At 32.5% G+C, this 57,671-nt stretch carries 64 protein-coding genes (1 of these 64 running past the window's edge); 24 read left to right on the top strand and 40 right to left on the bottom strand.

Features of this window, described 5'->3' with window-relative positions; genetic code table 11:
* The 8 genes from OEW78_RS03265 to OEW78_RS03230 all read right to left on the bottom strand — a co-directional run.
* Nucleotides 1-184: the 5' end (the start) of a rhomboid family intramembrane serine protease gene (locus tag OEW78_RS03265; RefSeq protein WP_300323991.1), read on the bottom strand. The gene continues 575 nt to the left of window position 1, outside the view; the window shows 184 of its 759 coding nt (coding positions 1-184); the start codon lies at nt 182-184; its stop codon lies off the left edge, out of view.
* Nucleotides 185-430: 246 nt separating this feature from the next.
* Nucleotides 431-1,024 carry a CHRD domain-containing protein gene (locus OEW78_RS03260; RefSeq protein WP_300323988.1) on the bottom strand — a complete coding sequence of 198 codons (594 nt, stop codon included), beginning with the start codon at nt 1,022-1,024 and terminating at the stop codon, nt 431-433.
* 59 nt (nt 1,025-1,083) lie between these two features.
* The gene (locus OEW78_RS03255) at nt 1,084-2,358 is read right to left on the bottom strand and encodes a peptidase (RefSeq protein ID WP_300323985.1); all 1,275 of its coding nucleotides are present in this window, start codon (nt 2,356-2,358) and stop codon (nt 1,084-1,086) included.
* A complete protein-coding gene (locus OEW78_RS03250; RefSeq protein WP_300323982.1) occupies nt 2,312-2,812 on the bottom strand; it encodes a winged helix-turn-helix transcriptional regulator in 501 nt (166 codons plus the stop codon). The genes OEW78_RS03255 and OEW78_RS03250 overlap by 47 nt, the downstream gene beginning before the upstream one ends.
* Entirely contained in the window at nt 2,805-3,197 is a 393-nt protein-coding gene (locus OEW78_RS03245) for a hypothetical protein (RefSeq protein ID WP_300323980.1), read from the bottom strand. Before OEW78_RS03245 ends, OEW78_RS03250 begins: the two co-directional genes overlap by 8 nt.
* 63 nt (nt 3,198-3,260) lie before the next feature.
* Nucleotides 3,261-4,856, bottom strand: coding sequence for a peptidase (locus OEW78_RS03240; protein ID WP_300323977.1), 1,596 nt, complete (start codon nt 4,854-4,856; stop codon nt 3,261-3,263).
* Nucleotides 4,813-5,019, bottom strand: a complete 207-nt coding sequence (locus OEW78_RS03235) for a hypothetical protein (RefSeq protein WP_300323974.1) — start codon at nt 5,017-5,019, stop codon at nt 4,813-4,815. Before OEW78_RS03235 ends, OEW78_RS03240 begins: the two co-directional genes overlap by 44 nt.
* Before the next feature lie 33 nt (nt 5,020-5,052).
* The gene (locus OEW78_RS03230) at nt 5,053-6,759 is read right to left on the bottom strand and encodes a peptidase (RefSeq protein WP_366523025.1); all 1,707 of its coding nucleotides are present in this window, start codon (nt 6,757-6,759) and stop codon (nt 5,053-5,055) included.
* A 114-nt stretch (nt 6,760-6,873) separates the two neighbouring features.
* Here OEW78_RS03230 and OEW78_RS03225 point away from each other — a divergent pair, with 114 nt between their 5' ends.
* Both OEW78_RS03225 and OEW78_RS03220 read left to right on the top strand, forming a co-directional pair.
* Nucleotides 6,874-7,683, top strand: a complete 810-nt coding sequence (locus tag OEW78_RS03225) for a CFI-box-CTERM domain-containing protein (protein WP_300323968.1) — start codon at nt 6,874-6,876, stop codon at nt 7,681-7,683.
* A gap of 56 nt (nt 7,684-7,739) precedes the next feature.
* Nucleotides 7,740-8,618 carry a PEFG-CTERM sorting domain-containing protein gene (locus OEW78_RS03220; RefSeq protein ID WP_300323965.1) on the top strand — a complete coding sequence of 293 codons (879 nt, stop codon included), beginning with the start codon at nt 7,740-7,742 and terminating at the stop codon, nt 8,616-8,618.
* A 14-nt stretch (nt 8,619-8,632) separates the two neighbouring features.
* Here OEW78_RS03220 and OEW78_RS03215 read toward each other — a convergent pair whose 3' ends face one another.
* Nucleotides 8,633-9,262, bottom strand: coding sequence for a hypothetical protein (locus OEW78_RS03215; protein WP_300323963.1), 630 nt, complete (start codon nt 9,260-9,262; stop codon nt 8,633-8,635).
* Between the two features lie 103 nt (nt 9,263-9,365).
* On the opposite strand from OEW78_RS03215, the gene OEW78_RS03210 reads away from it, so the two are divergent.
* A complete protein-coding gene (locus tag OEW78_RS03210; RefSeq protein WP_300323960.1) occupies nt 9,366-12,149 on the top strand; it encodes a CopD family protein in 2,784 nt (927 codons plus the stop codon).
* Here the strand turns inward: OEW78_RS03210 and OEW78_RS03205 are convergent.
* From OEW78_RS03205 to OEW78_RS03195, 3 genes are read right to left on the bottom strand one after another with little or no spacing between them, the layout of a single operon-like run.
* Nucleotides 12,139-12,927, bottom strand: coding sequence for a metal ABC transporter permease (locus OEW78_RS03205; RefSeq protein WP_300324034.1), 789 nt, complete (start codon nt 12,925-12,927; stop codon nt 12,139-12,141). The two genes, OEW78_RS03210 and OEW78_RS03205, sit on opposite strands and share 11 nt — an antisense overlap.
* Before the next feature lie 32 nt (nt 12,928-12,959).
* Entirely contained in the window at nt 12,960-13,682 is a 723-nt protein-coding gene (locus tag OEW78_RS03200) for a metal ABC transporter ATP-binding protein (RefSeq protein ID WP_300323958.1), read from the bottom strand.
* On the bottom strand, nt 13,676-14,587 hold the full coding sequence (locus tag OEW78_RS03195) for a zinc ABC transporter substrate-binding protein (RefSeq protein ID WP_300323956.1): 912 nt from the start codon (nt 14,585-14,587) through the stop codon (nt 13,676-13,678). Before OEW78_RS03195 ends, OEW78_RS03200 begins: the two co-directional genes overlap by 7 nt.
* A gap of 90 nt (nt 14,588-14,677) precedes the next feature.
* On the opposite strand from OEW78_RS03195, the gene OEW78_RS03190 reads away from it, so the two are divergent.
* Nucleotides 14,678-15,061, top strand: a complete 384-nt coding sequence (locus tag OEW78_RS03190; protein ID WP_300323954.1) for a CopG family ribbon-helix-helix protein — start codon at nt 14,678-14,680, stop codon at nt 15,059-15,061.
* Here the strand turns inward: OEW78_RS03190 and OEW78_RS03185 are convergent.
* From OEW78_RS03185 to pyrB, 3 genes are read right to left on the bottom strand one after another with little or no spacing between them, the layout of a single operon-like run.
* Nucleotides 15,058-16,416, bottom strand: a complete 1,359-nt coding sequence (locus tag OEW78_RS03185) for a PEFG-CTERM sorting domain-containing protein (protein WP_300323951.1) — start codon at nt 16,414-16,416, stop codon at nt 15,058-15,060. The genes OEW78_RS03190 and OEW78_RS03185 overlap by 4 nt on opposite strands.
* On the bottom strand, nt 16,413-17,123 hold the full coding sequence (locus tag OEW78_RS03180; RefSeq protein ID WP_300323949.1) for an LON peptidase substrate-binding domain-containing protein: 711 nt from the start codon (nt 17,121-17,123) through the stop codon (nt 16,413-16,415). Before OEW78_RS03180 ends, OEW78_RS03185 begins: the two co-directional genes overlap by 4 nt.
* Nucleotides 17,124-17,176: 53 nt before the next feature.
* On the bottom strand, nt 17,177-18,106 hold the full coding sequence (pyrB, locus tag OEW78_RS03175) for an aspartate carbamoyltransferase (protein ID WP_300323947.1): 930 nt from the start codon (nt 18,104-18,106) through the stop codon (nt 17,177-17,179).
* A gap of 41 nt (nt 18,107-18,147) precedes the next feature.
* Here pyrB and pyrI point away from each other — a divergent pair, with 41 nt between their 5' ends.
* Complete coding sequence (gene pyrI / locus OEW78_RS03170) at nt 18,148-18,609, top strand: aspartate carbamoyltransferase regulatory subunit (protein WP_300323945.1); 462 nt, start codon at nt 18,148-18,150, stop codon at nt 18,607-18,609.
* A 37-nt stretch (nt 18,610-18,646) separates the two neighbouring features.
* On the opposite strand, the gene OEW78_RS03165 is transcribed toward pyrI, so the two are convergent.
* From OEW78_RS03165 to OEW78_RS03140, 6 genes are read right to left on the bottom strand one after another with little or no spacing between them, the layout of a single operon-like run.
* The gene (locus OEW78_RS03165) at nt 18,647-18,955 is read right to left on the bottom strand and encodes an ATP synthase subunit C (protein WP_300323943.1); all 309 of its coding nucleotides are present in this window, start codon (nt 18,953-18,955) and stop codon (nt 18,647-18,649) included.
* A 55-nt stretch (nt 18,956-19,010) separates the two neighbouring features.
* Nucleotides 19,011-19,136 carry a hypothetical protein gene (locus tag OEW78_RS03160; RefSeq protein ID WP_300323941.1) on the bottom strand — a complete coding sequence of 42 codons (126 nt, stop codon included), beginning with the start codon at nt 19,134-19,136 and terminating at the stop codon, nt 19,011-19,013.
* Nucleotides 19,136-19,768 carry a V-type ATP synthase subunit D gene (locus tag OEW78_RS03155; protein WP_300323939.1) on the bottom strand — a complete coding sequence of 211 codons (633 nt, stop codon included), beginning with the start codon at nt 19,766-19,768 and terminating at the stop codon, nt 19,136-19,138. The genes OEW78_RS03160 and OEW78_RS03155 overlap by 1 nt, the downstream gene beginning before the upstream one ends.
* A gap of 4 nt (nt 19,769-19,772) precedes the next feature.
* Nucleotides 19,773-21,158, bottom strand: coding sequence for a V-type ATP synthase subunit B (locus OEW78_RS03150; RefSeq protein WP_300323937.1), 1,386 nt, complete (start codon nt 21,156-21,158; stop codon nt 19,773-19,775).
* A complete protein-coding gene (locus tag OEW78_RS03145; protein ID WP_300323935.1) occupies nt 21,155-22,933 on the bottom strand; it encodes a V-type ATP synthase subunit A in 1,779 nt (592 codons plus the stop codon). Before OEW78_RS03145 ends, OEW78_RS03150 begins: the two co-directional genes overlap by 4 nt.
* Before the next feature lies 1 nt (nt 22,934).
* Nucleotides 22,935-23,549 (bottom strand): V-type ATP synthase subunit E, encoded by a 615-nt coding sequence (locus tag OEW78_RS03140; RefSeq protein ID WP_366523022.1) that lies wholly within the window; start codon nt 23,547-23,549, stop codon nt 22,935-22,937.
* Nucleotides 23,550-23,626: 77 nt separating this feature from the next.
* On the opposite strand from OEW78_RS03140, the gene OEW78_RS03135 reads away from it, so the two are divergent.
* Nucleotides 23,627-25,726 carry a V-type ATPase 116kDa subunit family protein gene (locus tag OEW78_RS03135; protein ID WP_300323931.1) on the top strand — a complete coding sequence of 700 codons (2,100 nt, stop codon included), beginning with the start codon at nt 23,627-23,629 and terminating at the stop codon, nt 25,724-25,726.
* A 156-nt stretch (nt 25,727-25,882) separates the two neighbouring features.
* Here the strand turns inward: OEW78_RS03135 and OEW78_RS03130 are convergent, their stop codons facing one another.
* The 4 genes from OEW78_RS03130 to OEW78_RS03115 form a co-directional block, all read right to left on the bottom strand.
* Nucleotides 25,883-26,674: a hypothetical protein gene (locus tag OEW78_RS03130; RefSeq protein WP_300323929.1), complete on the bottom strand. Its 792-nt coding sequence runs from the start codon at nt 26,672-26,674 to the stop codon at nt 25,883-25,885.
* A complete protein-coding gene (locus tag OEW78_RS03125; RefSeq protein ID WP_300323927.1) occupies nt 26,671-27,450 on the bottom strand; it encodes a sulfurtransferase in 780 nt (259 codons plus the stop codon). The genes OEW78_RS03130 and OEW78_RS03125 overlap by 4 nt, the downstream gene beginning before the upstream one ends.
* Before the next feature lie 175 nt (nt 27,451-27,625).
* Nucleotides 27,626-27,970, bottom strand: a complete 345-nt coding sequence (locus OEW78_RS03120) for a P-II family nitrogen regulator (protein ID WP_300323924.1) — start codon at nt 27,968-27,970, stop codon at nt 27,626-27,628.
* Nucleotides 27,971-28,197: 227 nt separating this feature from the next.
* A complete protein-coding gene (locus OEW78_RS03115; RefSeq protein ID WP_300323921.1) occupies nt 28,198-29,757 on the bottom strand; it encodes an ammonium transporter in 1,560 nt (519 codons plus the stop codon).
* A 124-nt stretch (nt 29,758-29,881) separates the two neighbouring features.
* Here OEW78_RS03115 and OEW78_RS03110 point away from each other — a divergent pair, with 124 nt between their 5' ends.
* From OEW78_RS03110 to OEW78_RS03095, 4 genes are read left to right on the top strand one after another with little or no spacing between them, the layout of a single operon-like run.
* The gene (locus OEW78_RS03110) at nt 29,882-30,517 is read left to right on the top strand and encodes a hypothetical protein (protein ID WP_300323918.1); all 636 of its coding nucleotides are present in this window, start codon (nt 29,882-29,884) and stop codon (nt 30,515-30,517) included.
* Between the two features lie 26 nt (nt 30,518-30,543).
* Nucleotides 30,544-31,593, top strand: coding sequence for a V-type ATPase subunit (locus OEW78_RS03105; RefSeq protein WP_300323915.1), 1,050 nt, complete (start codon nt 30,544-30,546; stop codon nt 31,591-31,593).
* Nucleotides 31,586-31,822 carry a hypothetical protein gene (locus tag OEW78_RS03100; protein ID WP_300323913.1) on the top strand — a complete coding sequence of 79 codons (237 nt, stop codon included), beginning with the start codon at nt 31,586-31,588 and terminating at the stop codon, nt 31,820-31,822. Before OEW78_RS03105 ends, OEW78_RS03100 begins: the two co-directional genes overlap by 8 nt.
* Before the next feature lie 34 nt (nt 31,823-31,856).
* The gene (locus OEW78_RS03095) at nt 31,857-32,504 is read left to right on the top strand and encodes a Dna2/Cas4 domain-containing protein (RefSeq protein ID WP_300323910.1); all 648 of its coding nucleotides are present in this window, start codon (nt 31,857-31,859) and stop codon (nt 32,502-32,504) included.
* Nucleotides 32,505-32,751: 247 nt separating this feature from the next.
* On the opposite strand, the gene OEW78_RS03090 is transcribed toward OEW78_RS03095, so the two are convergent.
* Nucleotides 32,752-33,306, bottom strand: a complete 555-nt coding sequence (locus OEW78_RS03090) for a hypothetical protein (protein ID WP_300323907.1) — start codon at nt 33,304-33,306, stop codon at nt 32,752-32,754.
* 70 nt (nt 33,307-33,376) lie between these two features.
* Between OEW78_RS03090 and OEW78_RS03085 the strand changes: the two genes are divergently transcribed.
* Complete coding sequence (locus OEW78_RS03085) at nt 33,377-33,730, top strand: hypothetical protein (protein WP_300323904.1); 354 nt, start codon at nt 33,377-33,379, stop codon at nt 33,728-33,730.
* On the opposite strand, the gene pyrH is transcribed toward OEW78_RS03085, so the two are convergent.
* From pyrH to tmk, 3 genes are read right to left on the bottom strand one after another with little or no spacing between them, the layout of a single operon-like run.
* The gene (pyrH, locus tag OEW78_RS03080; protein ID WP_366523024.1) at nt 33,731-34,414 is read right to left on the bottom strand and encodes a UMP kinase; all 684 of its coding nucleotides are present in this window, start codon (nt 34,412-34,414) and stop codon (nt 33,731-33,733) included. It abuts the gene before it with no gap.
* On the bottom strand, nt 34,411-35,646 hold the full coding sequence (locus OEW78_RS03075) for an HD domain-containing protein (RefSeq protein ID WP_300323901.1): 1,236 nt from the start codon (nt 35,644-35,646) through the stop codon (nt 34,411-34,413). Before OEW78_RS03075 ends, pyrH begins: the two co-directional genes overlap by 4 nt.
* The gene (tmk, locus tag OEW78_RS03070; RefSeq protein ID WP_300323898.1) at nt 35,643-36,245 is read right to left on the bottom strand and encodes a dTMP kinase; all 603 of its coding nucleotides are present in this window, start codon (nt 36,243-36,245) and stop codon (nt 35,643-35,645) included. The genes OEW78_RS03075 and tmk overlap by 4 nt, the downstream gene beginning before the upstream one ends.
* 77 nt (nt 36,246-36,322) lie before the next feature.
* Here tmk and hsp14 point away from each other — a divergent pair, with 77 nt between their 5' ends.
* Nucleotides 36,323-36,703 carry an archaeal heat shock protein Hsp14 gene (gene hsp14, locus OEW78_RS03065; RefSeq protein ID WP_300323895.1) on the top strand — a complete coding sequence of 127 codons (381 nt, stop codon included), beginning with the start codon at nt 36,323-36,325 and terminating at the stop codon, nt 36,701-36,703.
* 1 nt (nt 36,704) lies between these two features.
* Here the strand turns inward: hsp14 and OEW78_RS03060 are convergent, their stop codons facing one another.
* The 6 genes from OEW78_RS03060 to OEW78_RS03035 form a co-directional block, all read right to left on the bottom strand.
* Complete coding sequence (locus tag OEW78_RS03060) at nt 36,705-38,249, bottom strand: AarF/ABC1/UbiB kinase family protein (RefSeq protein WP_300323892.1); 1,545 nt, start codon at nt 38,247-38,249, stop codon at nt 36,705-36,707.
* Nucleotides 38,250-38,254: 5 nt separating this feature from the next.
* Nucleotides 38,255-38,638, bottom strand: coding sequence for a hypothetical protein (locus OEW78_RS03055; RefSeq protein ID WP_300323889.1), 384 nt, complete (start codon nt 38,636-38,638; stop codon nt 38,255-38,257).
* A 596-nt stretch (nt 38,639-39,234) separates the two neighbouring features.
* Nucleotides 39,235-39,567, bottom strand: coding sequence for a hypothetical protein (locus OEW78_RS03050; protein ID WP_300323886.1), 333 nt, complete (start codon nt 39,565-39,567; stop codon nt 39,235-39,237).
* 44 nt (nt 39,568-39,611) lie between these two features.
* Nucleotides 39,612-40,916: a hypothetical protein gene (locus tag OEW78_RS03045; RefSeq protein WP_300323883.1), complete on the bottom strand. Its 1,305-nt coding sequence runs from the start codon at nt 40,914-40,916 to the stop codon at nt 39,612-39,614.
* Nucleotides 40,913-41,584: an ABC transporter ATP-binding protein gene (locus OEW78_RS03040; RefSeq protein WP_300324028.1), complete on the bottom strand. Its 672-nt coding sequence runs from the start codon at nt 41,582-41,584 to the stop codon at nt 40,913-40,915. Before OEW78_RS03040 ends, OEW78_RS03045 begins: the two co-directional genes overlap by 4 nt.
* Nucleotides 41,585-41,612: 28 nt before the next feature.
* Complete coding sequence (locus OEW78_RS03035; RefSeq protein WP_300323881.1) at nt 41,613-42,800, bottom strand: FtsX-like permease family protein; 1,188 nt, start codon at nt 42,798-42,800, stop codon at nt 41,613-41,615.
* A gap of 116 nt (nt 42,801-42,916) precedes the next feature.
* On the opposite strand from OEW78_RS03035, the gene OEW78_RS03030 reads away from it, so the two are divergent.
* Nucleotides 42,917-43,819 carry an AsnC family transcriptional regulator gene (locus OEW78_RS03030; protein WP_300323877.1) on the top strand — a complete coding sequence of 301 codons (903 nt, stop codon included), beginning with the start codon at nt 42,917-42,919 and terminating at the stop codon, nt 43,817-43,819.
* Nucleotides 43,820-43,844: 25 nt separating this feature from the next.
* Nucleotides 43,845-44,360 (top strand): NUDIX hydrolase, encoded by a 516-nt coding sequence (locus OEW78_RS03025; protein WP_300323873.1) that lies wholly within the window; start codon nt 43,845-43,847, stop codon nt 44,358-44,360.
* Here the strand turns inward: OEW78_RS03025 and OEW78_RS03020 are convergent, their stop codons facing one another.
* The gene (locus OEW78_RS03020; protein ID WP_300323870.1) at nt 44,361-45,341 is read right to left on the bottom strand and encodes a phosphate uptake regulator PhoU; all 981 of its coding nucleotides are present in this window, start codon (nt 45,339-45,341) and stop codon (nt 44,361-44,363) included.
* Nucleotides 45,342-45,406: 65 nt separating this feature from the next.
* Here OEW78_RS03020 and OEW78_RS03015 point away from each other — a divergent pair, with 65 nt between their 5' ends.
* From OEW78_RS03015 to OEW78_RS02985, 7 genes are read left to right on the top strand one after another with little or no spacing between them, the layout of a single operon-like run.
* Nucleotides 45,407-46,318, top strand: coding sequence for a GHMP kinase (locus OEW78_RS03015; protein WP_300323867.1), 912 nt, complete (start codon nt 45,407-45,409; stop codon nt 46,316-46,318).
* Nucleotides 46,319-46,327: 9 nt separating this feature from the next.
* Nucleotides 46,328-47,092 (top strand): 4-phosphopantoate--beta-alanine ligase, encoded by a 765-nt coding sequence (locus OEW78_RS03010; protein WP_300323864.1) that lies wholly within the window; start codon nt 46,328-46,330, stop codon nt 47,090-47,092.
* Nucleotides 47,085-47,924, top strand: coding sequence for a 3-methyl-2-oxobutanoate hydroxymethyltransferase (gene panB, locus OEW78_RS03005; protein WP_300323861.1), 840 nt, complete (start codon nt 47,085-47,087; stop codon nt 47,922-47,924). The genes OEW78_RS03010 and panB overlap by 8 nt, the downstream gene beginning before the upstream one ends.
* Nucleotides 47,914-49,164 (top strand): bifunctional phosphopantothenoylcysteine decarboxylase/phosphopantothenate--cysteine ligase CoaBC, encoded by a 1,251-nt coding sequence (gene coaBC / locus OEW78_RS03000; protein WP_300323858.1) that lies wholly within the window; start codon nt 47,914-47,916, stop codon nt 49,162-49,164. Before panB ends, coaBC begins: the two co-directional genes overlap by 11 nt.
* Nucleotides 49,161-49,340 carry a hypothetical protein gene (locus OEW78_RS02995; RefSeq protein ID WP_300323855.1) on the top strand — a complete coding sequence of 60 codons (180 nt, stop codon included), beginning with the start codon at nt 49,161-49,163 and terminating at the stop codon, nt 49,338-49,340. Before coaBC ends, OEW78_RS02995 begins: the two co-directional genes overlap by 4 nt.
* Entirely contained in the window at nt 49,337-50,179 is an 843-nt protein-coding gene (locus OEW78_RS02990) for a methyltransferase domain-containing protein (RefSeq protein ID WP_300323852.1), read from the top strand. Before OEW78_RS02995 ends, OEW78_RS02990 begins: the two co-directional genes overlap by 4 nt.
* Nucleotides 50,180-50,191: 12 nt before the next feature.
* Nucleotides 50,192-50,677, top strand: a complete 486-nt coding sequence (locus tag OEW78_RS02985; RefSeq protein ID WP_300323849.1) for a hypothetical protein — start codon at nt 50,192-50,194, stop codon at nt 50,675-50,677.
* Between the two features lie 2 nt (nt 50,678-50,679).
* Here OEW78_RS02985 and OEW78_RS02980 read toward each other — a convergent pair whose 3' ends face one another.
* Nucleotides 50,680-51,744 carry an aminopeptidase P family protein gene (locus OEW78_RS02980; RefSeq protein ID WP_300323846.1) on the bottom strand — a complete coding sequence of 355 codons (1,065 nt, stop codon included), beginning with the start codon at nt 51,742-51,744 and terminating at the stop codon, nt 50,680-50,682.
* A gap of 71 nt (nt 51,745-51,815) precedes the next feature.
* On the opposite strand from OEW78_RS02980, the gene OEW78_RS02975 reads away from it, so the two are divergent.
* Together OEW78_RS02975 and sepF are read left to right on the top strand one after the other, a co-directional pair.
* A complete protein-coding gene (locus tag OEW78_RS02975) occupies nt 51,816-52,829 on the top strand; it encodes a tRNA (5-methylaminomethyl-2-thiouridylate)-methyltransferase (RefSeq protein WP_300323843.1) in 1,014 nt (337 codons plus the stop codon).
* Between the two features lie 73 nt (nt 52,830-52,902).
* Nucleotides 52,903-53,181: a cell division protein SepF gene (gene sepF, locus OEW78_RS02970; protein WP_300323840.1), complete on the top strand. Its 279-nt coding sequence runs from the start codon at nt 52,903-52,905 to the stop codon at nt 53,179-53,181.
* Here sepF and OEW78_RS02965 read toward each other — a convergent pair.
* Both OEW78_RS02965 and psmB read right to left on the bottom strand, forming a co-directional pair.
* Nucleotides 53,173-55,113: a beta-CASP ribonuclease aCPSF1 gene (locus OEW78_RS02965; RefSeq protein WP_300323837.1), complete on the bottom strand. Its 1,941-nt coding sequence runs from the start codon at nt 55,111-55,113 to the stop codon at nt 53,173-53,175. The genes sepF and OEW78_RS02965 overlap by 9 nt on opposite strands.
* 7 nt (nt 55,114-55,120) lie before the next feature.
* A complete protein-coding gene (psmB, locus tag OEW78_RS02960) occupies nt 55,121-55,753 on the bottom strand; it encodes an archaeal proteasome endopeptidase complex subunit beta (RefSeq protein WP_300323834.1) in 633 nt (210 codons plus the stop codon).
* Between the two features lie 75 nt (nt 55,754-55,828).
* On the opposite strand from psmB, the gene OEW78_RS02955 reads away from it, so the two are divergent.
* Nucleotides 55,829-56,893 (top strand): sn-glycerol-1-phosphate dehydrogenase, encoded by a 1,065-nt coding sequence (locus OEW78_RS02955; RefSeq protein ID WP_300323831.1) that lies wholly within the window; start codon nt 55,829-55,831, stop codon nt 56,891-56,893.
* On the opposite strand, the gene OEW78_RS02950 is transcribed toward OEW78_RS02955, so the two are convergent.
* Nucleotides 56,890-57,636 (bottom strand): FKBP-type peptidyl-prolyl cis-trans isomerase, encoded by a 747-nt coding sequence (locus tag OEW78_RS02950; protein ID WP_300323828.1) that lies wholly within the window; start codon nt 57,634-57,636, stop codon nt 56,890-56,892. The genes OEW78_RS02955 and OEW78_RS02950 overlap by 4 nt on opposite strands.
* Nucleotides 57,637-57,671 lie beyond the last annotated feature (35 nt).

Genomic DNA, 57,671 nt, shown 5'->3' with positions numbered 1-57,671 from the left:
TACAACCTGGAACTGCACCCCACTCAAAAAACATCAGTGCTGCTTGTTGATTAGAAAATTCCCAAAATTGACCAGTGACAGCTATCTCATAGAAAAATATTGCAACGTTCATTATGATTAAACCAATAGTTATTTTCGGTTTGAATCCTGGAGGATGTGGGTTTTCATCTCGTATTGGTAACATTAGTTATTTTGTTTGAATAAAATTTGTATAATAAGATTATTAGATTTAAATTTGTAATGATCCTGTTTTTATTAGAATTTCATTAACTTAGAAGAATGAGATGAGAAACTGGTACTATGACTCCTCTGTTTCTCACCTAACTATGACCTGTATAATTTACTATGACCTGATAGATAAAAATAGAATTGGTACATTCGTAGGATGTATTAAGAAATAAAAATAAAGAATAGATTTGAAATCCTATAGTTATGAGCATGTATCAGAGTTTGTTTCAATGATTCCACGAATATATTCACCAGAACCACTAAGATGTACATTCACATCAGTATCTCCGTTACAAAGTGCTGCAACTTGACTTGTTAAAGTCTTAGAATTATGTCCATGACCATGATGATCATGTGTCATGTCTTCATCATCCCAGATTCCTGATAATGTATGACCTGTAATGTTTAGATCATCATCTGCTGGACCAACAACATTTAGAAGATGTTCTCCGGCATGGATTCCTCCAGGAGCTGCATGAATATGGAGTTTGGTTACATAATATTCCAATCCTTTTCCAGAATTCTTGTCATTACCTGTACCATTATCTCCAACAGAACCAACATCAACTTTATTCAATATAATTTTGTATCTTAATTCTGATGCATCATCATTAAACCAAAATAATGCTTTACCTTGCGCATCATTTGATCCTTCTGCAGTTAATGTTGCAACCAAATCTGGTTGACCATTAGCATCTGATTTTGCCATAGCAGTTGGTGTTGCAGAGATTGCAATTACAGTAATTGCAAAAATTGCTGCAATAGATAGTCCTAAGACTGTACTATTTTGTTTCATAAAAGAAATAATGCTTTTTTTTTATTAAACGAGTTTGGGATATTCGTCGAATGTACCAATCATATCACAATGATGTTTCTCTTTACAAGATTTTCAATTATATTTAGAAACTCATCATCTGAAATTTTTTCTTCAGACCACCATCCTGCAGAATTTTTTACCCAAGATGGAATTTTCCATTGTGATTCTGAAATTACATCTCGTTCAGGAACAGAAACAATTTGTTTTTCAAACAAAAAGTCAATTCCTTCAAGAAATTCTGAATCAGTGATTTGGTTTGTTATCCACCAATTAGCATTAGTCTTGATCCATTGAGGAATTTTTGGCATCTCAGGTGGTAATCCTTTATCAAAACCTGAAATTTTGAGTGTACCTTGTGATGTTGGTCCAACTCTAAATGCAACATGCCAAAATCCCATCTCATCTATGCTTTGAATAAAATCAACAGGTTCATCATTTAGGGTTACAAAAAATTTTTCATTTCCTGAAATTGGAGGAAACTCAAAATTAGCATAAGTCTCTAATGGATAGCTGTTATACCCACGAATACTCATCGTTGTTCCTTTCTCATCAAACTTTGCAGCAGAATACCATGCACCTGAATCATATCTAAAATCAAAATTACCGCCATTTTTCTTTGCAGTTACAGGAATTACAGTAGTATCAACTGGTGCAAAACACGAATAGAAACGAACGGGTTCAGATACAGAAGGATCAGGGTATATTGTAAAGTTCAGTATTTGTCCTGGCTCAATCTTTTCAATTGGTTTTATATTTTGAGCAACATCTAAAATATATTTTTCATAGCCATGAACAATCGCAAATATTTTAGGATTGTATACTGTTTGATTTCCAATGTTTGTTATTCTACCAGTAACATGACCATCTTCATGAGTAATCAAAGTTTTATCATAGATAATCTGTATAGGGACAGGATTTTTTTTGGTTTTAGAATACTCTAATTCAGCATTTAGTAAGACGGGATTATCACCATGAATCTCTGGAAATTTTAATTTAAATGGAATATCAGTCATTGCAGGTATAGGTACATGATGTAATGTATGAGTAATTTTTTTCTGATCATTATCAATAACAGATATTGTAATTATTGGAATTAATGCAAAATCATTTTGGTTTTTTACATTTCCAACAACAGTGTAAACTCCTTCATAATCATAATATCCAGCATATTCACTATCTGGTATGAAAACATCAGCATAAGCAATTGTAGGAAGTAACAGAAGAATGAATAATCCTAAAAACATAGGAATGATTAGTTGTGAAATTCTAGAAGGAGTTGAAAATGTCTTCAAACCCAGAAGTTGATTTCTCAAGTATGCTTGGCCTATAGTCTTCAATTAATTTATCTATGATATCTCTTGCTTTAATATGATATCTTTTTTTGAGATGGACAAATTTTATTTCTACTAGTTCATCATCTACAAGTTGTGATAGATATAGTGAAACAGTTGACGGTGATTTTTTAACTGCCTTAACTAGTTCAGAAAATTCTGATCCGTCATTTTCTATTAATGCAAGTAGTAAATCACGAGGAGTTTGTTTTCGCAAAGCTTTGATTATAATTGATTCAGGTTCAGTAATTTGTGGTGGATAAAATCTTACTTGTCGTGGACCACGATTAGCTTTGATGATTCCGTTTTTTTCTAATTTTCCAAGATAGTGACTGAGAACTCCGTTTTTTAATCCAGATGAACGCATAATTTCACGGAATTGAATTCCAGGATTTTGTTCTATGATTTGTTGAATTTGTAAATCTCTATTAGTCATTTCTAAACACTCCTAATGCCAATAATCCTAATGTCACAAATGTCAATAAATGTCCCACTTCAGAAATTGACATCATATCAAGATCAAAGATAGTTGGCCAAGTGGCGTCAATTAGTAAAACAGCTTCAGCACCAATAAAATTTCCAAATGCTATTGCACTTAGTAAGAGTCGTTTAGTCTTCAGTCTATAATATGCAAATACTGCAAGAACTGTAATGAATACTGCAAGTGTGATTCCTCCAACATGTAAGAAAATATGAGCAAGATGATATCCATGGAACAAATGTGGAACAATTATAGGCAAAGCCAAAATTGCGATTACGCCAGTAACTACAATTGAAAATAGAGTTGACTTTCTTTCAAGAATTGTTTCAGGCCTAAACAAAGTAATGATAATTACTCAATTATTCATTTAAAGCGACTGGTTCATTTCTCGAACTAGTATCAATCAAACATGAATAATTCCTTTCTTGATTAAAAATTCAAGTCCTTGAACAAATGTCTCATCATCGATTTGTCCTGCTGCCCACCACTCTGCATTGTTTCTGATCCATGATGGGATCTTTTGAGCATCTGTTGTTTCTTGTTGTGTTTGAGGAATTACAATAATATTGTTTTTTATCAAATATTCTATTCCTTGAATGAATGTATTATCATCAATTTGTTCTTCAGACCACCACAGTGCATTGTTTCTGATCCAATCAGGTATCAAAATTTCGTTTTGGTTTGTAACTCTATTAATCACAATGGGAATAGAAGTTTTTGCAAGATCATTATTGTCTAAATTATAAAAATTCAAATTGACAATTCCGGAGATATTTTCAGGAACCATAAATTCTGCAATGTTATGTTTATCTTTAGAATCTGTACTAATTCCACTCTGCTCAAAAATTATTTTTTCATTTTGTGTAACTGAAAAATCATAAGTTGTAGAAACAGGTTTGTTCTTTAAGAAGATATCAGTTACATCAAAAATTATCTTGGCATTGGAATTTGATGTTAGATTCTCAGGTTCCGTAGTTGCTAGAATTCTAAATTGTCCATTTTCTGTAACTGAGCTCAAATGAACATAATCACGATCAGGTTTTATCACAAAATTCATTTGGTTTTGATCAGAGCCATTTTGAAATATGTTTAGCAGTTCTTTTTGATAAATAATAAAATGAACTACACGTCCATCAGAGAAAAAATCATCAATAGTTGTAACATCATCAGATAACTTGATTCCATTTACATACATTGAAAATCCAGATACCAGTAAATCACCAAATGTTTTTGGAATTACAAGTTCCTCGTGAACAACGGATGTTTGATTGATGTTAGATTCGCTCCACTCAAAAGGCATAGAATAACTGATTTCTTTTGAGTGAGAATCATAATTAAAATCCGAAATTTCATCATAGTATGTAACTATATCAATATTTTGCTCACCAAAATTTGGATCAACAAAATTGTGTGTAGTAGTTTGAGCAATAGATATTCCTGCATTAAAGATAAGAGGTTCTGCTAATTTTTGGGAATAACCATCAGCTGTAAGTATACTAATATCGAATTTGTATAATCCACCTTCACTGAGTTTTGGTCCTTTTACATTGATCATTCTGCTTTCTAATCCTAGTAAAGAGCCAAAAAGCCCATTATCTGCAACTTCTTCAATTACAACAGTATCAGAATCTTCAGATATAAAATTAAAAACTACGAATCCATTATCTGCCTTGAACTCTTGCTCAAATAGAAAAGTTTCACCACGATAAGATTTAATTAAAAATGTAACATCACGCAATGTGATTTTAGAATCAAAATCAATCATTGAAATAGAGATTTGTTGATCATCATTTTTTTCAGGATCGTTTTTTGAAGATGAAATTTCCAGAGTGACTTGTTTTCCGTTTAGATCAACAGGTGGAAAAGTTTCACTGCCTACACCATGACCAAATGCACTATCAAATACAAACATGGAGAAAAATATCAGAATAGCAAACAAGAAGAAACTTTTCAAACTATGTCCACTTGTTTGGATCTTTTTTGCGTATTTCTTTTCCATCGATTGTAATTTGATCTTGCTCTTCAAATACAGTATGCCATTTTCCATTGTCTGGAAAAATTTTGTTCATCTCTTTTACTTTTTCACTTGTTGGTGCTTTGTTCATCAAAGCTCCCCATCTCATGTTGGGAATTTTTGGCATGATGTCATTGATGTCTTTCATAATACTAACACTTAACAGAATTTATTTAAAAACCTATGATTGAATTTTCATAATTCCTTCTTTGATTAGATATTGAATGCCTTGTACAAATGAATCGTCATCGATTTGTCCTGCTGCCCACCACTCTGCATTGTTTTTAATCCAGCTGGGAATGTTATTTGTGGTTCCACCAGTTCCTTGAGTCGTTGGTGGAATCTTCATGATTTTTTCTTTAATCAAATATTGAATGCCTTGTACAAATGAATCGTCATCGATTTGTCCTGCTGCCCACCACTCTGCATTGTTTTTAATCCAGCTGGGAATTGGTGCTTTTTCAGGAACTGAAGGGATAGTAGTAGAACCAGGACCAATTTCAATAATTGCAGAGCCAATTCCAGCATAGGTTGGATCATAATCTAATCCTGTTCCATAAACTAGAATATCAACTCGAATTTGACCCTGAGATGGAACATAGATTCTTTGAATGTCTAATCCTTCAATAGACATTATTCCTGGGTTATCTGGATCATCTCCATCATTTCTGGCAATTTCTTTATCAAATTCATCTAAAACAACATAAGCATATCTTACATCTTTGATTAAATTTCTATTTTCATCAAAGAATGTAAATTCAAATGGAATTTCTTGATTAGCTCCATATTTTCCATCCCAAGCTATGTTAACAGTTGTTGGAACTTTTTCATAGTTTTTGGTATCTACAAGATAAAATTCAGTAGAACTTTTTGAAGTTTCTGCTAATGGAACTAATTTCAAGTCCATTTTTTGTTTATCATAGTTTGAAGGGCCAAGTGATGCATTAATTTTTTCTAAGTCATTTTTAGTAATTAAGAAATGAACAATGTTTGTATCATCATATGAATATGGATCATTCAGTAATGCTCTCTGATCAATTTCAACGCCGTTGACATATCCTTTGAATTGTTTTCCTTCTGCATATGGTGCAAATGTTTTTGGAACTCGTACTTCTTCATGTACTACTTGTACCAAGTTAACATAATCTGGACTCCAATCAAATGGCATGTCAAACGAAATTGAATTATCTGATTTATCGAATTTGAAATTGTCAACATCATCATAGTACGTCTTTATAACAATTGGAACTTCTTCAGCATTTGCTGTCTGGAAAGAAAAGTTTTGTTCTTGTGCAACACTTACAAAAGTCTCATAACTTAACAAGTTAGCTAGTACTGTTCTTGGACTAGTGGCAGCTTCAATGTCTACTCTAATCTTGTACAATCCACCTTTTACAAATATTGGGCCCGTGATTGAAGGTCTTGCGCAGATATCTAAATTCTCATCAGTACAAGATGCCCCTTGTACATATAAAGCGCCAGGGGCACTAACATGTTGAGATCCACCATAAATTGAACATTCATGAAGATTATCTTTATTACAACTAGACTGTGGTTTGATTTTAACATCTAGTCTTCCATCCATATCATAAAACAAATTTCTAGCTAAAAGTTCACCACTTTGCCAAACTTCTATTCTATATGTCACTTTTTCAAGATTCTTATCAGTTAAGGTATCAAAAAAACGTACTTGCATATTAGCAGAATCAATTTCTCCAACTGTAATATCAGATGGACTCAGTTGTGTTCTAACAGTTACTTCCATATCTCCAAATGATAGCGGTTCAGCTTGATCTCCGCCAAGCCCATGTCCAAATGCATCAGGAAGAATAGCACCAATCGAAAAAATACCAATAATTGAAATGAATAATGCAAACTTGTTATACAATGTTGAAATTGAGTTCATTCCATATTTAAATATGGTATAGGATTTCTATGCGTAGGAATTTTTTTATTTGAAAAATAGAGTACAATTTTTATTTCAGGTTTTCAAACTCACTGTATGAAAATTTTGCTTGCATTTTTGCTGATTCCATTATTAATTATACCAGCATTTGCTGAATCACAAGTTTTGCCTACAGAAAAAGGAACACTAGATGTAAAACTATCACATGATCCAATTGAACCTAATGTTGAAACAAAAATCAATATTGATTTTCTTAATCCTCAAACACAAAAAGTTCAAGAGCATATTGATTATACAATTTCTGTATCTAAAGATGGTGAAAGAGTATTTGGACCAATACCGCTAACTCACACATCTGTTGGTTCTGTTAAAATTCCAATTGAATTCAATCTAGGAGAAGGTGTGTATACTATGGACTTTGAGATTGAAGGTATTTTGTTTCAGCCAATTCCTAAAGAAACAGTATCATTTGACATTATGGTAGGTGAAGCACACGCTCAACCAATAAAAGACGTTCCACCTGAAGAAAATGGAGGATGTTTAATTGCAACGGCAGCATTTGGTTCAGAGCTTGCACCACAAGTTCAACAGCTCAGAGAACTTAGAGACAATACGGTCTTAACAACAGAATCAGGAACTATGTTTATGAGTGGATTTAATCAACTCTATTATTCATTTTCACCCAGCATATCTGATTTTGAAAGAGAAAATCATGTTTTCAAAGAAATTGTAAAGGTAGGATTAACACCGATGTTATCATCATTGTCATTGCTTAATCATGTCAATATTGATTCAGAAGAAGAAATGTTGGGATATGGTATTTCTATAATTATGCTAAATGTTGGGATGTATATTGGGATTCCATTGTTGGGAATTCTAAAGTTGTACCAATTTAGAAAAAATTAGTACCATTTATGAAAATTCCAGTGAGGTTTTTATGTATCCAGACAAGTATTTCTTTAATGAAGACTAAAGCAATTAGCTCTTTCTTCGTACTATTTGCTATTGCAGCAGGTATTGTCGCAATGACACCAGCTGCCTTTGCAGATCATTCAGAAGTCACAATCGTTCCAGCACCAGGTTCTGGTGCACCAGGTTGTGAAGATACAGCAGAAGGATGTTACATTCCAAGTACTGCAACAGTAGATGTTGGTGGTGTTGTAATTATGACAAACACTGACAGTGCAGCACATACATTCACATCAGGAACTCCAGATGGCGGACCAGATGGTGTATTTGATACAAGTCTACTAATGATAGATGGTTCATACGAATGGAGTCCAGATACTGTAGGTGAATATCCATACTTCTGTATGGTACATCCTTGGATGCAAGGTTTGATTATAGTACAAGAAGTAGAAGCTGAAGAAGCAACTGACGATCATGGTGATGATCACATGGACGATGCAGGTCACTTGATGACACAAGCATCTGCAACTGGTATGATGTCTGATGGAACAAAAGTTTCAGTATGGACTACAGAACCAATGGCAGGTGAGATGATGGAAGTTCATGTAGAATTTGAAGATTCAGAACATGTCAATCATGACATTACTGTTACACAGAATGGTAAAACAGTACTAGATGACATGGGAGCACATCATCATGAAGGATCAGGTATGCATACAACAGCACCACTAAGTTCTTCTGATCCAGTAGACATTACTATTACCTTCCAAGGTTATGGTGTTGACGATCCTAAAACAGGACCAATTGGTGAAGAAATAGTATTCTCAAAGGTTGTCCCAGAATTTGGAACAATTGCAATGATGATACTAGCGGTTGCAATCATAAGCATCGTAGCAGTAACTGCAAAATCTAGAGTCATTCCAAGATTTTAGGAATTCCTCTTTTTCTATTTTCTTTTTACTAAAGCAATTATCGCTAAGATTATAGCTGCTCCAGCAATTGATAATCCAAAAATTGCAAAGTCATAAGATACACCACCATCAGATGCAACTTTAGTTTCACCAGAATTTAGTTTAGAAACATCTTGCTGTAATGAAGAAATTGCATTTTTTAATGCGGCAATGTCAGTATCACCTCCACCTGATGTTGGAGGAAAATCTAAGACTGCAGTAGATTCTACATCTTCAACTGGAATTTTAATGTCAATTAGAGTACCGTGAAGATCTCCCTTTAGTTCCACCATGTAAGTTCCAGTTTTAGTAGGAATTATCGGAGAAAAATAGTATCCAGGTTTAGGATCAGAATTAATATCAATTTTTTTAGATGCGCCTCCAAACATTACAGTCGCATCAACATTTTTGAAAGCACTTGTTATTCCTGTAAATGAACCTTCATTTTCTCCTCGTTCAATGATTTTCAGAACTAGATCATTTCTAATGCCTACAACAGGAGGTTCAATTCCCCATCCTGCTTCGATTTCATATTGTTCTACATGAACAGTAGTATGGGCAAATGAGGGAACAATCATCCCAATTGAAAATAACAATCCAATAAAGACAAAAAGCAGAATCTTCACTATAATCAATTTAGAATAACATGTTATTATCTTTACGTGGTTTGGTACAAATCTCGAATAATTTGAAAACTGTTTAAATTATCAAGTATGATCTAAAGTGTAAATGAGAAGATTACTGATACTTTTGTTTGTTTTATCATCCATATCACTACCATTTGCAGCAGCGCATCCTTTTACAGAACAAACCATTCCAAGCTTGGAAACAAATGCACCAGCAGGAACCACAGAAGTAATTGTATTTTTTTCAGAACCAGTTGACATAAACTTTAGTGAGCTTAGAGTGTTTGACAATAATGGAAATCAGATTGATAACAAAGATACCAATTACTATGAAGGAGAGTTATCACTTATTGTTACAACACCTCCATTAGAAGACGGAGTTTATACTGTAACAACCAAAGTCCTATCCAAAGTTGATGGACATCTTGTTCCTGGGGCATTCTTGTTTGCAGTAGGGGATGTGATTATCGATCCTTCTATGTTAGGAATAGAAAGACCATCAGAGTTAGTATTTTTACCTGAAGCAGGTGCTAGATTTCCAGGATTAGTAGGTCAAACGATTGTTTTAGGAGTTGTAATTGCATCTCTATTCATTTGGGGAACACAAAACAAACAATCTATCAAAGAAGAATTACAAAAGATTGAAAATATTCATCATGGAAAATTTATGTCATTAACTGGTATTGGTTTAGGATTAGTTTTTGTTTCTGATATTTTGATGATTGCAGTACAGACAATACGATTAGAAACATCTCCATTAAATGCAATTCAAACTGATTTTGGAAATATTTGGTTAATCAGGATGGTAATAACAATAATTTTACTAGTAATTTGGTTTGGATTAGACAGGAAAAAAGTTCTATCAAAAAAGAATCAAATTCCATTGCTTGTCATGTCACTTGCATTAATTGCTACTACAAGTCTAATTGGACATGGGGCAGCTAGTGGAGAAATACCAGCAATAGTACTAGATTACATTCACAACTTAGTGGCTGCATTATGGATAGGTGGAATATTCTACTTTGTTTTCACATTGTTGCCAACATTTTCTCAACTTAAAGAATCAAACAGAGAGAAAATGAGTTTAGTACTAATTCCAAGATTTTCAATTGCATTTATCATTGCATTAGGAATTGTAATCATTACAGGACCCACACTGATGTGGTTCTTAGAAAGTGATGTAGGACTAATAACAGAATCAGTATATGGACAATTAATAATTCTGAAAATTGCGATTGCAACAATCATGGTAGTATTAGGAGGATTTTTCCAGTTTAAAGTGCAAAAAAATGCTGAAAAGAATTTTTCAACGGGGAAAATTTTAGTTCATAAAAAATTAAAGAGATCACTCAAAGTTGATGCAGTATTAGGAATAATTCTTCTTGGAGTAGTTGCATTACTAACTAATGGAACACTACCTGCAGGTGAAATTCAAAAGGTTGATGCACAAGAGATTGTCTATGGATTTAAGACAATAGAATTTACTGAGAATGTAAAATTTGATATCGATATTTCTCCATTTTCTAGTGGCACAAATACAGTCATAGTTAAAGCAAGTAATTTTGAAGGAAAGCCAATTTACGATTCTGAAGAAATCAAAGTAAAGGTTTCAAATCCATCACGGAATATAGCTCCAATTGAAATCCCAATGGAGATTATCAAAGAAGATGAAAATAGACTAACTGAATTTCAAGGGGAATTAACATTTGGATTTTCTGGAGAATGGCTAGTAGAGATTGAAGCATTAAGAAATGAAAATGCAAATGAATCAATAATTTTGAATTTACTTGTAAAACCTAGACTAGCAGACATTCAAACTAAGATAACTGAATATGATTTACCAGAAGATGCAAAACCGCTTTTCCCATTATATGATGGAGGAAATTCGATTTGGTTAAGTGATGCATCAGCTCCTAGACTATGGCAATTTTCACTTGAAACAGAAAAATTTTCTTCATATACGTTTGATGGATTAACTTCAACATTTCTAACACAAGACAATAAAGGGAATATTTGGTTTACAGATACCCGAGCAAACAAGATTGGATTCATTGATCCTGAAACAAAACAAATCACAACAAAAATAATTCCAAAATTAGATCCAGTGATTTCAAAAAATACACCATTATTTATCAAAGCAGATTTTGATGGAAATATCTGGATTACGATAGTCAACAAAGATAGAATTGTAAAATATTTACCAGAAGATGATGAATTTGAAGAAATTATACTACCAGGAAGAGAGAATCTACCATTTGCTTTAGCACTTGATGATAATGGAAAAATGTGGTACACTAGTACTGGTTCAGGAAAAATTGGATACGTTAATCCGGATGATAACAAACTAACTGAAATCTCAACTGATACAGTTTTGCAGGCCCCTGAGGCATTGCTCTTTGACAAGGATGGAAATCTATGGATTGCAGAACATACAGGCTTGGCAATTACCAGATTCAACCCAGTTCTAGAGACATTTGAGAGAATTTCAGTTCCTAATGATGAAGCATTACCATTTGGAATGACATTTGACAGATATGGAAATATTTGGTTTGCACAACACACGATTGATTCTATTGGATCATATGATCCTGATAACAATAACTTGATCGAAGTTCCTGTTCCAACTGAAACATCTTTTATTCAATTTATGACATCAGATGGAAATGATAATGTATGGTTTGTTGAACAACAATCAAATAAAATTGGAACAGTAAAACTTACAGAAATTCCAGTAATCCCATCACAAACAGAATCATCAAAGACTATTGAAATAAAATATACCGAACTTGCATCACCATTAATTGCTTTAGGAATTATTGCAACATCATTATTTTATGTCAAGAGTATACAAGATAAAAGAAGATTAAATTCTTTGATCAATTCTTAGATAATAGTCCTGCAGATTTTATTCCCATAGTTCCTGCAAGTAAACCAATTGCCATCAATACAATAGTTCCTGCAGGAGTAATATCAAAGACGTATGAAACTAAAATTCCTACAATAACTGAAAATATTGAGAAACTCATTGATATAATTGCAGTTTGTTTGAATCCTTTGCCATACATTATTGCAGTGACGTTTGGAATTACAAACAAAGCCGAAATTAGTAATACTCCTACTAGTTGAATAGATGTAACTACAGTGATTCCTGCCATAAACACAATCAAATAATTTATTTTTTCTACAGGAATTCCACTAACCTTAGCTTGTTCCTCATTAAATGTAGAATAGAGAATTTGTCTATAGAGTATCAAAATTACAATTAAGATTATACCAGTTAATGACAAGATCAGTATTGTATCATCTACGCTAACAAGCAGAATACTTCCAAAGAGAAAACTAAAGATATCAATTGTAAAGCCTCCAGATAACCCAATAATTACAAGGCCAACTGCTATGCCTGAAGATAACAATACGGCAATAGATGCATCTCCAGAAATGTTGTATCTATCTTTGATTTTTGTTATAATTAATGCACCAGCTATTGAAACTCCATACGCTGTCCATAGTGGATATACACCTGCAAGTAATCCTAATGCAATTCCACCAAATGAGGAATGAGCAATTGCATCACCAAATAATGAATAACGTCTCAAAACTAGAAACAATCCAACTACTGAACAAAGAATTGCAATGGCAATACCAGAAATTAATGCTCTATGCATAAAACTAAAAGTTAGAATTTCAAAAGACATGATTAGTGATGATGCATATGTTCCTGCATCGAGGCCTCAGAATATTGTTTAACTAATTTATCATCAGAAAAGAATTTTTCAGATTCTCCATGGAAGAATAGAGTTCGATTTAAACAAGCAACATGATTTGCTAGTTGATTTACTGCATCTAAATCATGAGATGACCAGATAATCGTAATTTTTTGTTTAGAGTTTAATTCTCTAAGAATACTGTAAAACAAATCAATGCTTTGTTGATCAATTCCTGTTACTGGTTCATCTAAGATCAAAATTTTTGGATTATTGACCAGAGCCTTTGCTATAAAGACACGTTGTTGCTGGCCTCCAGATAATTCCCCTATTCGTCTATTACGTAATTCATGAATCCATAATTGTTGTAAAATCTCATCAATTTTATTTTCATCAGATTCTTTTCTTAATCCCATTCTAACTACATCAGTTACAGTGACAGGGAAATTTTTTTCAAAGATTGGTTTTTGTGGAACATACCCAAGTTCTTTTAGATAATTTTTTGATTTTCTTATATCTTTATCAAAGAATTTGATCTTTCCTTTGTATTTTGTATTTAGTCCAAGCATCGAAGCAAAAAGAGTAGATTTTCCCGCTCCATTAGGCCCAATTATGCCTAAAAAATCACCTTGATTGACAACTAAGCTTACATCATCTAGAGCCTTTACGTCTGGATACTGAACGGTCAAGTTATTGATTTCGACTATTTTCAACACAATGCCTCCTTGAGATTTTCAAGATTTTGAGTCATTTTTGAAATATAGTTATCATCAGATACAATCTCAAGTGGAGATAAAACTAAGACTTTGCCACCAATTTCATTTGCAATTATTTGTGAGGTTTTTGTGTTAACTGTTTCTTCACTAAAAATTACTTTGATGTTTAATGTTCTAGCTTTTGAGATTACATTTTCTAATGTTTTTGCAGTTACTTCACCATGAGAATCAGTTGTTTGAACAATAGTATGTTGATTCAAATCATATTCATCTGCAAAATATGAAAATGCATCATGGAATGCAATGAAATCTTTACTACATGCAGATAACTCATTTCGTATTTTTAAATCAAGCTCATGTAATTCTTCACTATATTTTGCCGCATTGATCATATAGAATTCCCTATTTTCAGGATCTGTATTAGAAAAGGCTAATGCAATGTTCTCAACTTGTTTTTTTGCATATATAGGATTTAGCCAAATATGGGGATCACCTGATTCATGTGAATCGTTTTCATCATGAATTGATTTTATAATTACAATTCCTTTACTAGTATTAACTATAGTTCCTTGATAATCATTTTCTGTTAAATCATCAACCCAATTTTCAAAACCAATTCCATTAATTACAATTAGATCTGATTTTTGCATTTGTTGCACATCTTTTATAGTAGGTTCCCAATCATGAGGTTCTACTCCAACTGGAACCAATAATGTTGCATCAATTTTTTCTTGGCCTACTATTTGTGAAAATTCATGTAGTGGATTAAAGGATGAGATAACTTTGAGTTTAGAATTATCATTATTTGTAAACAGTTGATTGGTATTAGTCGTATAAACAAAAACAGAAGTTAATGGAATTACTATCAGAATTGCAATAATTGCCATCTTGATTTGGATGTTCACGCAGCAATTCAATCCAAATTATTAATAAATTTATAAAATCTTAATAAGATTAATTGCTAAACTTATAACATAATTAATAACATTAGGCATATGCCAATAGTCTCAATTTCATTAAATGATGAGATTCTATCAGAATTAGACAAACTCCAAACTTCTATGGGATTTTCCGGAAGATCTGAAGCAATTAGAGCCGGGATTAGAGCTTTTGTTTCGGAAGAGAAACAAAAGGCTGATTTGGCAGGAAATATTCATGCAATTCTTTTAGTTGTACATAATGATGAGTTTGATCATGTTGTTTCAGGAATTACTCATAATTTTGAAGATCTGATTACGACACATCTTCATAGTAAAATTGAGAAAGAAAAATGCATGGAGCTTTTTCTAATTGATGGTGATGCTGAAAAAGTATCTATCATGACAAAAGATTTTCAGATAAACAAAAACATGGATACTGTTAAACTAGTAGCACTTTAGATATTAAGTGAAGATTTTCTTGTTACAAAAATTATACTTGTTATAGAAATCACTAAAACAAGTAGAGCAACACTTCCAAATTCAGGCACTACAACTAGTGCAAATTCAGTTTCCTGTCCAGTATTTCTAATATTTTCAAACTTGATTATTGTTGGGCCTGTTTGCTCTTCAGAGAATGTAAATTTCTCAAATTCACCACCAACTTGTGCTATTCCAGATACTCGATGAATCTCTTTGCCGTTTTGAATGATTAGAAATGTGTAATCTGAGCTTCTCAGAGGATCATTTGTTCTTCCATCTCTAATAGTAAAAATAAAATTCGTAGGAACCTCAGGTTCAACAATCAATGGATCCCAAGATAAATTTATTTTGAAATCTTCACTTTTTGTATAAGCTTCTAAAGGAAATGCTATATCTTCACTTGTTGATATTCTAAATACCATATTATCAGGTAGAGGGTCACTAGATTTTTTCATTTCATTTTTCAAAAATCGTAAATGATCTTGTAATAAGACAAGATGAACTATTCTTTCATCGTCTTCTGTATAATCATCAACTGATATAGATGATTTGAAAAGTTCAATTCCGTTTGCAAAAGCTGAATAGCTGGGAGGTAGGAATTCAACAAAATCTTTAGGAAAATGAGTTTCCACATGGACCACATTCACATGAGACATTTGTTTTTCACTCCAGTCAAATGGCATTTCAAATCGAATTTCTTTTGCGTTAGGATCATATACAAAATTAGTTACAGTATCAAAATATGACTTTGAGCGAAATTCAACATCATTATTTTCAGAGTCTTGTTCAATGAAAGATATAGTCTCAATCAGGCTCAAATCTGCATTATAGATGCCAGAATTTTCTATGATATTGGTAGGCTCATCAATTGTTCTAACCTCAATCTCAAAATTGTACAAGCCACCTGTATTGAACAAAGGTCCTGAAATTTCTATCGGGTTTGTTTCAGTTCCATGCCATGCCCCAAGCAGAGAATCTTGTTTGCCATGAATTGTTATTTCAGGATCTTCAGTAGGAGTGACAATTATTGGTAAAATACCATTCTCGGCAAAGAAATAGTTCCTAAAAATCATTTCATCTTTATGAAATAATCCAATAAGAAAAGTCACATTTTTTGCATTTTCTTTGGATTCATCTTCAATTGCAGTAATTGTAATTTGATCCTGTTGGTTTTCAAAATACATTGGCATTTCTACCATGATTGATAGTTTTTTCCCCTGAATATCTACTGAGGATATTGTATCAACACCAAATCCATGTCCATAAACATTACTTGCAGGAAACAACAAACATGCAATCATTGCAAATATTCCAAAATTTTTCAAAGACATCATTTTACTGCTAGTAATTCCTCGACTCGTTTAATTAGTTCATCCATTGATCTGGCCTCTAAAACAGGTTGAAGTTCATTTGGATCCTTAGCGCCCAATGCAGATAATGAATAAATGTAATCAATCGTCGGAGTATCAGTATTCAAATAGTATTGTTCCAATACATGATCCAATGAATGTGAGTCAACAACTTGAGGTAAAGCTTGTTTGATGATTTTCTTTTTCCATAGTTCAACTAGAGACTCCCATTTTTCAAGAGAAATATTCTCATCGATTTCTGGAATCATTTCAACTTCAGCCTGGATATACATTTTTTCTCCTATTCCAATTTTCTCATGTAACTCAGAAATTTCTTGATGTCCCTCTACTGAGAGAGGATCATAATTTTCAGGTTGAGAAATAGATGGTGGAATAATTCTTTTGATTTTAAACGAATTTCTTCCCAGAGTTTCAATGTGTAGTTGTAATCCATCAAGTTCTACATCTTCGCATTTTGAAATTTTAGCAATCGTACCTACCAATTTAGGTGAATTCCAACCATTGATAGAAGTATTTTCATCAATCAAACACACGCCAAATTGACCATCACCAAGCATACAATCATCAACTAGTTGCTTGTATCTAGGCTCAAAAATTCGAAGTGGCAATTCTTGTCTTGGAAATAACACCAAGTCTAACGGAAAAATAGGAATAATTTTGGTTTCAGTCAACTGGTATTATTGGAATGTCTCTAGATATATGGAATACTGATATTCTAAAAAAATTAAAATCCATTCTCATTGAGAATCATACCTAACAGAGCAGAACGAATATGTTTTCCATATTCGGCTTGTTCAAAATATTTTGCATTTTTTGTTTTATCAACATCAGCTGAAATTTCATCTATTCTTGGCAGTGGATGTAAAATTATGGCATCATCCTTCATTCGTTTTAGCATATCCAACCCTACAACATAGCTCCCTTTAACTTTGAGATATTCTTCCTCATCAGGGAATCTCTCTTTTTGGATTCTTGTAACATACAAAACATCAAGATCGTCTAAGTGCTCTTCAATGTCAGTAGTTTCAGTCAAGTCCAGTTTCTTTTTGATTTCGTAAGTTGAGTCTGATCTTATTCTTAGCGATTCAGGGGAAATCAATCTTACATCAACATCATAATTTCCTAGTCCATGTAATAGAGAATATACCGTACGTCCATACTTTAGATCACCGACTATTCCAATCTTTAGGCCATCAATCTTTTTCTTTTCTTTTTTGATTGTAAACAAATCTTGAATTGCTTGAGTTGGATGTTCTTCAGTCCCACTTCCTGCATTGATAACAGGTTTATCAGAAATTTCAGCTCCGAATCTACTTGAGCCATCTAAAGGATGACGCAAAACAAGGATATCTGAATAAATCGACATTATCCTAACAGTATCTGCAAGACTTTCACCTTTCTGAGTTGATGAAGATGTAATATCAGAAATTCCCAAGGAGTTACCACCAATTGAGGCCATGGCAGAGTCAAAACTCAGACGCGTTCTAGTACTTGGCTCATAAAACAGATATCCCAGAGTCTTTCCTTTACAAATCTCTCTTCTTTCAGAAGGACTTGATTGTATGATTTTATCAGTTGATGCAAAAATAGTTTCCAGTTGATCTTTGGTATAATCCTTAATTGATATAATGTCTTTTTGGTAGAACTCGTTCATTCTTTCAATAATATATACAGGTGACTATACAAAGTATTCTGATGGAACAGTCCGACCTTATGGTTCGACGAATTAAGGAGGGTACTGTAATTGACCATATAGATGAAGGTAAAGGTCTTCAAGTTCTAAACGCTTTGAGAATAAATGGGGATGACGGTAGTCTAATCACCATAGCCCTAAATGTTCCTAGTGGCAAATTTAAGAAAAAAGACATTATCAAAGTTGAAAACAAGTTTCTAAAAGATGACGACACAAACAAGTTAGCAGTGATTGCTCCAAAGGCAACAATCAACATGATCAAAGAATACAAACTTGTTGAGAAGCGAAGAGTATCATTACCTAATGAGATTGACAGGATCTTTAGATGTTCAAACCCAGATTGTATTACAAATAGTGCAGAACACATAGAATCAGTCATGGATGTAATTGATAAAGAAGGAAGAGTTCTCAAATGCAGATATTGTGCTAGAGTGCTAGATGTTAACAAGCTAAAATATAATTAAATAAAAATCTAAAAATTTGAAAAATTTGTAGTTTGGACTATTGTCCTAAGATGATAAACATCATAACTATACCGTAGATTGCGATTGATTCAACCATACCTACGAAGATGAATACCTTTGACTGTAATGCTGGATTCTCACTAATTACTGCAAGACCTGCTGCACCTACTTGACCAAGACCAATGCCTGCGCCAAATGCTGCAAGACCAAATGCTAAGCCTGCACCAAGAATTTTCAGTGAATCAGAACTAGCTGCTGCATCACCTTCTGCAGCATATGCAATTCCAGTAGATCCAGAGATGGATATTACTGCTGCTGCCAAAAGTAGTAAAACGATAGGTTTCATTTTATGATCACGCTTTCTCAAATCCTTATTTAAATCATGATAATAAAAAATCAGATTAACCTAATGTTTTCTTTTTGAAAGAGGCTAGATCGCTCTTGATAGATTTTGAGAAATCTTCATGATCTTGTTCTATTACTTTTTTAGAATTTTCAAGTAATTTCTTAATTTCGTCTTTAGCCATTATTTTCCACTTTCCATCTTTTCTTTCACTTTTTTTAACTTTGCGAATTCTTCTCTTTCTCTCTCTTCAAGAGTAGAGAGAATAAATCGAATATTTTCCTTGTATTGAGGAATAATCACATTTTCAAGAGCATTTAGTAATTTTTGTGTCTTTTCTAATGCTTTTGCAAGACTAAAGATGGAGTTTTCATATTCTGCTGCTTTACAAATTTTTGGCATTAATTCTTTGATTTGTTTTGCAGCTCTATCAATTGATGAATTGGTATCTGCAAATCCATAAGGCATTGATTTAGTATCTTTTTCAATAACTGTAAGTGCAGGAATTTTCACATCTACAACTCTTCTAACATGCACATCTACTTCCATTACAGGAGGAGTGGATTCTGCAACAGAATCAACGGTATTTGTTCCTAATGCAAGATAAGCTTCGTTTACTGATTTGTAAATATCTTGTAAAGGATCCCAGATGCCACCTCTTGCTTTAGATGCCTCTTGAATCATTTCCTCAATATTTTTTAAAAGAACTTTACGTTTGTCATCTAAGATTTGTTGAACCATTACGGCTATTTGGCTTGATTTTTTATATTTGAAAAGTTCAATTTTTGTTGCTGCAACGTTTTGTCCAAATGACATTTAGTTACTCTTCCTTGTAATATTGTTCTACGTACTTGTCTTTGATTTTAGTAATCTCATTTCTTGGGAGTTTTGATACAATCTTCCACATTAGACCAAGTGTTTCTTCGATAGTTCTATTTTCATCAGTTGCCTGTGTAAGGAATTCTTTTTCAAATGTATCTCCAAGTTCCAAGTATTTGAGGTCAATTTCAGTCAGTCCTGCCTTACCTACAATACCAGCTAGTGCTCTTACTTCTTGTGCTCTAGAATATGCATCATAAACTTGGTTAGAAACTTCACTGTGATCTTCTCTAGTACTTCCTTCACCAATACCGTCTTTCATCAATCTACTAAGACTCATCAAAATATTGATTGGTGGATAAACTCCTTGTCTGAATAAATCTCTACCAACTACTATTTGTCCTTCTGTAATATAACCAGTAAGGTCAGGAATTGGGTGAGTGATATCATCAGAAGGCATTGATAAGATTGGAACTTGTGTAACACTTCCTTTTCGTCCATTGAGTTTTCCTGCTCTTTCATAAAGTGTTGAAAGGTCAGTGTATAGATAACCAGGATATCCTTTTCTTCCAGGAACTTCTTCTCTTGCTGCACTAATTTCTCTTAGTGCCTCTGCATAGTTTGTCATATCAGTAATTACTACTAGAACATGCATTCCTAAGTCAAATGCGAGATATTCTGCTACAGTTAAAGCTACACGAGGTGTGATAATTCTTTCAATTGCAGGATCATCTGCAGTGTTTAGAAATAGAACACTTCTTTTGAGTGCACCAGATTCTTCAAGACTTCTTCTGAAATATTCTGCTTCACTGTATTGCACACCAATTGCTGCAAATACTACAGCAAAGTCATCTTGTGTTCCAACAACACTTGCTTGTCTTGCGATTTGTGCTGCTAGAAGATTGTGAGACATACCAGAACCTGAAAAGATTGGTAGTTTTTGTCCTCTAACTAAAGTCATCAATCCATCAATTACAGATACACCGGTTTGAATGAAATCTTTTGGATATTCACGTTGTTCTGGATTCATTGGTTCACCGTTAATGTCTACAAATTTATCAGCAATTGGATCTGGTAGTCCATCTTTTGGTCTTCCTAATCCATCAAATACTCTACCAAGTACCTCTTTTGATACGGGCATTTCCATTACTTTACCTACAAATTTTGCTTTAGTTCCAGATATTGATAATCCAGTTGTTCCCTCAAAGACTTGAACAATTGCTTTACCATTTCCTACTTCGAGAACTTTACCTAATCTTCTTTCACCTTCAGTAGTTTCAATTTCAACTAATTCATCAAATGCTGCATTTTCAACATCATCTACAACAACTAGAGGTCCTTTGATTTCTGCAATCTTACTATATTGTACTCCACCTTCTACTGTCAATTTGATACTTTCACTCCTGAAATTGATTTGAATTGTTCTTGCATATCTTTTTCTAATTTATCTAATTTTGGCATTTCGTCATCTTTGACATCCATTCTTGCTTTGAGTAAACTGCTTACCACACCTAATTCACGGATATCAGATAATGATGCACCCTCTTTTAGTGCTTGTTGTCCTTTATTGTAAAAGTCAACACATAATTTCATTAATTTGAATTGTTTTTCTGGGCTACAATAAGTATCAACATCATCAAATGAGTTTTGTTGTAGTAAAGCAATCTTTACCATTCTTGCAACTTCAAGAATTAATTTTTCTTCATCAGGTAATGCCTCTGGACCTAAGAGTCTGACAATTTCTTTGAGTGTATCTTCTCTTTGTAAGACACCATAAGTTTGACTTCTAATGCTAAACCAATCTTCACTAATGTTTTCACTCCACCATTTTGCAATATCTGCAAGATAACCAGAATAGCTGTTCATCCAATTAATTGATGGATAATGTCTAGAGTATGCAAGTTTTGCATCCAAAGCCCAGAAAGTTTTGATGAATCTCATTGTGTGAGTTGTAACTGGTTCTGTAAAGTCACCACCAGATGGAGATACAGCACCAATCAAAGTAACTGAACCGTCACGTTCTGGACTTCCAGCTGCCTGAACACGACCTGCTCTTTCATAAAATTCTGCTAATCTTGATGCAAGATATGATGGATAACCTTCTTCTGCGGGCATCTCTTCTAATCTGCCACTCATTTCTCTAAGTGATTCAGCCCATCTACTTGTTGAATCTGCTACAAGTACAACGTCTTTACCCATATCTCTGTAATATTCTGCAATTGTGACACCAGTGTAGATGCTTGCTTCTCTTGCTGCTACTGGCATGTTACTTGTATTTGCAACAAGAACAGTTCTATCCATCAATGGTTTTCCACTACGTGGATCCTTAAGATGTGGAAATTCAACTAATACTTCAGTCATTTCATTTCCTCTTTCACCACAACCAATGTAAACGACAACTTGAGAGTCAGCCCATTTTGCAATTTGGTGTAAAGTGACTGTTTTTCCAGTTCCAAATGCTCCTGGAATTGAACCAGTTCCTCCTTTTGCAATTGGGAAGAATGTATCAATTACACGTTGTCCTGTAAGTAAAGGTACAGTTGGATCATATCTTTTGTGATATGGACGTGGTTTTCTTACAGGCCATTTATGATACATTTTGATTGGAATTGATTGTCCGTCTTTCTCAGTATTTGCCAGAACAGTTTCTAAATCATAATCTCCTTCGGATACAATGTTTGAAATTTTTCCACCTACATGATCTGGTGGAAGCATAATAGCATGTTCGATAAGATCGGTTTCTTGAACGGTACCAATAATATTTCCTGCAGTAACTTCATCTCCATTACTAACAGTTGGGACGAAGTGATATTTTTTTGTCATATCTACAGCAGATGTTGTGATACCCCTTCCGATGAAGGAACCAGATGCTTTAGATAATTCTCTTAGAGGTCTTTGAATTCCGTCATAGAGTTGTCCAATAATTCCTGGACCTAATAATACACTTAATGGGTTTCCTGTGCCAACTACTGGTTCACCAGGTTTTAGACCACTTGTTGATTCGTATACTTGGATAAATGCTACATCTCCTGTTAATCTGATTACTTCGCCTACTAATTTTGAATTTCCTACGGTTACAGTTTCATACATTTTTGCATCAGACATTCCATTTGCTTTTACTGCAGGGCCACTTACCCAAACAATTGTACCTTGTGCTGCCATCTTAATTGTTCACTCCGAATTTTGCTGCAATATCTTTCCTAATTAAAGGCTTCAGACGTTCAATTCTTGCATCTAAAGTATTGTCAAAAGTCATGGCACCATCCTTTGATTTGATTTTTACACCACCAAGACATTCGATTGTTTCTGAAGATAACTCAGATCCCGGAAATCCTGACAATGATGATTGAACTATGTCCTTATCTTTAGAATTTGTGAATACTATAATCTCAGATGTACCTAAAATTTTGGTTGATTCTTCTAATAATGATTTAATGAGATTGGCATAATCATCAGAGCGATCAGCGTTTACAATTTGATCGAGGGCACTTTTAAAGACCTTATCAACTGACTCTTCTAAAGCCAAAAGTTGTTTGTTTCTTGCTTCAATATCAGCACCACCAGTAATCTGTTTTTCGATTTTATCGGCTTCTTTCTTGCCATCTGCTATAATTTTATCATATTCACGTTCAAGATTAGGAAGAGCATCATTAAGGGTTTTTTGAGAATCAGATAAAGCGGAACTGATATTAGATTCGATCTCTTTTTCTGTTTGACTTAGTATTTTATCAATAGTTTGTTCAAGAGAAGAATTCGCCAATGGTTGGAATTTATCCATAATAGATTTTAATGTTTGGGAACAGAAAAGCAAATTCAGAAAGATATTAAAATCAAAGAAATTACGAATGGATTATCTTGGTAGTAGCAGATCTAAAGCTCGGAAGTATAATTTTACCAAGAAGTGATTCTCCAAGGGCAATTTCAAGATTGACTGAATTTGAATGGTTTCATAAAATTGATACTGAAAGTGATCTAGTCACACCAGAAATTGATGATTTGTTGTTAGATGCTCAGCAAACATACCAATCCATTGATGATGTTGTCAAAGGGTTGGGAGTTCCACCAATGGTTGGAATTTTAGAGATCATGTTCAAAGGAACCACCATCAAAAAGAAAGACTATGAAATTGATGAAATTGAGGACCTGATAAAAGACCTCAAGAAAAGGGCACCATCGATAATTGAAGAACCATCAAAATTATTAGAAGAACAAGCAACAACAAAACGTTCATTGGAAGAATATACATCTCTTAAAGAGACATTAGAGATAGCCAAAAAATTGAACATAGATATTTCAGGATTTGGATTAATGAAATATTTTTACGCAAATCTATTTGTGATAAACTCTACGGACTATGAAGAAATTGCCAGAGCATTAGAAGGCATTACATTTTACAAATATGATCTTTCAAGTAAAGACAAAGCAGCTATTCTTGTAATTTCAAGCATTTCTGATTCGGATAAAACTCTCAAAATTCTAAGAGGATTTAATGCAAATCCATTTGTCATTCCAGAAGGAATTTCTCAAATTCCTTCAGAGGCTTATGCATTAGTAGAATCAAAAATTAAAGAATTAACTGAAAAACAAAAATCTAATTCTAAAAAATTGGCAGTAATAACTAAAAAAATTAGAAGAGATATTTTAGCAATTCATGAAGAAGCTTTGGTAGCAAAAGATGTTCTTGAAACAATCAGAAAACCAGGCGGAACAAAGCATTTCGCAGTAATTCAAGGATTTATCCCAACCAAGATGGAAGAGAAATTTAAAAATTCAACTAAACAATGGACATCAGTAGTAGAGGATATCACTGATCCAAAATTAAAAGAACAAGTTCCAACATTATTTGATAATAAAAAATTTGTACGTACTTTTGAAGTAATTACAGAAAGTCAGGGCATTCCAAAACATGGTGAAGCAGATCCTACACCTATGATTGCTCTAATGTGGCCAATTTTCTACGGAATAATGTTTGCAGATATGGGTCACGGTTTATTGCTTATGGGAATGGGATTACTATTCAAAGTCAAAGGACAGGGTTCCCTTTCAAGATGGGGCATGTTAATTGCAATTTCTGGTGCCGCATCTGCAATAGCAGGTGTAGGTGCAGGTGAAGCGTTTGGATTCCACCTAGATCATATGGGACCACTAGAGGGTTTGCTAGAAAAAGGCGGAGCATTACATTCTGTAAGTTGGATTGTAGGTATTCTCAGTGTTGCAGAACTAACATTTGATCAAGTCATAAACATTCTCAAAGTTTCGTTATTCATTGGAATTATTCATTTAGTTTGGGCCATGGTACTTCGAGTAAAGAGATTAGCTGCTGAAGGTCACAAGTTTGTTATGTTTATGGAAGCAATTCCAAATATCACACTCTATGGAGGAATTGTAGTAATCATGATGTGTGCAATAGGTGCAAACTATGATGTGATGAATATGTATTCCAAAGTTCACACTGAAGCAGTTCCTTGGGTTACAATGTTCTTAGGCGAGTGGGCTGAAGTGTGGATTATTACAAGAATTGCAGTCGTGATAATCATTGCATCAATGGTATTGATGATGGTCGGTGGTATAATGCATGCAAAAAGACATCCAGAAGAAGGAGGTTCTGCAGCAAATGTTGTCATGGAAGTATTCCTTGGAAAAACAGTTGAAAGTTTAGCACATACAATCAGTTATGCACGATTAGGAATTATGTTATTGGTTCACGCAGCATTGTTAATGACAGTAAACAATGCATATCATTCACTTGGTGGTGCTGAATCAGGTGGCGCAATGGCAATGATTATTGGAGGTAACTTGGGAATTATGATGATTGAGGGATTAATTGTGTACATTCAGTCTCTCAGATTGCACTTGTACGAATTCTTTACGAAATGGTATGATGGTGGTGCACAACCATTTAGACAAATTAGACCAGAATTGATTTACAATCAATTCATTTGGAAGAAAAAATAAAAAAGAAAATTTAATTATTTTTTAGCTTTGTCGTGTCCTTTTTTGGCAGCATCCTTAGCACCCTCATACCTGGGGTTCCTAATTTAGTGCCTTTTTCACCAATATCTTTTATTTTCTTTAAAAATCACTTTAGTGTTATTGTAAGTAAATGATCTATTAATTTTCATAGAGATTTACTGTGACTTTGGTAGTCCATGGTTTTAGTTCATCAGGAAATATCACTAGTAAGCCACCATCTTTTTTGATGTTGCTACATGTGCCACTGTAACTTTGTTTGTTTTGTCCAAAACAACCAGATTCTACATAATAATCAAATTTAGAATTCCCAAAGTTTTCACGTTGAACATATGAAGAAACAAAGTATACATCAAAACCCAGGTCTTTATTATCAGTTTTAACACTATAATCATAGGATGTAATATACTTTGAAGTACAAATAGGGAAAAACTGTGCAAACCCATTTTTAATTTTTAATTGTTGATCTAAATTATCATAATTTCTGTTCTCTATATTTGGATAAACTGAAACACTAGGATCTGTGCTTAGTTGTTGTCCTTGAACATATTCTATCTCATGTCTAACGATATCTACAGCTTTTCTATACAGCATTGGTTGCCATTCTTCTTCACAATTACTAAATTCATGTTTTAATTCAACATATGATTTTCCATTTATTTCATGAAGTTGATTTATGTTGTATTCTTTAGATTCTGCATCAAAAACATGATTGATATTACTAATTTTGTCTGATTTGTGCCAAGAATTTGTGACATCAAAAATAATGTTCTTTGAATCACTTTCCCATTCTGATAACAAGTGAACATATACTGAATACTTGTTTATCACCTCCTGAGTCTCTGTTGAAAAAATCATATGACCAAAAAATGCATTGATGAAAATTGTTAAAAATGCAAAAATTGGAATAATTACATATAGAATTTTTTTCATTTCTTTTCTACAGGCAATTCTAATTTATTTCCCCATTCTCCCCAAGAACCAAGATAAACTCTAACATTTTTGAAACCTAATTTTTTCAAAACTAAAAAGGAGTTGGCGGCTCTATATGCGCCTTGACAATATGTCACAATTTCAGAATCTTTGGGATACTCATACATTTTAGATAATTCATTATCGCTTTTGAAAGTCCCATCTTCTGAGATATTTTGATTCCAATCAATATTGATGGCATTTGGAATATGACCGGATTGGGCGGCTCTAACTATATCTCCATTATATTCTCCAGAAGAACGGACATCAAGAATTTTCACATTTTCAAGATTGTTTTGAACATACTCAAATCCTGAAATAATGTCCGGATTGATTTTTCCTGAGAATACTGATGGTTTGAAGCCATTTGGTTTTGTCTCGAGAGATAAATTTTCTTTTTTCCATTTTGTAATTCCTCCATCAAGCATTGAAACATTTTGATGTGATAAATACATCAACATCCAAACACCTCTGGCTGCTAGCATTCCAGAAATTGAATCATAAAATACAATTTTTTTCTCTGGAGTTACTCCGAGAAATGAAAGTAGATTTTGAGTTTGTTTATTGAAATTTTCAATTCCTTCTAATGTAGTATCAATCCAATGAAATGCAAAAAGATCAAGGTGTACTGCTCTTAGAATATGACCTTCAGAATATTCTTTGAATGAACGAGTATCAACAATAATGAGATTAGGATCATTTAGAATTGAATTGAGTTCTTTTGTAGTAATTAACATGATTTAGATAAAATGATCAAATGTAAATTTATTTGGATTAAAATAAAAGAGGATTTCCTGCCCATTTGGAACACAGCAACATCTTGTCTTTAGTTACACATTAATTCTATACAAAAATGACATGTATTTTACACATAAAAAAAAATAAAAAACTAATAAAATAAGGCACTATTTGTTATAATGCCTCTGAATCTGTCTTCTTACTAGCAATATTGACTACTTGAACGACGTCAGTAACAATCACCAGTCCGTCACCAGATTTTCCAGTATAGCAAGATTCAGTTATGGCCGAAATAATTTTGGAAACTTCAGCATCATCTACAATTGTCATGACGAAGTCCATGTTATTATATTCAGCCCGAAACTGTGTTGTTCCTCTACCACTTCTAAGCATAGGTCGGTCTCCAGAACCTTGACCTTTTATACTTGTCACGGTTACACCTTTTGCACCTGCAGATCTAATTGCATGGACTACATCAGAAAGTCTATCGCTCCTGACTATAGTTTCAAGTCTTTTCATGTTTTTATTAATAGCATCTTATTAAAAAAGATATAGAAAGCAAGTAACATGTAAAATCATTTTGTATAACAATTTTAAAATTTTAATTGTGCATCATAAAAATATAGAAAATAAAAACACGAATGAATTTTTTTAATTATTCTGATATTAATTTGTAAATATTAAATCAAAACTATTTAGTAATACGTGCAATCATAGTTATTTTAAAATAAAATTTACACCTTAATTTACTCATTAACATAGGCGCGTTCACCATGCTGTGCTAAATCTAATCCTATTTCTTCTTCTCTAGGAGTAACTCTAATACCACCAGGCCATACTAGATCCATCACTTTAAGAATACCAATTGTAACTGCTAAGGTATAACCAACGGTTATGGCAGCCCCAATTATTTGAATACTTTGTTGTTCCATACCCTCTGCGGTACCAGTCCATGCACCAATACCATCACCAGTATCCCATATATGCGGACTTGCCAGTGTACCAGTAAGTATAGTTCCGGTTAATCCACCCATACCGTGAACTCCCCAAACATCTAAAGCATCATCCCATTTTCTAGCATTTTTGTATGCAACTGCGCCATAACATACGGCACCAGCAGCAATTCCGATGATCAAAGCACCCATTGGACCTACCCATCCAGATGCAGGAGTGATGGTTCCCAATCCAGCAATGGTTCCAGTGGCAGCACCAATTATGCTTGGTTTTCCGGTATGAGCCCAACTAAGTAACACCCATGTTACAGTACCCATTCCAGCACCTATGTTGGTGGCCATCCAAGCACTAACAGATATACCATCAGCCATAACTTCACTTCCAGGATTAAATCCAAACCAACCAAACCAGAGAAGACCAGCACCTAAAACACACATTGGAATATTATGTGGTTCCATTGGAACTTTTCCAAGTCCCATTCTTCTTCCTAGGACAAGCGCAGCAGCTAATGCTGCAAATCCAGCAGTAATATGTACAACTGCTCCTCCGGCAAAGTCAAGTACAGAACTAGGTGCAAGAGAAGGATCTAAATCTAATGTACCATCAGCCATAAATCCGCCACCCCATATCCAATGAGCAACTGGGTAATAGACAAATGTGGACCAAAGTATAACAAATATCAAAACTGCGCTAAATTTCATTCTGTCAACAACAGCACCAATAATTAGAATAGGAGTAATTATTGCAAATGTTCCCTGAAATGCTGCGAAAAGCATATGAGGAATAGTGCCAGGCCAATCTTGGCTACATTGATCCGCATCTACCATTGCATTCATTTGATATGCAGCTGACCATGTATCGCTACAAGGACCTGCTGAGCCAAGTGGAGCATAATGAGAAACACCGTTGAACCCAACATAATCAAGTGAACCCATAAATGCATTACCTACTCCATCATTAGGACCAAAAGTCAAAGAATAACCAAATGCAAGCCATTGAACAGCTGCTATACCCATAATTACTAAAGTCATACCAAAAACATTAACGACATTCTTACTTCTAGCAAGACCACCATAGAAAACAGCCACAGCAGGGCTCATCAAAAGCACCAGAGAGGTAGCTATTAATATAAAAGCTGTGTCACCAGTGTCAATTCTACAAGGTAACATGTTACCATCATCATCAGAATACCAACATTCATTAGGATTGTTGGTGTATATTCCAGAACTTCCAATTACATAACCATCCATTCCATCATCTATAGACTGTGCATAAGCTTGAGTCATCGCAGTAGCAGAAACAACCGAAACCAGCGTAAACATTATGATAAGAAAAGCTTTTTGATTTTTCATTTTTCATATTCAAAAGTAATCATTTAAAAATATATTTTATTATTTTTAACAAATTATGTTACTATTAGAAATAAAATTATTTTTAGACTAATCTTTTATAATCTAAAATATAACATTAGGTACGTTGAAAACATCTCTTTTTGAAACCTTTAAGTTAACAAACCAACTCACAGGGAAGGCAAAAAGACAAAGAAAAATAATAAAAATCATCGGAACCACAAATAATTCAAACCAGAGAACAAAAGTAGAAATTTCAAGAAAGATAAGTGTAGAGAATAAACAATCTTGGAAAAATTCTTATTCTGGTGTCTATAACGATATTGAAAAAATTTTGTTGCCCCAAAAAATAATTGAAGAGGGAGGAAGAATTCCACTTAAAAAAGGACCGCGTTTACTACAAAAAGAAGGTACAGGATATTATAAATTAACAAAAATAGGTTCGTTATTGTTATTTTGTATAGAAGATAATAAAATGAAAATAGACTTTACAGAGTTCACGGATCAACAAGATCTTGGAGAAAAATTAAACTTATTATATGCAATTAGTCCTACTTTATGTTTTTTATTACTAGAAAAATATATATCAACAATGTGTATAAGTGAAAAGAACATAATACCAATCACATTAGAAAGTATTAGTAAAGTAGAAGAATTCTCATTAAAATGTAATTTAAAGTTTATAAAATCAATATTATCATACAGCAGAGATAATCAAAGAAAAATATTGCAAATTCTATCATATATTAGTTCTAAACATTAAAATCTATTCGTATTTATTTCCAATATATGGGATCATCAAAAAATGTCTATACCTCAGTTAAAGCATACAGTAAAAGAGGTAAATTGCTTGCAAAAACAGATTTTCAAACACTAGCAGAATCCAGAGATCTTGAAGAATTGATGACTCGAATCAAGAATACAGTTTATGGTGATGCAATTTCAAATGTCCAAAAGCCATATACTTCTCAGAGTATTGAATCTGGCTTGAGAGGTCATTTAGCAGGAGCTCATTATTCAATTGCAAAGACTGCAGGAAATTCAGATATTTTAGATGCATATTATATGAAATTTATTATTTCAAACTTAAAACAAATTCTCAAGGGTAAAGTTTTGGGAAAATCTCAAGAGGAAATTGAGACTCACATTAATCTTCGTGCAGAAGAATTAATTAAACAAAGAGATGTAATAATCAAAGCATTAGTTTCAAAAGATTTAGAAGAAACAGTTGCCAGTTTAAATTCAGTTCAATTCGGGGATGAAATTTCAAAAGCAGCTTCATTGTATAATGAAACAAAAAATCTCCAAGTTTTTGATACATATTTTGATAAAATTTTATATCAACAACTAGGACGTGCTTTGAAAAACACTAGAGATAGAGAAGTGATAAAATTAGTTGGAATGGATGTTGATTTTTACAATCTTCTCAGTGTCATCAGAGGTAAATTTTGGGGATTGGATGATTCACAAATTGAAGATTTGATTGTCTCACAAACCCCATCAGTTCCTAAAGAATTACTTCAAAGAATGATGGCATCTGCAACAATCAGAGATGCATTTGCTGAATTATCAAACACAAAATACAAGAATTTAATTCCTGATGTTGAAAACGAATTAGACGCTGTAGCTCAATTTGAAAGATCATTTGAGATGGCAATTTACAATTCATCAATAAGATCATTTACAAAAATGTTCAGTTTTGCCACAATCATAGGTATTACAAAATTAACAGCTTTTGAAGTAAGGAATTTAGCAGCAATTGCTTATGCAGTAGAGCAAAAAATTGCTACAGACATCACAATGTCAAAACTAATTGTAAATAGTTTTCAAAATGATTAGATTTCCAAAGAAAAAACAAGATATTTCTACAGAAACAGTCATCAACACTATCTGGGTAAGTGCATTTATGGCAATGATTTTTTCATTACCTCCATTAGGAATATTTTTAGGGATTTATTTTGGTACTGGAAATCTAATTATAGGTGCAATTTTGGGATTTTCAGTGCATTTTGTAACTTTGGCGTTTTCATCAAGAATTTCAAAATTTTTGACTTTGATACTGAGCTAAAGTATAAGTGATGATATAGAAAAGATAATTCATAATGATGGGAGATAGAGATTTTCGAAGTATTGTTGAAAATGCATTAGATTCCATTGGAAAAGAATTAGAAATTGATGTTGATTCAGCAGATATTCAGACCATACATCTACATGAGGTTGTCAAGTGTCTAAGACGTTCATATTATGATAGAATTGATCCTCAAGAGGTACAAAGAAGGGGATTCAATGAGCTTCTATCAGGATTACTAAGAAAGTTACAATATGTAAGTAAACCAAAAGAATTTGCCATAGATGACATCAAACTGAAAGGTCAAGTTGATATGTTAATTGATGATTCAATTTTCTTATTCAGAGGAGCTACAAATGAGTTAGAAAATCCTCAATCAAATGATATTCTTTATCTTAATGCATGTATGTGGATTTATGATAAACCAGATGGAATTATTGTTTATATCACTGGAGATCAAAAAGAGACAATATTTTCAATCTCACGAAATAAAAAAATGTTTGAAGAAGTAATCAGAAGAGTCAGAGTTCTAAATGATCTTCTCAAAGAGCAAAAGACGCCTATCTTAGAACCTTCTACCGAATGCTCTGAATGCCAATATTATGAAAGATGCTTTATGAAAAAGAAAAATACCAAACAATTAGATCTTGCAGAAATGCTAGGATTTGGCAAGAAAGAATAGAAAAATCAGAAAAATGTTGTAAATGAAAAATTCCTTCGTTTAATCTAGTGGTTCTGGATGTCCTTTACCACGAAGAGCGAAACATACTACTGCGAGTGCAACTGCGACTCCTGCTGCTGCGCCATATGCGGCCATACTTGCTTCTGCCATTTGATAAAGAATAATGAGACGGGTTTTTATAACTTTGCCAATATTTTTTCTCTAAAAACATATTATCATAATTTTAAAATATTATGATACATAAAGATTATTTTATAAATTCAAAATGAAGTTCATTTTCTTGACCGCTAGTCATTGAACTGAGATTGTAAAATACATCACCTGAAACTCTCCAGGTATTGATATCGTCTTCAAATGCTTCCCATAAATCAGCAGTATTTCCAGAATTTTTGATTGTCTGAGAATCTCTTAGAATTATTGAATTTTCTCCAAGCAGAGTATAATAATTTGAACCAAACTCAACCATTCCTTGAGGCCTGCTACCAATCTGACCACCAGTGATCTGCTCAGTTTCTGAATAACCTGTTTCAAATAATTGATAATCCATAGTTTGTACAATCATTGCTCTAGGATTTGGATTAGAGAGTTTGAATGCTAAGTCAATGGTAACTGATCGCTCAGATATTTTTGATATCGAGATATCTTCTAATTCAATCTGAAGAGGTTTTACTTGAGGCATATTTTGAATTTCAGTATTTCCTTCCTGTGAAGATATCATGATTGTAGGACCTGATAAAAGAATCCCACCTAAAATTAAAGCTAATCCAGCAACTGCAGCACCAACAAAAATTTTAGGATTCATAGTGTTTGCATTACCTCTTGATATCTTAAATGTTGAGATAGTTATTATACCATTCCCGATTGAAAAAATTGTGCAATATTTTCAAGCAGTACAGCAAGGAAAACAAAGAGCAAGTAAATCACAGATGAAAATGTTCGAAGTTGCTGGATTTGGTATGCTTACTTTGACAACTAAAAAGATCGATGGTAAATTTCATCCAGTAGGAGAAGAAGAGTTTGCTGCAGTGATTAGTTCTCCAGATGGTCATGTTGCAGTGATTGTTGATAAAGATGGTTTTACAAAAGCTCAATCCAAGGCTGTTGAAAAAGAAGAAGCCATATCAATTTACAAGAAGCTCAGAGAAACTGGAATTTTGGAATATCCTGAAAAAGAGATTCAGATATGGTCAGAAACAAGACCTACTATTCAGAACGATATAGAATAATTATTTTGAAGAGAGAATAATTTCGGTTCCCACATCGCTACCCTTTATTGCCTTTTCAATAGTTTTTGTATTAGCTTTTAAAATGCGTGTTTTAATTTTAGAACGTTCAATAATTTTTAGAGCGACAATATCCATCAGATCATAACCACCAGCTACAGAATCTTCATGGACTAACATATTTTTCAAATTTTTCATTTCGATTCGTTTGAATTTTTTGGCATTTTTGAATTTATTTGGATCCTTATCATAAACTCCATCAACATCAGTGGCATTAAGAAATTGTTCAGCTTGTACTTTTTCTGCAATCAATGCAGCAGTACCATTTGTACTTTGACCGGGATGTAGACCCCCTGTAACAACAATTAATCCGTCATCTACTGCATGTTTTACTTCTTGCAAAGTGGTTGGGGGATGTGAGTATGCCTTGTTTTTTAGTGCATAAATCAACAATTTTGCATTTAATCTTGAAATTTCAATTCCCAATTCATCAAGAGTGGACTCATCAGCACCAGAAGATCTCGCATGAGAAATATAATGTCGTGCAATCGTACCGCCGCCAGCAATAACAATAGGTTGACAAATCTTGCTAATTTTTACTAGAAATGCTGCATAATCTTTTAGAGATTTGACGTTATCCATGCCAAAAACTCTTCCTGATAATTTGATGACAATTCGTTTTTTTATTTTAGATCACCAATGATTGATTTTGCGGCAATTTCAACTTTTTTTCTGTTTTTTTGATGTGTATAGATTCTAAGTATGTTCATAAAGCCGGAAATAGCTGAAACTACGGGTATTTTAGAAATTGGCATCTCTTGTGCAGATGATTTTCCATCTTCGTTAGAAGTTAAAACTATTGATTTTGACTCATTTTTTGATGGTGCAAGTGGAATAGATGGAGTAACAGAACTATCTACAAAAATTTCATCTTCATTGATTTTAGATTTCTTGGAAAGTTCGATTCTGAGTTCATCAGTACGAGTTTTTTTCAAATTTGTCTGACTAGTAAGTATTCTCTCAAATACACATTTTAGTAATTTTCTATTTTGATAATCTTCAGCTAATTGCCTCGCTCGTTTTAGTTTAGTAGATTTTGAGGAAATTAGAGATGACAGGACAAATTCATCAGTTAGTTTCACAAATTCATTTAGGTTAAAAGATGTAAAGCCAAATTCATCATCAGATAGTCTTAGTGCCTGAATGAGCATAACTTCTGCTGCACGTACAGTTTTATGAAAATATACTGCTTTGAACATTTGGTATCTGGAATGCATCATTGATTCAAAAGAGTATAATGCTGAACGCTCCAAGGCAAGTTTTTTCTTGTAAACATCAAGTGATTGTGTTATTCTTTTATGATCTACTTTTGCATGTTCAGCCCCTGTAAAATAGCCATCTCTTAGTAAGTAATCCATCATGTCTGCACTCAGAGCACCTGAAACAATTTCATTAAGATATTGAAATTTTGATTCTCCAAATGCGATTTTTGTGATTAATTTTTTGTCAAATCCAGTTTTTGATAAAACATCACCAATCTCAGAATTTAAAATAATTTTTTTTCCATAATCTTCATGTGAAATTTTTTTTTCTTGAATTATTTCTTCGAACAGATGAGAAAAAGGTCCATGACCAATATCATGCAACAATCCTGCAAGACGTAACATTTGAACATCATCTGAATTTAGAAATCCTTTTTCATTTAATGCAAATCCAGCTTGACTAGCAATATGCATCACTCCAAGAGAATGTTCAAATCTACTATGCTGAGCTGCAGGATAAGTCAAATGGGCACCAGAAAGCTGTTTTATTCGTCTTAATCTTTGAAAAATAGGACTGTCAATAATGGGAAGTTCGTAATCATATACGCGAATAAAGTCATGGATTGGATCTATGATGTCAAGGTAAATTTTTTTCATATCCCAAGTTTCTTTGAAAATGTCTTTAGTATTTCTTCATGAATTTCAAGTTTAGATTTTGATGCATCGATAATTTTCCAATGCTTTTTCTTTGCAGTAGTACGATAGATTTGGGATATTTTCCTTGAAAATTGTTCATTTTTCTCAAATTTGTCTCTTTTCATAATTTTTCCCTTTTCATTCCTAGGTGATCTTGAAAAAGATTCTTTTTGTGTAACGTCAAGTAATACTACAAGATCAGCTTTTGGTAGACCATGATCAAGATTTTCAAGCCATTTTTGTTTTAAACCATTTGCTAAACCATATACCAAATTAGAATGATAATATCTATTCATAATCAAAACAGAATTTTTTTCTTCGGCTTCTAAAATTTCATCTAGTTTTTCCCATCTATTTGCTGTCAAAAGACAGTGAATTACTTGTGGTGGAAATTTTCGTTTTCCGTCTAAATATTTTCGAATTTCTTTGCCTATTGGAGTATCATAATCTGGAAAATGAAATAGTTTGGTTTTGATCTTTTGTTTTTTCAATGTTTTTTCCAACAGTGTTGATTGTGTTAATTTTCCTGCCTGGTCTCCTCCTTCAATTACAATAATCATAAGTTAACAAAACTGAGAAATTAATTGATTAAAAATCTATCAAAGTTTATATCTAAAAATTGAGCATGTAACACAAAATGGGACTTGTGAAAGAGGTAATCAAAGAAATTGGAAACAAATCAAGAGAATTCTATGAATTTGTTTTACCTCCAATTGACATGTATCTTAATGCAGATAATCTAAAAATTGTTATTGATATTCCAGGATTTGCCAAAAAAGATATTGAATTATCTTTATGTGGAGATATTTTATCTATCAACGCCAAAAAGATTATTGATGAAAAAGAATCTGAATCTCTGATTTCAAATCAAAGACCAAACATAATTGATAAAAAAATCAGGCTCCCAATTGAAATTAAACAAGGTGAAGAGAAAATTGAATCTGCAAAATACGAAAATGGCATTCTAACACTAATTATACCTGTAATAAAAAAAGGAAAAGATATCACTATAGAATAATTTAGTATTTTCTAAACAGTCCTGAAGTTACCATTACAATACCAGAACTAATCATTCCAATAATTCCAAGAGATTCATTTGATTGATACAAAAATGCAGATCCCATAAATATTGCAGATGCAAATATGCTTCCACTTAGTAAAACCGTTGGTTTTCTTTTTTTCATAAAAATTTGAGCTTCATCCATTAATTTTTGCATCTCAGGTCCTAAACGAATTGCAGAATCAATAGATTTTGAAAAATTTTCAAATGATATTTTTAATTCTTGTACATATGCTTGTGGAATAAGATTTTCTTCTTCAAGAATATTTTTTAAAACTTTAACAAATTTAAAATCAACGTCATGTGTTTTGTAAATTCCTTCAATGATTGATGCCATTCTCATGTATAGCGCTAAATTTTTGGGCAACACAAATGGAAATGTGCTCATGGTTTGGTTTGCAAGTTCCATCAAACTTTGCACTTCCATTTCATCAGGTTTATTTCCATGCATTGCACGTATTGAAAGTTCAATTCCCTTTTCGATTACAGTTCTATTGTATCCAGGGGTAAGCATTGAAAGTTCATTCATGGCATTTACTACTCTTGGAGGATTTCTTTCGACTAGTGCAAGATAAAGTCGAATTAGTTTGAATCTTGTTTCATTGTTTATTCTTCCCACCATTCCATAATCATATAAAATGAGTTTTCCATCATCAGTGACTGAAATGTTACCAGGGTGAGGATCAGCATGAAAAACAGAATGTTTGAGAAGCATTGTAAAAAAGATCTTGTGAACATCTATGACTAGTTGTTCTCTATCGATACCCTTCTCATCAAGGGCTTGTACGTTTGTTATCTTAATTCCTGGCAAATACTCCATTGTGAGTACATTTTTTGAAGATAAATTATCATATACAGATGGTATAACAACTTTATCTGAATTTGCCATATCATTTTTGATTGTTTTTAGGTTCTGTAATTCATTAGTGTAATCCATTTCTTCGTGTATTGTTTCAATGAATTGAGAAAGCATTGCTTTTGCAGAATAGCGTAAATTTGGATCAACAAATCTTAATGCTAGTGGAAGAACTTTTTTCAAAACACTAAGATCTTTTACTACAATTTTTTCTATCCCAGGTCTTTTTACTTTTACAACGATTTGTTGGCCAGAAACAGAGCCACGATAAACTTGTCCTAACGAAGCACCTGAGATAGAATTAGGATCAATTTCATCAAATTTTTTATCAATTGGGCCAAGTTCTTTTTCAATGATGGGTTTTACTTGATCAAATGGAGCAGAAGGCACACTGTCTTGAAGTTTTGAAAGCTCTTCCAAGTATGGTTGAGGTAAAATATCTGCTCTTGAAGAAAGCCATTGTCCAAGTTTTATGTAGACAGGGCCTAGTGAGATAAAGGTAGCAAGGATCTTACGAGCATTTTTTCTAAATTGTTCTGAATCTATTTGATTTTTTTCTTGATTAATCCATTTCTTTCTATCTTTACGTAATGCAATAATAGACGGCAAAAGTTTAATGAGCACTTGGACGGTTCTAATAGTTGACATGATATTTACTCCAAATAATTTTTAATTTTTTTAGTAGCTAGATATCCTACATATCCGGAAATCATTGATGAAAGTAATCCAGAAGTAACAGTAAATTTTTTTGAATCTTTATTCATTATTTTTTTTGTAATTTCTGAACCTCCAAAGATTGCACATGCTAAACCAACCAAAACTTCAGGTGCATCATAAACCAAATGACCTATTGGATCTTTTCTAGGATCTATTTTGTCATTATGAATTAAGAATTTATCGTCATATTCTCTAATGTGTAAATTTCCATAACGGTATTGTTTTTTTGCGCCATTTTTTTGTCCAAGGAATGTTTCTTCAGCATCTTCTAGCATAAATTCACGTAATTCCTTTGGAACTTCAATCTCATCTCCAGGCATGATCGCATGATCAAGTAATTGCTTATAATTCTACGGCAGCCACTAGCAACAGCGCAAAGCCAAAAACAGATCATGTTTTGATTATAAGAAAAATATTTTGTAAACTAGTATGGTCTTACCGATTTCTGCATGTCTCTTTTAAAAAATATAATTTTTAGATAAAAAATTAGAAAGAGAATTTTTGTATTCTTTTATTGTCTAATAATTATAAATCAAAATTACTTTAGTTGGTTTTTTGTAAACATTATAAAACTAATTGAAAATGCAATTAGCATTACAACCCCGGGAACATATGCATAATTAAACCCGATGCCAGGATGATTTTCTTGATGATAGTAATTAATCAAAAAAGTTACAACCAACAAAACTAATCCAACAATTGTTAATTTTTGATGTATTTCCAACAACAATCACATTGTTAGTAACTATATGAATTTAGGAAGATTATTTGTTGCACTTACAGTAAAGGTGTAGTGATAAATCCTATAATACTACCTGCTAGAAATAGAAAGATACCCTTTGCCATACCCAATAATATTCCCTTAAGATATGATATAATTATGATGTAAATTTCCCAAAAATGAAAATTAGAATTATTATGGATCAGATTCCATTTGAGACAATTTTTTAATTACTTGTTCAAGTTCTTCTTTATTTTCTTTAATTACTTGTTTTATTATTTTGATTTCTGTATTAATCTGATCAAGATGAACATCGTCAGAATTTTTTATTTGTTCTTCAAGATCTTTTAGCACTTGTTGATTATGTTGATTGATTTTTTCCAGTTCGTTCTTGTACTTTTCTAATTTTTCATATTGATTAGAAATTTCAGGAACGTCAATGTATTTTTGAGATGTTAGAAACCCTAGAGAAATTATTGTACTGCCTACAGACAAAACTACAATGAGAACAATAATGGTTAATCTCAATTTTGTTATTCCTTATTTCTCCATTTTAGATTCAAATTATATTCTTAACTTGCCTTAATTGCAGTTTTTTTACGCCTACGAATTATGTAAATTGCGATTCCTACTATCAAAATAATTGGAATTACGATTATTGCAGGATCAGTTTCATTTTCATCATCATTTGATGGCTTGACAACATTAATTATTTGATCTTGAGTTAGAAATATCTCATCTCTAGTACTATCTTTGTATCTAACTGTAATTGTAATCTCATGTTCCCCATATCTTGGTTGACCGTTAAATTCAATTGGAACATTAAATGGTACAGGTGCATCAACTTCAATTTCATCAATGAATTGAGTACTTTGTTTAATATTAGAATCGCCTTTTGGTTTGATAGAGACAAAACCAAATAATCCATCCTCATTTCCTTCATTAATAATTTCTCCAATCACCATTTGTGTACCAGATAATTTGATCACTTCAACATTGAAAATTGTTAAATCAATTAGTCCTTTGATGTAAAAATCAACAATTTTTGAAATTGTATGAAGATCTCCATGCGCATTATAATATGAAATAGATAATGGTATTCTTAATGTATCACCCTTTAGTGTTTCAGGAACGTATACGGTTGCAGTAAGATATCTTGATGATTTTGGATTAATATTTCCAATATCCCAGCTTGATTCTAAAATTACAACATTTTCAACATTAGTTGTTGATGATGAAGTAGATGCCAATTCTGTAGATGTATTTGTTGCAACAATATCTACGCTAGAGATTGGTGCAGTTCCATCGTTAGAAATCTCAATAACAACATTATTTGTTGTTAAAGATGTAAGAAAAGGTTCTTGTGCTTTAACATTTATCACACTGTCTCCAGTGACCTTAAAATCAAAATCAGCAAATGCTGTTCTAACTCCAGATTCTCTTAATCTAGAATAATCAACTTTTACAGTTCCTGGATATTGTTGTATCTTGACATTGTTATCAATATTCACAAAAAATGTAATGTGGAAATTTTCTCCAGCCAGTGAATTTGAGTCACTGTCAGCACGAATAATTGAGCTAGGACCATCAGATGCGGAAAAACCCATAGGTAAAGATAACTGACCTCTAATTCCCGTAATATCCTGAGTTCCAACATTTGCCAATACTACAGTAAATGGAACATTTTCATCTCCTGCTTCAACTTCAATTTTTTCATTAATTGTACCAAAGTATGCATCTAAAAATTTGACATCACCAAAATCTCTTTCAAATGGAGATTGACCAAATCCTCCAGAGGTAATTTGTGCAAAAGAATTATCAAAAACAAGTGGTAAAAATCCAATTGAAAATAATAATAAAATAATTTTAGAACTCATTTTGTAACAATCTCCATTTCTGATGGTTGATCGCCCTCAAATGCTTTACCATCTTTAATTGTAATTACTCTGTCAACATTACCAAAATGTTCTCTATCGTGTGTAACGATAATGAATGTTTGATTGAGTTTTTTTGCCATTGATTTCATTAATTCTACTATAGTTTGAGATGTTATTGAATCAAGATTACCAGTTGGTTCATCTGCTAATATTATAGAAGGTTTATTGATTAATCCTCTTGCAATAGCAACTCTTTGAGCTTGGCCACCAGATATTTTATTTGCACGTTTACTGATTTGGTCTTCTAGTCCAACTGCTTTTAACAAATCTCTAGCATCTTTTTCAGCAGTGTTACTTGATCCTGCAATTTGGATTGGTAGTAATACATTTTCTAAAACTGAAAGATCAGTAAGTAAATTAGAAAATTGAAAAATAAATCCTAATTTTTTATTTCTAAATGAAGAAATTTGATCATCTCCAAGTGATGTGGTGTTTGTTCCATCAATGAAAATTTCTCCATTACTTGGAGAATCTAATAATCCAATCATGTTTAGTAACGTGGATTTACCAGAACCAGAACTTCCAACAATTAATACAAATTCTCCTTGCTTAATTGTAAATGAAATATTATCAAGAGCTTTTACTTGATTATCACCTTCTCCGTAAATTTTACTGAGATTATTTACCTCAAGTACACTAGACAGTTCTCATCGCCTCCACAGGTAACAGCTTTGTAGCTCTATACGACGGATATAGTGATGCAATGATGGCCAAAGCAAATGAAGTCAAGGCAGTTTGGATGATTTTTTCCCAATTGTAACTAACTTCTAGAGGCAAACTATTGTTAAATGACATCTTTGTCTCTTTTGCATATACAGTATACCCTAAACCTGCAGCTGTTCCTACTCCAGCTCCGATTGCTCCGATTATCATACCTTGAAAAATAAAGATAATTAGAATGTCTTTTCTTTTAGCCCCGATTGCTCTCATTACACCAATTTCTTTTGTTTTTCCATTAACTAACATCATCTGAATTGTTACAATTGCAAATGCAGATGACATCATTCCAAAATATCCGATCATGTTAATCATTGCAATTCCAGATCTAAAACCAGCAAGCTGTTGTTCTGCTGATTCTTCTATTGTTTCTGCAAGAAAATCATCATTTGGAAATGAACGTAAAAAGAATTCTTTTACCTCAAATGCTTTAGAAGGATCATTTAGTTTTACCATAAATGAACCTGTGTCCCCATGTCTATTCATCATATCACGTAAAGTATCAATATGTACAACTGCAGTGTAATCAAATCCTTGACCTCCAGGAGATTTAGCAATTCCAGAAACAGTAAATCTCCTAATTTGATCTTGTCCCCATCTATCAACTACAAGAACTTTGACACTATCTCCAACTTGAGCTCCTCCAAGATCTTCTGCTACAGAGGTTCCTAAAACAATTGAATTTCTTGAAAATACATAACTTCCTTCAGAAACTGTTTCATGTACAGTTGATGCTAATATATCACGAAATGGATCAACTCCAACTATTGGAATTCTTGTTTCTTCGATTAATTTCCCGTTTTTAGTCATATTCATTTCAGCCGTCGATGAAAGCCGAGGTGTTGCCGCATCAACATATGGAATTCTTTCAAACCAGTTTACAATTGACAAATCGGATTTATCTATGAAGTCAGCTTCGTCAGTTACAAGAATATCACCATTTCTATAATCACTGATGTCTCTAACTATTGCATCAAACAATCCTTGAAAAATTACAAAGTTTACATGAATAACTAAAATTCCAATTGTTACCGCTAATACAGCCCCAATCAAACTGCCTTTTTTATTGAAGAGCATTCGTTTTGCTAGTTTTAATCGATAATCCATAAAATAAGTCAAATAGTCTAATATTTAATGTCTATTATGTATAGTGCTAACAGTATAGACAATTTTATATCATATTAGTAATTTTTATAGTCATAGGAGTCATTATAGGTGATAAAATGGACAATTTAGATATGAAAATCCTCACTAGATTATTAAATAATTGTAGAGAATCAGACAGGCAAATAGGCATAGAATTAGGAATTTCCGGAGGAGCAGTAAGAGCTAGAATTAGAAAAATGCAGGCAAAGAAGATTATTGAAGAATTTTTCATCAAAGTTGAACCTCCTGTTTTGGGTTATGGTGTCTTGTACTTTGTTGTATCAGGTGAAAATACAAAAGAAATTTTAGAGCAAGCTAGTCTTGTAGGAGAACCGTATTTTGTTGTTCCATGTGTTGGAGGAGTAACGGTTTGTGGCATTTCTGTAAAAGAGAACATGGAACAAAAAATAGAGTTAGCAAAAAAATTAATGAAAGATGTCAGAGTTTTATCAATTTTTGAAGCAGAAAATCCAGGATATGATTCAAATCTTACAAAAACAGATTTAGAGATTTTAGAAGAGCTAATCAAAGATCCTAGACAAAGAATAGAACAAATTGCAAGAAATACAGGAATGTCAACAAAAACAATAACAAGATGTATTGAAAAATTGTATGGAAATGATGGAATTCAATTCACATTAGTTTATGACCCTAAAAAAATTGAAGATTTTATTCCTCATGCCATATTAACATGGATAGAAGGAGATCTTAAAGAAACTTTAGGAAATCTCAATAATTCATTTTCTGAATCATACTTGCAAATTCCCTTTGTAGCAAAAAATCAAATTGTTCTGTTTATGTATAGTAATAATATTTACAAAATGGATGAATTAACACAAAAAGTAAGGAATATTCAAAATATAAAATCAGCTGATTTGTTCATTCCAAAAAAGATTTCATTTTATGTAAAATGGATTGAAGAAGCTATTAATAATTTTAGAAAATCTCCAAAATTACATTTAACATATCAAACAAATTAAATAATAACAATTTTCAGCATACTATATGAAAGAAACAAAGATCTATGAAGGAAAAATATTAGGTCTTAGCGTTTATGATGGAAAAATAGAAGGTAGAAAAGTTAAACGAGAATATATCAAACATAGAGGTGCTGCAGCAATGCTAGCTTTTGATGAAGAAAAAAAAATAATACTAGTAAAACAACATAGATATCCACATGGTTATGTTTTAGAAATTCCTGCAGGAACATTAGAGAAAAAAGAAGAGCCAATAAAATGTGCATTTAGAGAATTAGAAGAAGAAACAGGATATAGAGCAAAAAAAATGACTCCTCTCATTACATATTATCCCTCAATTGGGTATAATGCCGAGATTATCCATTGCTTTGTAGCCTCAGGATTAAAAAAAATATCGGATTTAAAACTTGATGAGGATGAAATTTTATCAGTAGTAAAAATGGATTTCAAAAAAGCCCTGTCAATGATAAAGTCAGGTAAAATTCAAGATTCAAAAACAATATGTGCGATTTTAGCATATGCTACAAAGAAAAAATTATACTAATTATTTATTGTAAATAGGCTGTACAAGATCGGCAACATCTGCCCAAGACTGTGCAATTCTTTCAAACATATATATCAAATCTAGAAAATCTAACGTAATTTGTTTTTTATTTCCTAATGAAGTTCGCAATAAACTAAGTTTTTCTTCATATTGTTTATGCATAGATATAGCTTCGATAGCTAATAATCTATCTGGTTTTGTAAATGCAATAATGGATTTTTCAGCAACTTTATTGAAATCTATTACTACATCATAGATTTTTTTTGAATATTCTTCTGATAAAGAAAAATTGAAAATAAACTCAGATAACTCTACAATAGAATCACCAGCATTTTCAAGGACATTTGCTGCAACTCTATAATCTAATACATCGATATTTTCTAAATTAAATACATTGGATAATCTCTTATCAACTAAAGTACTTCGAATTAAACGTACAAGTAGAAAATATTGTCTATTTACTTCAACATCACGTTTTGATAATGTTTGTAAATTTGATTTATCATCTGAAATTAATCCATTTAATACATCATCATACATTCCTAGTGCTATAGAGCTCATTCGTTTTAGAATTTTTGCTGGATTAAGAGTTGTTGCATCCAAAAGAAACTGCATGTTAATATGAGATGCATCCTCTTCAATTATTTCCATGCCAACCAAACGTCTCATAGAATTACGGATCTCTTCTCTGTCTTTACCAGGAATAATTGATTTTGAATTAATTACTATAACATCATATCCCAAAAGATAAGCCCCTGTGATATTAGCTACAATATTTTCTTCTTTAGGTAATGGATACGAGATTACAAGTTCTTTTGTAGGTCTAATTTCTTTGTTTGCAGAGATTGAAATACTGTCTTGACCAGTTTCAATTTCAACTTGACTGCTTTTATCCAAATTGTTTGCATCTACCCATTCCTTAGGTAAAGAAACTAAGATACTACTTCCAATTCTTTGTAGGCGTCGAATGAATTTAGTCAATTTATACTAATATAATTAATTTAAGCCATATTCTTATATTTTGTGTAAAATTTAAACTCAGATCAATGGAAGCAACAGCATTTTGTCCTGCACATATCACAGGTTTTTTCAAAGCACATTTGGAAGATGAGCAGGGAGATTTGGAGAATTTAGGTTCTATTGGAGCAGGATTTTCAATTAAAGAGGGAGTTACTACTACAGTTAATGTTCAAGAAATAGAAAATCAAGAATCAAATTTTGAAATCACAACAAAAGGATATCAGGCAGACAAGACAGATGTTTCAGAATATGTATTAAATGAGTTTTTAAAATTAGGAGAATTTTCAACAAAGTTTTTTGATATTAAACATGAAATATCAATTCCAGTAGGATACGGTTTAGGATCTAGCAGTGCAGTTGCATTATCATTGTCATTTGCATTAGATAAAGCACTCAATACAAAATTAGATAAAACAACCATAGGACAAATTGCTCATAATGCAGAGGTAAGTTGTAAAACTGGATTAGGAGATGTTTTAGCATCATATCATGGTGGATTTGAAATTCGTGTAAAACCAGGTGCACCAGGAATAGGTCAAGTCGAAAAAATTGCTACAGATAAAATTTCTGTTATCATGATTTGTTTTTCTCCAATATCTACAAATAAATTCATCAAAGAACGATTATCTCAAATCAATGGACTGGGAGGAAAAATGGTAAACAGATTATTAGAATCAAAAAATTATGAACATTTTCAAGACATGTCATTAGAATTTGCAAAATATGTAGATGTTATGACTCCAAGAATGCAAAAGATAGTTAAAGAATTATCTGAAAATAATATCAAATGTGGAATTGCACTTTTTGGTGAAACAATTTTTTCAATGATTCCACAAAAAATTGAAACCAAGGTTTTAAAAATATTAGAGAAATATCCTGATGGAATAATTATTAAATCAGAATTAGATCGTAATGGAGCAAGAGTTCTAAACAATTAATCAGAAATTATGTCTTTAATTCCTAAATCTCATCCAAGAGCTAAATCATTATTAATTCGTGAAAAGCTCGTTGATGGGTTTGATAATGGATTAGTTGCAAAAGAAGGTCTTTTGGCTCAAGGGAGAGGAGAAGCCTTTGATTATCTTTTAGGAGAGAAAACAGGTAAAGATGCATTACAAGCTATTAGAGCTGCTGCAGCACAATTACTAATAGCAAAAATGCCTGTCATATCTGTAAATGGAAATATAGCAGCATTATGTCCAAAAGAAATTGTAAGACTATCTAAACAAGTTAAAGCAAAATTAGAAGTAAATCTATTTTATACAAATGAAAAAAGAAAACAAGCAATTATCAAAACTCTCAAAAAAAACGGTGCAAAAGAAGTGTTAGGCTCAAAAATTACTTCATCAAAGAAACTTCCAGGCATTGATTCAGCAAGAAGAATTGTAGATAAGGATGGTATTTTTGTAGCAGATGTAGTGGTAGTTCCATTAGAAGATGGTGATAGAACAATGGCACTTAGAAAAGCAGGAAAAACAGTCATCACATTTGATCTAAATCCCCTTTCTAGAACTTCAGAAACTGCCAACATTACAATTGTAGATAACGTAACACGAGCAATTGATTTGTTAATAGCAGAATCAAAAAAATTATCAAAAGAGAATCAAAAAACACTTCTAAAAATTATTAAGAATTTTGACAATAAAAAAAATCTTAGGAATAATGTCATACAAATAAAAAATAATTTATCAAGGAGAGCCAAGATTGCATAAAACTATTCAAGATATCATCAATATGAAAAAAGAGAAAAAGAAAATTTCGGTAATTACAAGTTATGATTATACTTTAGCTTCATTATGCGATAAATCAGGAATTGATGTGTTGTTAGTTGGAGATAGTGCTGGAATGGTGATGCTAGGATATGAAAATACAATTCCAGTAACTATGGATCAAATGTGCATGTTTACAGAAGCTGTAAGTAGAGCAAGAAAAAATTCCTTATTGGTATCTGATTTACCATTCATGTCATATCAAGCAAGTATTGAAAACGCAATTAACAATTCTGGAAGATTGATTAAAGCAGGAGCAGATGCAGTAAAACTTGAAGGCGGTTCAATAATGACTGAAACAATTAGTGCAATTGTAGATGTCGGAATTCCTGTAATGGGTCATATTGGATTACAACCTCAGACTACAATGCTTTCAGAAGGTTACAAGGTTCAGGGAAAAACCAAAGAAACTGCGATGAGGTTAATTGAAGATGCAAAAGAACTTGAAGAAGCAGGAGTTTTCAGCATTACAATAGAAATGGTTAGTCATGAAGTTGCTCAAATAATTTCTGAAACAGTAAATGTACCAGTTATAGGAATTGGCTCAGGAGTAAATTGTGATGGACAGGTGTTAGTTGTTCAAGATTTGCTAGGCATGTATGATAAAATTAAACCAAAGTTTGCTAAAAGATACATGAATTTATCTGAAGATATTGTAAGATCACTTAAAGATTATAAAAAAGATGTACAATCAGGGCAATTTCCTACTAAAGAAAATTCATTTTCTATGAATGATGAGGAATTAAAGAAATTACGTGAACAAATTGGTAGTTAAAAAGAAAATAAAGAAAAAAGATCATCCGTCACTAGACATTGTCAGTTCACATGGAGTAGAATTATCTGGAAAACGTATTGTACTTTGTGTAGCAGGAAGTGTTGCTGCATACAAAGCAATTGAACTAGCAAGATTACTAATGAGACATGGTGCAGATGTAAAATGTGTGACAAGTAATGCAGTTACAAAATTAGTTCAGCCAGAATATTTCAAATGGGCAACAGGTAACGAAGTGATAACAAAACTTACAGGAGAATTAGAACACATAAGATTAGCAGATTACAATCAATCAGATTTGATAATAGTATATCCTGCAACTGCAAATACACTAGGAAAATTGGCCAATGGAATTGATGATACGCCAGTATCAACAGTACTCACAGTAGGATTTGGTTCAAAAATTCCTATTTTGATGTGTCTTGCAATGCATGTATCAATGTATGAAAATTCTGCAGTAAAAAAGAATATAAAATTTTTAAAAAACAAAATTGAATTTCTTTCCCCTAAAATGATAGAAGGTAAAGCAAAATCTCCTGAACCTGAAGACGTTTTAGATTTTGTCTTAAATAAATTTGGATTTTCATCTGTATTAAAAAATAAAAAAGTGTTAATGACTGCAGGGCCTACAATAGAATACATTGATCCTGTTAGAATTATTACAAATTTGAGTTCTGGAAAAACAGGATCCCTTTTGGCATCTGAATTGATTTCTGCAGGTGCTAAAGTGACTCTAATCTATGGTCCTGCAAATGAAAAACCACCATCAGGTGTCAAAATAATTAATGTTACAACAAACAAAGAAATGCTTGATGAAACAAAAAAAGAATTAAAGAAAAAATATGATATTGTAATTATGGCAGCAGCAGCTTCAGACTATACACCTCAAAACACATCAAAATCTAAGATAAAAAGCGACAAAGAATCACTGGTAATCAGGCTCAAAAAGGCTCCAAAAATCATTGATCAGGTAAAAAAATTACAAAAAGATACATTTTTGATTGGATTCAAAGCAGAAACTAATCTAACAAAAAATGCGTTAATCAAATCTGCACAAAAAAAGATGAAAGATTCTGGTGCAGATATTATTATTGCAAATGATATAGGTAAAAAATATCAAAAAAACACAAATTATAACCAAGTATTTTTTGTGGATAGAAAAAAAGTTATTGCATCTGGTTGGAAGAAAAAAGAAAAAATTGTAAAGTTTATCAGAAAAGAAATTGAAATGAAAATAAAATGAAAAATTCTGATATTAGAAAATTAATTTCACAATACAAAGAGACTATCATCAAACAAAAAAAGAAAAATACAGATAGTATCAAACTATCTGAAAAACTCAAAGAGATAGAACATAGATATTATCATGAGACCGGAAGAACATTAAAATCAGATTTAAAGGAATTTAGAGAAGATTGAGAACAAAATCATCTGAATACAAAAAACGAAATATGAAAATTTGGAATGAGGTTGCTCCACGATATCATAAAAGATGGGCTACAGCTAGTAAAGGTCCATTTCAAAGTACAAAAAAACTAGTTTCATTACTTGAAATCAAAAAAGGTGATCACGTTTTGGATGTTGCAAGTGGAACAGGTGTTGTTACTAAGTTATTAAAACAAAAGGTAGGAAAAGCAGGGTATGTTATTGGTGCAGATACATCAACTAGTGCAATAAAGATTGCAAAAAAATGGAATGAAAAATCTCAAAATCTCTTGTTTGTGAATGCTGATGCAGAAAATTTTTCATTCAAAGAAAAATTTGATATTATAACATGTCAATACGCACTGTTTTTTTTTCCAAATTCTCAAAAGGCTCTAAAAAACATGAAAAATAGCCTCAAAAAAGATGGAAAATTAGGCATTTCAGTTCATGGGCATCCTAATAGAGTGCCATATTTCGATTGTATTTTTGAGGCAGTAACTCAGTTTATTCCAGATTATGTACCTCCAGGTACTCCAGATTTTGATAGATTTGGAACAAAAAAACAACTCAAAGATGAGATAAAAAAAGCAGGGTTTTTAAAAATCAAAGTAAATGATTATGATTTTCCCTACAGTTCTGGTACATTTGAGCAATATTGGAAAAATTATTTGAGATATATTGCAATGCCAGTAAAAGAAAAACTGGACAAATTAGAAAAGTCTCAGAGAAAAGAACTCAGAGATATGGTAAGGCATAACACAAAACCATACACAAAAAGAGATGGAACAATCATATTTCCTTGGGAAGTTTTAATTTTAACTGCAAAATACTGAAAATTAAGAGAAATGGCAAAAGACAAGAAAAAGAAAGAAGAGAGCAAACCAAAAAAGAATGATTTCAAATCATTTCTCAAAAAGAGAGCTCCAATTTACCTTGCTTTGATCGCAATGTTGGTAGTTTTTGTAATACCTGAAATGACAAAAGGAACTTTGGAAAAAAGTTTGCCAGAATTTTCAGCTGAAGAGCAACAGATTGTAGATATTTTGATGAAATATAATGGTCCAAATAATGATGGACTAACTGTCTTTGAGGCATTAGAGAATAAAATTAATGAAGAATATCCTGATGAGAAAATTTTTGATCATAAAAAAACTATATTAGATCTAACTGTAACAAAGCTAAACTCTGAAGAATATAAAATAATTTTTAATTTTAAATCTCATAAGGGAGAAATAAATTATGATTGGAATGTTAATGCAAGTTCAGAAGAAATTACATCAAATAATTCAGAAGCAAAACACATTATTGATTTAGTAAACTATTACGATTAGCCTTAAACTGTGACTAAATCTTTGGTAAATTTGTGCATTATAATTGGTTGCTCTTTTACAATGAGTGAATCCTCAATCCTAATTCCAAATTTATTTTGAATATAGATTCCTGGTTCTACAGTAATTGCCATGTTTTCTTTTAATTTTGTATTACTTCTGTAAGAAACTGTTGGTAATTCATGTACTTCTAAACCAATTCCATGACCTGTTGAATGTATAAAATATTTACCATAATTTTGATCTTCAATGTATTGTCTACATGCAGAATCTACATCTTTACAATCAACATTTGGTTTGACAGCTTTTAGTCCAAGTCTTTGGGATTCTTTTACAATTTCATATGCCTCATTTGCATCTGAGGAAATTTTTCCAATTGCAAAAGTTCTTGTTGCATCAGAAACATATCCTTTGTATCTTAATGTAAGATCAGTAACTACAAGATCACCTTTTTTAAATTTTCTACTAGTTACTTGTGCATGTGGAAGAGCACCGTTTGGACCTCCAGCAACTATTAGCGGGTTAAGTGTAGATTTGTATCCAGTATCAAACATTCCCTGTTCCATTGCATATGTCATGAGAATTGTTTGTAATTCAGATTCTTTTTGGCCTACTTTCATCTTCTTTGAACAGATTTGGAACATTTCATCTATGATCTTTGATCCTTTTTTGAGAATTTGTATTTCTTTTTCATCTTTTATGATACGTGAATTGTAAAATGGTTCAGTAGAGGATTTTATTGTTGGAACTGATTTTTTTAGAGACATCATGGTAGAATAATTTTGGCAATCTGTACATACTTGATTTTTCTTAATTTTTTTAATCAAATATGAAATCAAACCTTCACCACGTTCAGCAGTAATCACATCACAGTCTTCAGATTCTTCTTTTGCTCTTTCAACTTCTAGTTCAGGAGCAATGATGGTAGTTTTTCCATTTTTTTCAAGTAATCCAATTGCCTCACCCCAAAATCCAGTCATATAAAACAGGTTTTCAGGCTCAAATGTAACCAGTGTATCACAATCAATTTTTTTAGCATATTTTAGAAGATTCTTTCTGCGTTGCTTCATAAAGAAATATCTACAATTCTCAATTTATGTATGATGTAAAGTTTGTATATGGAAAATTGAATTAGATCGCAATGGCTGAAGAAAAAGAAAAGAAAAAAGTAGTGGCATTACTATCTGGAGGACTAGATAGTCAACTTGCAGTAAGAATGATGCAAGAGCAAGGATTTGATGTTTCAGCTGTTGCAATTAAAACTCCTTTTTGTGATTTTGATTGTGGAAGAGGATGTGGATTTGAAATTAGAGAAAGAGCTGATGATCTTAATGTGAATTTAAAAACAGTTTATCTTGGTGATGAGTATATTGAGATGTTAAAACATCCAAAACATGGAATTGGGGCAGGATTTAATCCATGTGTTGACTGTAGAACAATGATGTTTGATGCAGCAAAAAAACACATGGAAGAAATCGGTGCAGAATTTATTATTTCAGGAGAAGTTTTAGGACAACGTCCAATGAGTCAACATGAACCAGCATTACATCTTATTGAAAAGGAATCAAATTTGAAAGGAAAAATTGTTAGACCATTATCTGCAGGATTATTACCAGCAACTGATGCCGAAAAAGATGGTTTGATTAAAAGAGAAAATCTTGGAATGATTAGAGGTAGAACAAGAAGGACTCAAATGCAAATGGCTAAAGAATATGGAATTGAAAATCCTCCAAATGCAGGAGGTGGTTGTTTGTTAACAGAACCACAATTTGGAATTAAAGCTAAAGATTTGTTTGATCATGTTGAAACCCCGTCAATCAATGAAATAGATTTACTAAAAATTGGAAGACATTTCAGATTGGATGAAGAAACAAAATTTGTTGTTGGAAGAAATAAAGATGAAAATGAAATGATAAAAGCATTAGCCTTGCCAGGAGATATTTTACTTGAAGCTAGAGATTATGTCGGACCGGTTTCAATTTTACGTGGTAAGAATGCAAAATCCCACATACAATTTGCATCAGCTGTAACTCTAAGATATTCTGATGCACCAGAAACTGAACATAGTATTGTTTCTGTCAAAAATGGAGATTCAATACAAGAAATTAGTTCAGAATGTGCAAAAGAACAATCTTACATTAAATTTAGAATGTAGGCGTGAAATTTTTTAAAAATCAGCGTAAATGAAGGAAGAGTTTTTGAGGAAGTAGATCTCATTTTCAACAAGGATGCAAAAACAAGAAAATCCAACATATCTGAAGGCTATAACGATTCGAGATATTAGCGATGTTCATTCTATTAAAGAAGACATCAAAAAAGATATGATTTTGATTTTGAGAGTTACACCACTAGCACAAAAAGATGTGGAACAACTTCGTAAAGTAGTAGAAGAATTGTATTCTATTGCAAAAGCAGCTAATGCAGAAATTGCAAGATTGGGAGAAGAGAGAATTATTGTTGCCCCATCTAGTATAAAGATCTGGAAACCAGAATACGATCTAAAATAATTTTATAGCTTCTTGAACTTGTGGATAGTGTGCAGGAACTTTATACATTCGTCTAATGTTCATAGCAAGATTTTCTGATTTTTTACGTTCTCCATGATTAACTAATACACGACGAAGTTTTGGTCTTAGTCTTTGTACAAATGACATTAACTGATTATAATCACTGTGACCACTGAAACCATCTAATTTTTCTACGCCACAGTTTATTGAAACAACTTCAACTTTACCTTCTTTACCTAACATAGTTGCTTGTTTTGAGCCATCTAGAACTCTTCGTCCTAAAGTTCCGTTTACTTGATATGAAACGAATAGAACCTTGTTCTTTTTATCAGGTGCAATATTTTTGAAATATTCTAAAACAGGTCCACCTTCAAGCATTCCAGATGTTGCTAATATTATACATGGAGAATTATCTCTTATAGGTTCTTCCCTAGCATCGGCATGTTCAATATTAGTAAAATATTCTGAATCAAATGGATTATCATCAGTTTCCAAAATCTTTTGTTTTAATTCCCTTGCAAGATATTCTGGGTATGATTCATGTATTGCTGATGCTTCTGAGATCATCCCTTCTGTAAATACAGGTGCTTCAACCATTTCTCCAGATTTCATATAATGATCAATTACCATCATGATTTCTTGTGCACGTCCAACAGCAGGAATTGGAATCAGAACTTTGCCACCATCTGCTAAAGTGTTGTTTACTGCATTAATGAAAGCAGATTCAACTTCTTGTCTAGTTGGTTGAATGTCTTCTTTAAGACCATATGTACTTTCGATCAATAATGTTTCTACTCTTGGGAAATTCCAACTAGCAGCTTCAAACAGAATACTTTTTCCAAATTTAATATCACCAGAATAAACAAAATTATGATCACCATTTCCAATATGGAAGTGGCATAAAGCTGAGCCTAATATATGACCTGCATTTGCAAGTACAAGTTTGATATCAGGAGAAATATCAGTTACAGTTCCATATGGTAAAGTAATTGTTTGTCTCATAATCTGTTTTACATCTCGTTCTGAATAAATTGGAGTTCTACCCTGAGCAGAAGCTACTTTGATTGCATCTAACTGAATCAAATTCATCATTGGAAGTGTTGGCTCAGTACAATATATTGGTCCTTTATACCCATATTTACAAAGTGTTGGCAAGAATCCAGTATGATCCAAGTGTGCATGTCCAATAACTATTGCATCAAGTTCATCTAATGTTATGTTTAGAGAATCCAATCTTGGAAATGCATCCATAGGAGATCGTGCACCAGGGTTAATTCCACAATCAATTAGGATCTTACTTTCAGGAGTTGATAATAATAATGAGGATCTTCCTACTTGGCCAAATCCACCAAGAGTATAAAGTGACACCTCTGTTCTTTGAGATAATCTAGATCTGAAAATTTCATCACCTACCTGTTTAAGCTGTTTGCTTCTTTCCATTGATGCTTGCTTTAGAGTTGCATTAATTGTTTGAATTGTACGTGAAGGAATGGTGGTAGATTTTCTGATACGTAATCTCCAGCCTATTTTCTCAGTAACTTCTGCATGATTGAATTCTTTAGCATTCCTTTGTAATAGCCAAGGTCTTTTTGCTTCAACTGATACTTCACCAGTTGCTGTATCAAAAATAGTTCCTTCTAGCTTTGCTTCTTTTGGAACACAATCTGCTAAGATTTTTCTAGCTTCATCTTCAGGTTTTCTAATAGATTCATCAGTTCTGACAACAATTCTTTTTTTAATTATATTTACAAGATTTGAAATGGTATCATTATTTTCCATCAGATATCTAGGAGAGTTTGTATAAAGAGCAATTCTTGGTCCTTCATATTCTATCTTAGTAACACTCGCTTCTTTAGGTATACTTTGCAGTATGGTGGCCATTATATTCTGGCTAGTAGGAGGTAATTCTTTTGATTGTTGTTTTCTTTGCATTAAATCACTAAAGTTCGATGACGGCTTTTTTTTGTTCATCGGTTAATAGACGGAAACCATCTTTGTCCATAATTGCGATGTTGATTCCATCGCCTGTACCAATGTTTCTAACAATTGCGGCTTTAACAGCTCGTAGAGCTACTTGTTTTGCTTCTTCAATAGTAAGATCTTCTCTATATTCTTCTTCGAGTAAACCATAAGCTACTGGAGAACCGCTACCAGTTGTAACATATGATTTCTCTTCAACTGAACCAAACATATCGACATTAAATAATGAAGGACCATTTTCATCATATCCTCCAAGCAAGATATCTGCCATGAAGGGATATCCTCTATTTTGATGGAAAATTAATGAACAAAGTCTTGCTAGTGAATGAATTGAGATGGAACCTTGTTTTTTAACTCTGTGAAGATTAGAATGATAACGTAAAATATCTACAATATTTTGTGCGTCTGCAACACCGCCTGCCAATGTTAGTCCTGCATGTTGATCAATTTGTTGAATTTTCATGGTATTGTTATTAGCGATAAAATAGCCTGCACTGGCTCTCATATCAGCACATAATACGACACCGTCCTTAGTCTTGATACCTACAGTGGTAGTCCCATGCAAAATTTTTTCTTCAACGTTATTTGACAAAATACACCTACTAAGATAATGTGAAGTGAATCTATCCCTTTTAAATAACTTTTTGATCCATTGAAATCATAAATAATGAGAAAAAATCAAGATCGCATGGATTCACACACAATGGAATTACCTAGACAAATTGTTGTGGGTGAAAAGAACATTAATGAATTTGCAGGATTTCTACAAGATTTAATCAAGCCTAAGAAAGTATCGTTAATTTCGGGAATTCATGTAAAAAAAATTCTCAGACAAAAAATTGAAAAATCATTAGAAAATAAAAAAATCAAATTTGTTTGGCATATATCAAAAGATAATCAATTCAGCAGTTTGAAAAAAATTCAGATGGATGTAAAAAAAGATCATAGTGATATTATTGCAGGAATAGGTGGCGGTCGTTCTGTAGATACAGCAAAAATGGTTGCTTTTAATTTGGATATTCCATTTGTTAGTGTACCAACAGCTGCTTCACATGACGGAATAGCTAGTCCATTTGTTTCTATAAAAAGTGATAAACCTCATTCAATTGTTGCATCTGCACCATTAGGTGTTTTTGTAGATATTGACATCATCAAAAAAGCACCATTAAGATTACTTGCAAGCGGATGTGGAGATTTAGTAGCAAATATCAGTGCTGTTAAAGATTGGAAACTAGGACGAGATAAAACAGGAGAATATTATGGAAGATATTCAGCTAATTTAGCAATTATGAGTGCAGAAATTGTTATGGAACAATCTAGTCAATATGCTAAGAAAGGTTTAGATGCAAGAGTAATAGTTGAAGCTTTGATTAGTGCAGGAGTTGCATCATGTATTGCAGGAAGTAGCAGACCATGTTCAGGTGCAGAACATCTTTTTTCACATGCATTAGACAAAATTGCACCAGGCAAAGGATTGCACGGTGAAAAATGTGGATTGGGTGCAATTATGATTGCAAAACTTCAAGGACAAAACTGGAAAGAGATCATTAAAACATTAAAAGATGTAGGCGCTCCAACTACTGCAAAACAAATTGGTGTAACTCCAGAACAAGTAGTGGATGCATTAATGATTGCACAAGATTTACGACCAGAAAGATATACAATTCTAAAAGAAATTGATATGACAGAAAGAAGAGCTAAAAATCTTGCAAAGAGTACTAAAGTAATTTAAGCGGTTTTTTGTTCAGGAGTTTTTTCTTTTGTTTCAGGTTTTTTTGTTTGAGCTTGTTTGTTGATATGTGTTTCAACAAAACTAACTTTTTCTAAAGTAGGAACAAATTTGAAAATATCCAACTGAATAAAATGTTTCATTATTTGTAGTCCATCAGCACGTAAAATTTCTTCAGGAATTGTAATGCTTACTTCTTTATCCTTTAAGTCAAATGCAATTTTTGTATCCTCAACAGGCAATCTATTTTTGAGAATTCCATCAATTTTATCATTTGGAGAATCAAGTGATTTGATGACATTAACATCAAACAAAATTGTTTTTCCTGCATATCTGTGATTATAGTCAACTTGAACTCTGCCAGAACCAATAAAACGAATAATTCCTCTTTTGTTATCAACTTCAATTGTATCACCAACTGTTACTTTTTCTGCATCTTCTCCTAATTTTCGAATAGGAATCATTCTAACTTTTCCAGAATCTCTTTCACCGAAACCTTTGTCTGGTGTTACTTCTACTGTAAGTTTATCTCCCACTGCTGTTTTTGCAAGGGCCTCTTCAAGTCCTTTTAGAACAGGATAAGAAACTTCTCCAATAGAAACTAGTTTTGGTTGATATTTGACATTTTGTTCATGAATAGAATGTTTTTTTGCATCTTCTTCAATAGTGGTATCAAAAATCTCTTCAGTATCTTTTACTTTTGCAGTATAATCAACTAGAATTAATGATCCTTTATCAAATGTCAATGTGATCGGTCTCGAATTTCCTTATATTAAGTTAA

This window comes from Candidatus Nitrosopumilus sp., assembly GCF_029882185.1.
GTDB lineage: Archaea > Thermoproteota > Nitrososphaeria > Nitrososphaerales > Nitrosopumilaceae > Nitrosopumilus.
The sequence above is the reverse complement of the archived record's forward strand: the minus strand, read 5'-3'. Positions and strand labels throughout refer to the sequence as shown.

Coding starts and splice junctions, on each gene's coding strand:
- OEW78_RS03030 (WP_300323877.1), top strand. CDS start 42,917: ATGGACAATTTAGATATGAAAATCCTCACTAGATTATTAAATAATTGT.
- OEW78_RS03260 (WP_300323988.1), bottom strand. CDS start 1,024: ATGAAACAAAATAGTACAGTCTTAGGACTATCTATTGCAGCAATTTTT.
- OEW78_RS03100 (WP_300323913.1), top strand. CDS start 31,586: ATGATTAGATTTCCAAAGAAAAAACAAGATATTTCTACAGAAACAGTC.
- OEW78_RS03075 (WP_300323901.1), bottom strand. CDS start 35,646: ATGAAAAAAATTTACCTTGACATCATAGATCCAATCCATGACTTTATT.
- OEW78_RS03105 (WP_300323915.1), top strand. CDS start 30,544: ATGGGATCATCAAAAAATGTCTATACCTCAGTTAAAGCATACAGTAAA.
- OEW78_RS02980 (WP_300323846.1), bottom strand. CDS start 51,744: ATGAAGCAACGCAGAAAGAATCTTCTAAAATATGCTAAAAAAATTGAT.
- OEW78_RS02955 (WP_300323831.1), top strand. CDS start 55,829: ATGAGAAAAAATCAAGATCGCATGGATTCACACACAATGGAATTACCT.
- OEW78_RS03035 (WP_300323881.1), bottom strand. CDS start 42,800: ATGGATTATCGATTAAAACTAGCAAAACGAATGCTCTTCAATAAAAAA.
- OEW78_RS03190 (WP_300323954.1), top strand. CDS start 14,678: ATGCCAATAGTCTCAATTTCATTAAATGATGAGATTCTATCAGAATTA.
- OEW78_RS03165 (WP_300323943.1), bottom strand. CDS start 18,955: ATGAAACCTATCGTTTTACTACTTTTGGCAGCAGCAGTAATATCCATC.
- OEW78_RS03130 (WP_300323929.1), bottom strand. CDS start 26,674: ATGAAAAAAATTCTATATGTAATTATTCCAATTTTTGCATTTTTAACA.
- OEW78_RS03010 (WP_300323864.1), top strand. CDS start 46,328: ATGTCTTTAATTCCTAAATCTCATCCAAGAGCTAAATCATTATTAATT.
- OEW78_RS03225 (WP_300323968.1), top strand. CDS start 6,874: ATGAAAATTTTGCTTGCATTTTTGCTGATTCCATTATTAATTATACCA.
- OEW78_RS02965 (WP_300323837.1), bottom strand. CDS start 55,113: ATGCAAAGAAAACAACAATCAAAAGAATTACCTCCTACTAGCCAGAAT.
- sepF (WP_300323840.1), top strand. CDS start 52,903: ATGCAAAAACAAGAAAATCCAACATATCTGAAGGCTATAACGATTCGA.
- OEW78_RS03140 (WP_366523022.1), bottom strand. CDS start 23,549: ATGGATAAATTCCAACCATTGGCGAATTCTTCTCTTGAACAAACTATT.
- pyrI (WP_300323945.1), top strand. CDS start 18,148: ATGGAACAGTCCGACCTTATGGTTCGACGAATTAAGGAGGGTACTGTA.
- OEW78_RS03115 (WP_300323921.1), bottom strand. CDS start 29,757: ATGAAAAATCAAAAAGCTTTTCTTATCATAATGTTTACGCTGGTTTCG.
- OEW78_RS03205 (WP_300324034.1), bottom strand. CDS start 12,927: ATGCATAGAGCATTAATTTCTGGTATTGCCATTGCAATTCTTTGTTCA.
- OEW78_RS03120 (WP_300323924.1), bottom strand. CDS start 27,970: ATGAAAAGACTTGAAACTATAGTCAGGAGCGATAGACTTTCTGATGTA.
- OEW78_RS03240 (WP_300323977.1), bottom strand. CDS start 4,856: ATGGAAAAGAAATACGCAAAAAAGATCCAAACAAGTGGACATAGTTTG.
- pyrB (WP_300323947.1), bottom strand. CDS start 18,106: ATGAACGAGTTCTACCAAAAAGACATTATATCAATTAAGGATTATACC.
- OEW78_RS03015 (WP_300323867.1), top strand. CDS start 45,407: ATGGAAGCAACAGCATTTTGTCCTGCACATATCACAGGTTTTTTCAAA.
- OEW78_RS03125 (WP_300323927.1), bottom strand. CDS start 27,450: ATGTTAATTACTACAAAAGAACTCAATTCAATTCTAAATGATCCTAAT.
- OEW78_RS03060 (WP_300323892.1), bottom strand. CDS start 38,249: ATGTCAACTATTAGAACCGTCCAAGTGCTCATTAAACTTTTGCCGTCT.
- OEW78_RS02995 (WP_300323855.1), top strand. CDS start 49,161: ATGAAAAATTCTGATATTAGAAAATTAATTTCACAATACAAAGAGACT.
- OEW78_RS03250 (WP_300323982.1), bottom strand. CDS start 2,812: ATGACTAATAGAGATTTACAAATTCAACAAATCATAGAACAAAATCCT.
- OEW78_RS02985 (WP_300323849.1), top strand. CDS start 50,192: ATGGCAAAAGACAAGAAAAAGAAAGAAGAGAGCAAACCAAAAAAGAAT.
- OEW78_RS03160 (WP_300323941.1), bottom strand. CDS start 19,136: ATGGCTAAAGACGAAATTAAGAAATTACTTGAAAATTCTAAAAAAGTA.
- OEW78_RS03235 (WP_300323974.1), bottom strand. CDS start 5,019: ATGAAAGACATCAATGACATCATGCCAAAAATTCCCAACATGAGATGG.
- OEW78_RS03095 (WP_300323910.1), top strand. CDS start 31,857: ATGATGGGAGATAGAGATTTTCGAAGTATTGTTGAAAATGCATTAGAT.
- hsp14 (WP_300323895.1), top strand. CDS start 36,323: ATGGGACTTGTGAAAGAGGTAATCAAAGAAATTGGAAACAAATCAAGA.
- OEW78_RS03145 (WP_300323935.1), bottom strand. CDS start 22,933: ATGGCAGCACAAGGTACAATTGTTTGGGTAAGTGGCCCTGCAGTAAAA.
- OEW78_RS03090 (WP_300323907.1), bottom strand. CDS start 33,306: ATGAATCCTAAAATTTTTGTTGGTGCTGCAGTTGCTGGATTAGCTTTA.
- OEW78_RS03055 (WP_300323889.1), bottom strand. CDS start 38,638: ATGCCTGGAGATGAGATTGAAGTTCCAAAGGAATTACGTGAATTTATG.
- OEW78_RS02975 (WP_300323843.1), top strand. CDS start 51,816: ATGGCTGAAGAAAAAGAAAAGAAAAAAGTAGTGGCATTACTATCTGGA.
- OEW78_RS03185 (WP_300323951.1), bottom strand. CDS start 16,416: ATGATGTCTTTGAAAAATTTTGGAATATTTGCAATGATTGCATGTTTG.
- OEW78_RS03155 (WP_300323939.1), bottom strand. CDS start 19,768: ATGTCATTTGGACAAAACGTTGCAGCAACAAAAATTGAACTTTTCAAA.
- OEW78_RS03025 (WP_300323873.1), top strand. CDS start 43,845: ATGAAAGAAACAAAGATCTATGAAGGAAAAATATTAGGTCTTAGCGTT.
- tmk (WP_300323898.1), bottom strand. CDS start 36,245: ATGATTATTGTAATTGAAGGAGGAGACCAGGCAGGAAAATTAACACAA.
- OEW78_RS03220 (WP_300323965.1), top strand. CDS start 7,740: ATGAAGACTAAAGCAATTAGCTCTTTCTTCGTACTATTTGCTATTGCA.
- OEW78_RS03210 (WP_300323960.1), top strand. CDS start 9,366: ATGAGAAGATTACTGATACTTTTGTTTGTTTTATCATCCATATCACTA.
- OEW78_RS03045 (WP_300323883.1), bottom strand. CDS start 40,916: ATGAGTTCTAAAATTATTTTATTATTATTTTCAATTGGATTTTTACCA.